This is a genomic window from Caballeronia sp. LZ033 (genome assembly GCF_031451265.1).
Lineage (GTDB): Bacteria > Pseudomonadota > Gammaproteobacteria > Burkholderiales > Burkholderiaceae > Caballeronia.
Genome location: NZ_JARUXQ010000001.1, coordinates 1,306,554 through 1,364,224 on the forward strand (window position 1 = coordinate 1,306,554; position 57,671 = coordinate 1,364,224).

Annotated in this window: 53 protein-coding genes and 1 pseudogene (1 of these 54 only partly in view); 47 read left to right on the forward strand and 7 right to left on the reverse strand. The window is 63.2% G+C overall.

Annotated elements, in window-relative coordinates:
- The 3 genes from QCE62_RS05965 to map all read right to left on the reverse strand — a co-directional run.
- The coding region (locus QCE62_RS05965) for a hypothetical protein (RefSeq protein ID WP_309915468.1) at positions 1–697 on the reverse strand (697 nt) is incomplete at its 3' end.
- A gap of 205 nt (positions 698–902) precedes the next feature.
- Entirely contained in the window at positions 903–3,482 is a 2,580-nt protein-coding gene (locus QCE62_RS05970) for a [protein-PII] uridylyltransferase (protein ID WP_309915470.1), read from the reverse strand.
- Between the two features lie 73 nt (positions 3,483–3,555).
- Positions 3,556–4,365: a type I methionyl aminopeptidase gene (gene map / locus QCE62_RS05975; protein ID WP_309831914.1), complete on the reverse strand. Its 810-nt coding sequence runs from the start codon at positions 4,363–4,365 to the stop codon at positions 3,556–3,558.
- Positions 4,366–4,866: 501 nt separating this feature from the next.
- On the opposite strand from map, the gene rpsB reads away from it, so the two are divergent.
- The 16 genes from rpsB (at position 4,867) to QCE62_RS06055 (ending at position 20,843) form a co-directional block, all read left to right on the forward strand.
- Positions 4,867–5,619: a 30S ribosomal protein S2 gene (gene rpsB, locus QCE62_RS05980; protein ID WP_309915473.1), complete on the forward strand. Its 753-nt coding sequence runs from the start codon at positions 4,867–4,869 to the stop codon at positions 5,617–5,619.
- 141 nt (positions 5,620–5,760) lie between these two features.
- A complete protein-coding gene (gene tsf / locus QCE62_RS05985; protein ID WP_309915475.1) occupies positions 5,761–6,642 on the forward strand; it encodes a translation elongation factor Ts in 882 nt (293 codons plus the stop codon).
- A gap of 256 nt (positions 6,643–6,898) precedes the next feature.
- A complete protein-coding gene (gene pyrH / locus QCE62_RS05990; RefSeq protein ID WP_309808074.1) occupies positions 6,899–7,612 on the forward strand; it encodes a UMP kinase in 714 nt (237 codons plus the stop codon).
- A 91-nt stretch (positions 7,613–7,703) separates the two neighbouring features.
- Positions 7,704–8,264 (forward strand): ribosome recycling factor, encoded by a 561-nt coding sequence (gene frr, locus QCE62_RS05995; RefSeq protein WP_309808075.1) that lies wholly within the window; start codon positions 7,704–7,706, stop codon positions 8,262–8,264.
- 82 nt (positions 8,265–8,346) lie between these two features.
- A complete protein-coding gene (gene uppS / locus QCE62_RS06000) occupies positions 8,347–9,129 on the forward strand; it encodes a polyprenyl diphosphate synthase (protein ID WP_309915478.1) in 783 nt (260 codons plus the stop codon).
- Positions 9,123–9,935 (forward strand): phosphatidate cytidylyltransferase, encoded by an 813-nt coding sequence (locus QCE62_RS06005; protein ID WP_309915481.1) that lies wholly within the window; start codon positions 9,123–9,125, stop codon positions 9,933–9,935. The genes uppS and QCE62_RS06005 overlap by 7 nt, the downstream gene beginning before the upstream one ends.
- An 18-nt stretch (positions 9,936–9,953) precedes the next feature.
- Positions 9,954–11,171, forward strand: coding sequence for a 1-deoxy-D-xylulose-5-phosphate reductoisomerase (locus QCE62_RS06010; protein WP_309915484.1), 1,218 nt, complete (start codon positions 9,954–9,956; stop codon positions 11,169–11,171).
- A gap of 7 nt (positions 11,172–11,178) precedes the next feature.
- A complete protein-coding gene (rseP, locus tag QCE62_RS06015; RefSeq protein WP_309915487.1) occupies positions 11,179–12,561 on the forward strand; it encodes an RIP metalloprotease RseP in 1,383 nt (460 codons plus the stop codon).
- A gap of 77 nt (positions 12,562–12,638) precedes the next feature.
- The gene (gene bamA, locus QCE62_RS06020; protein WP_309915490.1) at positions 12,639–14,951 is read left to right on the forward strand and encodes an outer membrane protein assembly factor BamA; all 2,313 of its coding nucleotides are present in this window, start codon (positions 12,639–12,641) and stop codon (positions 14,949–14,951) included.
- Positions 14,952–14,994: 43 nt separating this feature from the next.
- Positions 14,995–15,567 carry an OmpH family outer membrane protein gene (locus QCE62_RS06025; RefSeq protein WP_404987297.1) on the forward strand — a complete coding sequence of 191 codons (573 nt, stop codon included), beginning with the start codon at positions 14,995–14,997 and terminating at the stop codon, positions 15,565–15,567.
- A 28-nt stretch (positions 15,568–15,595) separates the two neighbouring features.
- Positions 15,596–16,684 (forward strand): UDP-3-O-(3-hydroxymyristoyl)glucosamine N-acyltransferase, encoded by a 1,089-nt coding sequence (lpxD, locus tag QCE62_RS06030; RefSeq protein WP_309919657.1) that lies wholly within the window; start codon positions 15,596–15,598, stop codon positions 16,682–16,684.
- A gap of 174 nt (positions 16,685–16,858) precedes the next feature.
- Positions 16,859–17,317, forward strand: coding sequence for a 3-hydroxyacyl-ACP dehydratase FabZ (gene fabZ / locus QCE62_RS06035; RefSeq protein ID WP_309808082.1), 459 nt, complete (start codon positions 16,859–16,861; stop codon positions 17,315–17,317).
- Positions 17,318–17,378: 61 nt separating this feature from the next.
- Positions 17,379–18,167 carry an acyl-ACP--UDP-N-acetylglucosamine O-acyltransferase gene (gene lpxA / locus QCE62_RS06040; protein ID WP_309808083.1) on the forward strand — a complete coding sequence of 263 codons (789 nt, stop codon included), beginning with the start codon at positions 17,379–17,381 and terminating at the stop codon, positions 18,165–18,167.
- Between the two features lie 11 nt (positions 18,168–18,178).
- Positions 18,179–19,345 carry a lipid-A-disaccharide synthase gene (lpxB, locus tag QCE62_RS06045; protein WP_309808084.1) on the forward strand — a complete coding sequence of 389 codons (1,167 nt, stop codon included), beginning with the start codon at positions 18,179–18,181 and terminating at the stop codon, positions 19,343–19,345.
- A complete protein-coding gene (rnhB, locus tag QCE62_RS06050) occupies positions 19,345–20,046 on the forward strand; it encodes a ribonuclease HII (protein WP_309915493.1) in 702 nt (233 codons plus the stop codon). Before lpxB ends, rnhB begins: the two co-directional genes overlap by 1 nt.
- Before the next feature lie 20 nt (positions 20,047–20,066).
- Positions 20,067–20,843, forward strand: coding sequence for an RNA methyltransferase (locus QCE62_RS06055; protein ID WP_309915497.1), 777 nt, complete (start codon positions 20,067–20,069; stop codon positions 20,841–20,843).
- Positions 20,844–20,858: 15 nt separating this feature from the next.
- On the opposite strand, the gene QCE62_RS06060 is transcribed toward QCE62_RS06055, so the two are convergent.
- Positions 20,859–21,677 (reverse strand): pyruvate, water dikinase regulatory protein, encoded by an 819-nt coding sequence (locus QCE62_RS06060; RefSeq protein WP_309808087.1) that lies wholly within the window; start codon positions 21,675–21,677, stop codon positions 20,859–20,861.
- 526 nt (positions 21,678–22,203) lie between these two features.
- Between QCE62_RS06060 and ppsA the strand changes: the two genes are divergently transcribed.
- From ppsA to QCE62_RS06075, 3 genes are all read left to right on the forward strand, one after another.
- A complete protein-coding gene (ppsA, locus tag QCE62_RS06065; RefSeq protein WP_309915499.1) occupies positions 22,204–24,621 on the forward strand; it encodes a phosphoenolpyruvate synthase in 2,418 nt (805 codons plus the stop codon).
- A gap of 95 nt (positions 24,622–24,716) precedes the next feature.
- Positions 24,717–25,145 (forward strand): NfeD family protein, encoded by a 429-nt coding sequence (locus QCE62_RS06070; protein ID WP_309808090.1) that lies wholly within the window; start codon positions 24,717–24,719, stop codon positions 25,143–25,145.
- Positions 25,146–25,181: 36 nt separating this feature from the next.
- The gene (locus QCE62_RS06075; RefSeq protein WP_309915502.1) at positions 25,182–26,120 is read left to right on the forward strand and encodes an SPFH domain-containing protein; all 939 of its coding nucleotides are present in this window, start codon (positions 25,182–25,184) and stop codon (positions 26,118–26,120) included.
- Between the two features lie 33 nt (positions 26,121–26,153).
- On the opposite strand, the gene smpB is transcribed toward QCE62_RS06075, so the two are convergent.
- Positions 26,154–26,603, reverse strand: coding sequence for an SsrA-binding protein SmpB (gene smpB / locus QCE62_RS06080; RefSeq protein ID WP_309808092.1), 450 nt, complete (start codon positions 26,601–26,603; stop codon positions 26,154–26,156).
- 119 nt (positions 26,604–26,722) lie between these two features.
- On the opposite strand from smpB, the gene QCE62_RS06085 reads away from it, so the two are divergent.
- A complete protein-coding gene (locus QCE62_RS06085) occupies positions 26,723–27,160 on the forward strand; it encodes a type II toxin-antitoxin system RatA family toxin (RefSeq protein WP_309831957.1) in 438 nt (145 codons plus the stop codon).
- On the forward strand, positions 27,157–27,483 hold the full coding sequence (locus tag QCE62_RS06090; RefSeq protein WP_309915505.1) for an RnfH family protein: 327 nt from the start codon (positions 27,157–27,159) through the stop codon (positions 27,481–27,483). The genes QCE62_RS06085 and QCE62_RS06090 overlap by 4 nt, the downstream gene beginning before the upstream one ends.
- Before the next feature lie 13 nt (positions 27,484–27,496).
- On the opposite strand, the gene QCE62_RS06095 is transcribed toward QCE62_RS06090, so the two are convergent.
- Entirely contained in the window at positions 27,497–28,471 is a 975-nt protein-coding gene (locus QCE62_RS06095; RefSeq protein ID WP_309915507.1) for a DMT family transporter, read from the reverse strand.
- Between the two features lie 198 nt (positions 28,472–28,669).
- On the opposite strand from QCE62_RS06095, the gene guaB reads away from it, so the two are divergent.
- The 10 genes and pseudogenes from guaB to QCE62_RS06145 all read left to right on the forward strand — a co-directional run bounded on the left by guaB (position 28,670) and on the right by QCE62_RS06145 (position 42,050).
- On the forward strand, positions 28,670–30,130 hold the full coding sequence (gene guaB / locus QCE62_RS06100; RefSeq protein ID WP_309915511.1) for an IMP dehydrogenase: 1,461 nt from the start codon (positions 28,670–28,672) through the stop codon (positions 30,128–30,130).
- A gap of 52 nt (positions 30,131–30,182) precedes the next feature.
- Positions 30,183–31,025: a hypothetical protein gene (locus tag QCE62_RS06105; RefSeq protein WP_309915515.1), complete on the forward strand. Its 843-nt coding sequence runs from the start codon at positions 30,183–30,185 to the stop codon at positions 31,023–31,025.
- Between the two features lie 187 nt (positions 31,026–31,212).
- A complete protein-coding gene (gene guaA, locus QCE62_RS06110; RefSeq protein WP_309808098.1) occupies positions 31,213–32,796 on the forward strand; it encodes a glutamine-hydrolyzing GMP synthase in 1,584 nt (527 codons plus the stop codon).
- Between the two features lie 224 nt (positions 32,797–33,020).
- Complete coding sequence (locus QCE62_RS06115) at positions 33,021–33,212, forward strand: transcriptional regulator (protein ID WP_309915518.1); 192 nt, start codon at positions 33,021–33,023, stop codon at positions 33,210–33,212.
- Positions 33,213–33,321: 109 nt separating this feature from the next.
- Entirely contained in the window at positions 33,322–35,712 is a 2,391-nt protein-coding gene (gene hsdR, locus QCE62_RS06120; RefSeq protein WP_309915521.1) for an EcoAI/FtnUII family type I restriction enzme subunit R, read from the forward strand.
- 25 nt (positions 35,713–35,737) lie between these two features.
- Positions 35,738–37,216 (forward strand): class I SAM-dependent DNA methyltransferase, encoded by a 1,479-nt coding sequence (locus QCE62_RS06125; RefSeq protein WP_309915524.1) that lies wholly within the window; start codon positions 35,738–35,740, stop codon positions 37,214–37,216.
- Positions 37,213–38,253 (forward strand): PDDEXK nuclease domain-containing protein, encoded by a 1,041-nt coding sequence (locus tag QCE62_RS06130; protein ID WP_309915527.1) that lies wholly within the window; start codon positions 37,213–37,215, stop codon positions 38,251–38,253. Before QCE62_RS06125 ends, QCE62_RS06130 begins: the two co-directional genes overlap by 4 nt.
- A pseudogene (locus QCE62_RS06135) lies at positions 38,246–40,626 on the forward strand (restriction endonuclease subunit S). The gene QCE62_RS06130 and the pseudogene QCE62_RS06135 overlap by 8 nt, the downstream one beginning before the upstream one ends.
- A 178-nt stretch (positions 40,627–40,804) precedes the next feature.
- Positions 40,805–40,963, forward strand: a complete 159-nt coding sequence (locus QCE62_RS06140) for a hypothetical protein (RefSeq protein WP_309915531.1) — start codon at positions 40,805–40,807, stop codon at positions 40,961–40,963.
- A gap of 379 nt (positions 40,964–41,342) precedes the next feature.
- The gene (locus QCE62_RS06145) at positions 41,343–42,050 is read left to right on the forward strand and encodes a hypothetical protein (protein ID WP_309915535.1); all 708 of its coding nucleotides are present in this window, start codon (positions 41,343–41,345) and stop codon (positions 42,048–42,050) included.
- A 31-nt stretch (positions 42,051–42,081) separates the two neighbouring features.
- Here the strand turns inward: QCE62_RS06145 and QCE62_RS06150 are convergent, their stop codons facing one another.
- Positions 42,082–42,861, reverse strand: coding sequence for an alpha/beta hydrolase (locus tag QCE62_RS06150; RefSeq protein ID WP_309915537.1), 780 nt, complete (start codon positions 42,859–42,861; stop codon positions 42,082–42,084).
- 355 nt (positions 42,862–43,216) lie between these two features.
- Between QCE62_RS06150 and QCE62_RS06155 the strand changes: the two genes are divergently transcribed.
- The 16 genes from QCE62_RS06155 to puuE all read left to right on the forward strand — a co-directional run.
- Entirely contained in the window at positions 43,217–43,750 is a 534-nt protein-coding gene (locus tag QCE62_RS06155; protein ID WP_309915540.1) for a hypothetical protein, read from the forward strand.
- Complete coding sequence (locus tag QCE62_RS06160; protein WP_309915543.1) at positions 43,674–44,543, forward strand: hypothetical protein; 870 nt, start codon at positions 43,674–43,676, stop codon at positions 44,541–44,543. The genes QCE62_RS06155 and QCE62_RS06160 overlap by 77 nt, the downstream gene beginning before the upstream one ends.
- A gap of 197 nt (positions 44,544–44,740) precedes the next feature.
- Positions 44,741–45,289, forward strand: a complete 549-nt coding sequence (locus tag QCE62_RS06165) for a 2'-5' RNA ligase family protein (protein ID WP_309915546.1) — start codon at positions 44,741–44,743, stop codon at positions 45,287–45,289.
- Positions 45,290–45,400: 111 nt separating this feature from the next.
- Positions 45,401–45,964 carry a D-alanyl-D-alanine dipeptidase gene (ddpX, locus tag QCE62_RS06170; RefSeq protein ID WP_309915549.1) on the forward strand — a complete coding sequence of 188 codons (564 nt, stop codon included), beginning with the start codon at positions 45,401–45,403 and terminating at the stop codon, positions 45,962–45,964.
- A 35-nt stretch (positions 45,965–45,999) separates the two neighbouring features.
- Positions 46,000–47,592 (forward strand): ABC transporter substrate-binding protein, encoded by a 1,593-nt coding sequence (locus tag QCE62_RS06175; protein ID WP_309915552.1) that lies wholly within the window; start codon positions 46,000–46,002, stop codon positions 47,590–47,592.
- Positions 47,593–47,600: 8 nt separating this feature from the next.
- A complete protein-coding gene (locus QCE62_RS06180) occupies positions 47,601–48,668 on the forward strand; it encodes an ABC transporter permease (RefSeq protein ID WP_309919660.1) in 1,068 nt (355 codons plus the stop codon).
- A gap of 45 nt (positions 48,669–48,713) precedes the next feature.
- Positions 48,714–49,625 (forward strand): nickel transporter permease, encoded by a 912-nt coding sequence (gene nikC, locus QCE62_RS06185; protein WP_409017801.1) that lies wholly within the window; start codon positions 48,714–48,716, stop codon positions 49,623–49,625.
- Position 49,626: 1 nt separating this feature from the next.
- Positions 49,627–50,499, forward strand: coding sequence for an ABC transporter ATP-binding protein (locus tag QCE62_RS06190; protein ID WP_309915557.1), 873 nt, complete (start codon positions 49,627–49,629; stop codon positions 50,497–50,499).
- The gene (locus QCE62_RS06195) at positions 50,496–51,254 is read left to right on the forward strand and encodes an ABC transporter ATP-binding protein (protein WP_309915559.1); all 759 of its coding nucleotides are present in this window, start codon (positions 50,496–50,498) and stop codon (positions 51,252–51,254) included. Before QCE62_RS06190 ends, QCE62_RS06195 begins: the two co-directional genes overlap by 4 nt.
- 281 nt (positions 51,255–51,535) lie before the next feature.
- Entirely contained in the window at positions 51,536–51,928 is a 393-nt protein-coding gene (locus QCE62_RS06200; RefSeq protein ID WP_309919663.1) for a DUF1992 domain-containing protein, read from the forward strand.
- Positions 51,925–52,551: a tRNA adenosine(34) deaminase TadA gene (gene tadA / locus QCE62_RS06205; protein WP_409017802.1), complete on the forward strand. Its 627-nt coding sequence runs from the start codon at positions 51,925–51,927 to the stop codon at positions 52,549–52,551. Before QCE62_RS06200 ends, tadA begins: the two co-directional genes overlap by 4 nt.
- Positions 52,548–53,468: a muramoyltetrapeptide carboxypeptidase gene (gene ldcA / locus QCE62_RS06210; protein ID WP_309915562.1), complete on the forward strand. Its 921-nt coding sequence runs from the start codon at positions 52,548–52,550 to the stop codon at positions 53,466–53,468. The genes tadA and ldcA overlap by 4 nt, the downstream gene beginning before the upstream one ends.
- Before the next feature lie 303 nt (positions 53,469–53,771).
- Positions 53,772–54,527, forward strand: a complete 756-nt coding sequence (locus tag QCE62_RS06215) for a GntR family transcriptional regulator (RefSeq protein WP_309915565.1) — start codon at positions 53,772–53,774, stop codon at positions 54,525–54,527.
- A 324-nt stretch (positions 54,528–54,851) separates the two neighbouring features.
- Positions 54,852–56,345: an NCS1 family nucleobase:cation symporter-1 gene (locus QCE62_RS06220; protein WP_309915568.1), complete on the forward strand. Its 1,494-nt coding sequence runs from the start codon at positions 54,852–54,854 to the stop codon at positions 56,343–56,345.
- 67 nt (positions 56,346–56,412) lie between these two features.
- Complete coding sequence (locus QCE62_RS06225) at positions 56,413–57,147, forward strand: aspartate/glutamate racemase family protein (protein WP_309915572.1); 735 nt, start codon at positions 56,413–56,415, stop codon at positions 57,145–57,147.
- 146 nt (positions 57,148–57,293) lie between these two features.
- Positions 57,294–57,671, forward strand: the beginning of a protein-coding gene (gene puuE / locus QCE62_RS06230; RefSeq protein ID WP_309808114.1) for an allantoinase PuuE. Its footprint extends 573 nt past the window's final position; the window shows 378 of its 951 coding nt (coding positions 1–378); the start codon lies at positions 57,294–57,296; the stop codon falls past the right edge of the window.

Here is a 57,671-nt window from a genome sequence, read left to right on the forward strand (position 1 = left end):
AACGCAGCACGCGAATCGTCGCCACGCGGCTTGAAAGGACGACGCTCGTCACCACCCGCAGGACGTTCGCCACGGGCAGGCGGGCGACCTTCAAACGATTTACGCGGACCGCGCTCGCCGAACGCCGGACGCGAATCATCACCACGCGGCTTGAACGTGCGACGCTCGTCACCACCCGCAGCACGTTCGCCACGCGCAGGCGGGCGACCTTCAAACGACTTGCGCGGACCGCGCTCGCGGTCACCAAACGGCGGGCGCGAATCATCGCCACGCGGCTTGGATGGGCGACGCTCGTCACCGCCCGCAGGACGCTCGCCACGCGCACTCGGGCGGTCTTCAAACGACTTGCGCGGACCGCGCTTGCGGTCACCAAATGGCGGGCGCGAATCATCGCCACGCGGCTTGAACGGACGACGCTCGTCGCCACCCGCAGGACGCTCGCCACGCGCAGGCGGGCGACCTTCAAACGACTTGCGCGGACCACGTTCACGCTCACCAAACGTCGGACGCGAATCATCGCCACGCGGCTTGAACGGACGACGCTCGTCGCCACCCGCAGCACGCTCGCCACGCGCCGGCGGCCGCCCTTCGAACGACTTGCGCGGACCACGCTCACGCTCACCGAACGTCGGACGCGAATCATCGCCCCGCGGCTTGAACGGACGACGCTCGTCACCGCCCGCAGCACGCTCGCCACGCGCCGGCGGCCGGCCTTCGAACGATTTGCGCGGCGCGTCGCCGCGATGCTCCCCGGCCGACGGCTTCCCACGTGCAGGCCGCGCTTCATCCGGCACGGCGGGCCGCGCAGGCTTGCGCCCGGTGGAGGTGCCGGTCCGGACCGGCGAACGCGTGGCCGAGGTCGGACGCGGATGTTTGGCTGTCAGTTTGACGCGCATAAATTCTCAGGCTGCGATCGCGCGCAGCAGTTCGGTTTCGACCTGGATCTGGGTGCGGTTGTTCGACAGGCTCTTGCCGTCGATCAGGAACACGTCCTCGACGCGTTCGCCGAGCGTATTGATCCGCGCCGCCTGCACGCCGATCCGGTGTTGCGCGAGCACCCGCGCGATCGAATAAAGAAGGCCCTGCCGGTCGTTGGCGGACACGGACAGGATGTAGTACTGGCCGCGGTCGTCGGGACGCAGGTCCACGCGCGGCGTGATCGGAAACGTCCGCACGAGCCGCGAGACGCGGCCCTTCGACGGTTCCGGAAGAATGCGCTCGTCGGTCAGCAGCGTGCTCAGTTGCTGTTCGACGAGATTCGCGATGTCGCGATAGCTGCCATCGTGCTCGGGATGCGCGACCAGGAAGTTGTCGAGCGCGTAGCCATGGCGCGTCGTCGTGATGCGGGCATCGAGCACCGACAGGCCATTGCGGTCGAAATACCCGCAGATGCCGGCGAACAGATCCGGGCGATCCTGCACGTACACGAGCACTTGCAAGGCCGCGCCGATCGGCGAGGGCCGGGCGCGCACGATGGGCCGGTCGCTTTCGACGTGCCGGTAGAGCACACGCGTCTGCCAGGCGATATCGGCGGGATCGTGCCGCAGGAAGTAGCCGACGTCGAGCTGGTCCCACAGACGCTTCTGCGCGCCTTCGGGGACGGTTTCGAGCCGCAGCAGCGCGAGCGCCGCTTCCTGACGCGACTTCAGTTCCGAGTGCGCATCGGGCTCGGCGCCGCCGAGCACGGCTTGCGTCGCGCGGAACAGATCCTCGAGCAGCTTGCCCTTCCAGTTGTTCCAGACTTTCGGGCTGGTGCCGCGGATATCGGCGACGGTCAGCAGATAGAGCGCCGTCAGGCGCCGCTCGGTGCGCACGACCGAGGCAAAATGCTTGATGACCTCGGGATCGCTCGTGTCCTGTTTCTGCGCGACCTGGCTCATGGTCAGATGCTGCTGCACGAGCCACACGACCAGGTCCGTGTCTTCCTGGCCGAGCTCGTGTTCGCGGCAGAAGCGGCGGGCGTCGGCCATGCCGAGCGTCGAGTGATCGCCGCCGCGTCCCTTGGCGATGTCGTGGAACAGCGCCGCGACATACAGCACCCACGGGCGCTCGAAGTTGCCCATCAACTGGCTGCAGAACGGGTACTCGTGCGCGTGTTCCGCGATCGCGAAGCGGCGCAGGTTGCGCAGCACCATCAGGATGTGCTGGTCGACCGTGTAGACGTGATAGAGGTCGTGCTGCATCTGTCCGACGATGCGCCGGAAATTGATCAGATAACGCCCCAGCACACTGGTCTGGTTCATCAGGCGGAAGGCGTGCGTGATGCCTTCGGGCTGCTTCAGGATCTCCATGAACAGCCGGCGGTTGTCCGGATCGCGCCGCCATGCGCGGTCCATCAGGTCGCGTGCGTTGTAGATCGCCCGCAGCGTGCGCGCCGAAAAGCCCTTCACGCCGCGCGTCTGCTCGTACAGCAGGAAGGCTTCGAGAATGGCGTGCGGTTCGTGTTCGAAGACATCGTCGCGGGCAATTTCCAGCATGCCCTGTTTCTCGACGAAGCGGCTGTTGAGCACGCGCGTGATGCCGCTCGTCGACGGAAACAGCTGGGCCTCGACGTTCTGGATCAGGATGGTCGCCAGTTGCGTCACGGCTTTCGCGGCCCAGTAATAGCGGCGCATCAGCTGTTCGCTCGCGCGCTTGGCGGCGGTCGCCTCGAAGCCGAAGCTCTCGGCCAGCGGCGTCTGCAGATCGAATACGAGGATGTCCTGGCGGCGCTTCGCGATCACATGCAGCCGTGCGCGCAGCGCCTTCAGAAAGCCCTCGTTGCGGCGCAGTTCGCGCGCTTCGCGCTCGGTGATGAGGCCGCGCGTGTCGAGTTCGCGCCAGTTGCTGCCGAAGCCCGCCGCGCGCGCGATCCACAGGATCAGTTGAAGGTCGCGCAGGCCGCCGGGGCTTTCCTTGATGTTCGGTTCGAGGCTGTACGGCGTGTCCTGGAACTTCGCGTGACGCTGGCGCATTTCCAGCACCTTCGCCTGGAAGAACGCACGCGGATCGAGCGTCTCGTGATAGCGCTCCGAAAAGCGCTGGTACAGGCGCGTGTCGCCGCAGATGCGCCGTGCCTCGAGCAGCGAGGTCTGCACCGTGATGTCGTTGGCGGCCTCCGCGATGCACTGCTCGACCGAGCGCACGCTGCTGCCGATGTCGAGCCCGAGATCCCACGCCATGCCGATGAAACGCTCGATCCGGCCGTTGAGCTCGGTGTCGGTGTCGGAGGCGCTGTCCGGCAGCAGCACCAGAATGTCGACGTCGGAAAACGGTGCGAGCTCGCCGCGTCCATAGCCGCCCACCGCGACGAGCGCCGCGTTGTCCGGCATCGCGCAGGCGTGCCAGGCGCCTTTGAGGGCGTCGTCGGTGGCGCGTCCGAGCGCGTGCATCAGCGGCTCGACATTCGAGGTCGTCTGGAAGCGCTCGATGAGCGCTGCCTTCGCGGCCTTGTAGGCGGCGCGCAGGGTTTCACAGGGCGTGGCGACGGCGATGACGCTCATGGCTCGGATCGGCGGGCGGGAGAAGGGGCGGCGCTGCGCGGTGGCGGCGCGCGCCGGAGAGAGTGGAACGCGTTCAGGCGGTGGCCGCGATCAGCTGCGACGGCGCCTGCGTGCCGGCCGAAACCGTCAGCACGTCATAGCCGGTCGGCGTGACCAGCACGGTGTGCTCCCATTGCGCGGACAGGCTGCGGTCGCGCGTCTTGACGGTCCACTGGTCGGGCATCGTGCGGATTTCGCGGCGGCCGGCGTTGATCATCGGCTCGACGGTGAAGATCATGCCCGCCTGAAGTTCGATGCCGGTGCCCGGACGGCCGTAATGCAGCACTTGCGGCTCTTCATGGAAGACCTGGCCGATACCGTGGCCGCAGTATTCGCGCACGACGCTATACCCTTGCGACTCGGCGTGCTTCTGGATGGCCGCGCCGATATCGCCGAGATGCGCGCCAGGGCGCACCTGATCGATGCCGAGCCACATGCAGTCGAAGGTCGTCTGGACGAGGCGTTTCGCGAGGATCGAGCCCTCGCCGACGATGAACATCCGGCTCGTGTCGCCGAAATAGCCGTTCTTGATGACGGTGATGTCGATATTGAGCGCGTCGCCGTTCTTGAGCACCTTTTCACCGGGGATGCCGTGACAGATCACGTCGTTGACAGAGATGCAGGTGGCCTTCGGGTAGGGCGGGTAGCCGGGCGGCTGATAGTTGAGCGGCGCGGGAACGGTGCCTTGCTCCTTCAGCATGTACTCATGGCAAAGGCGGTCGAGTTCCTCGGTCGTCACGCCAGGCGCGATGTGCGGCGTGATGAAATCGAGCACTTCGCTGGCGAGCCGGCAGGCGACGCGCATCTGCGCGATATCGTGGTCGTTTTTCAGCGTAATGGACATGACTTGGCTCGGAAGGACGCGAGTGTGCGTGTAATGACTTGCGTACGCGGATTTCGTACGTGTTCTGATGCAATTCAGGCGGCCGTAGCGCGCCAAAGCGGCATTATCGCACTTCAGGAAAGGTGCCGCACCCGGATACTTGGGGGCAGATGGCGCAGCGGCAAGGCGTCGGGCCGGGTCGCCACGTCGAGTCGCCACGTCGAGTCGCCATGCCTTCGGCGCCTGACAGGCGGCTTGAGCCGATCAATCCTCACATGCTATACTCACGAGCTAAGTCTTGATCCACATCCATGGCAGCGTCACGGTTCTCCGGAACAATGCCAGCGGTAATGCAGCGATCAAGGCTTGGAGATCAGTTTCACCCCAGTTTCACCAGTCAAGTCAATCAAGTCGAATCGCAAGCCGGCGCACCCAGGGTGTCCGGCGCCCGTCAGGCGAATTTCGCCACCCGGGCGCAGGATGCGGCAGCCGGCTTAAGACCCAACCCTCGCGGAGAATTTCATGGCAGTCACGATGCGTCAAATGCTGGAAGCCGGTGTCCACTTCGGTCACCAAACCCGCTTCTGGAATCCCAAGATGGCCCCGTACATCTTCGGTCATCGCAACAAGATTCACATCATCAACCTCGAAAAGACCCTGCCGCTCTACAACGACGCGCTGAAGTATGTGCGCCAGTTGGCAGCCAACCGCGGCACGATCCTTTTCGTCGGCACGAAGCGCCAGTCGCGCGACACCATCGCCCAGGAAGCAGCACGCGCCGGCATGCCGTTCGTCAATGCGCGCTGGCTCGGCGGCATGATGACCAACTTCAAGACCCTGAAAGTGTCGATCAAGCGCCTGAAGGACATGGAAGCGGCGCTGGAATCGGGTGAAACCGAGCGCATGAGCAAGAAGGAAGCCCTTTTGTTCGAACGCGAAATGGTCAAGCTGCAAAAGTCGATCGGCGGCGTGAAGGACATGGGCGGCATTCCGGACGCAATGTTCGTCATCGACGTCGGCTACCACAAGATTGCCGTGACCGAAGCCAAGAAGCTCGGCATTCCGGTCATCGCCGTGGTCGACACGAACCACTCGCCGGAAGGCATCGACTACGTGATCCCGGGTAACGACGACGCGTCGAAGGCCGTCGCGCTGTACGCCGAAGGCGTGGCCGACGCGATCCTCGAAGGCCGCGCGAACGCGGTGAACGACGTGGTCCAGGCCGTGCGCAGCGGCGAAGGCGACGAGTTCGTCGAGGTCAACGAACAGGCGTAATCGAGCCCTGTGGCCGACAAGAAAGGGGGCTTTGCGAAAGGCCCCTTTTTTTTAGCCGGGCCGCTGGACCTGCCTATTTTTCCTGCCGTGGGCGAGCCGTAAGGCCTGCGGCACGTATCAAACAGACTCAAGGAGCGAATGATGGCGGCAATTACCGCAAGCATGGTGGCAGAACTGCGCGCGAAGACCGACGCGCCGATGATGGAATGCAAGAAGGCGCTGACGGAAGCCGACGGCGACATGGCGCGCGCTGAAGAGCTGCTGCGCGTGAAGCTCGGCAACAAGGCGAGCAAGGCGGCATCGCGCGTGACGGCTGAAGGCATCGTCTCGGCGTTCGTCGACGGCAACGTGGGCGCGCTGGTCGAGCTGAACTGCGAAACCGACTTCGTCGCGAAGAACGACGATTTCCTGGCCTTCGGCAAGACCATCGCCGAACTGGTCGCCAAGCAAAACCCGTCTGACGTGGCCGCGCTGTCGGCGCTGCCGCTCGAAAGCTCGACGGTCGACGCCGTGCGCCTTGCGCTGGTCGGCAAGATCGGCGAAAACCTCTCGATCCGCCGTTTCGTGCGGTTTGAATCCGCCAACAAGATTGCTTCGTACCTGCATGGCACGCGTATCGGCGTGCTGGTCGACTTCACGGGCGCTGACGAGCAAGTGGGCAAGGACGTCGCCATGCACGTCGCCGCGATGAAGCCGGTCTCGCTGTCGTCGGACGAAGTGCCGGCCGACCTGATCGCCAAGGAACGCAGCATCGCCGAGCAGAAGGCCGCCGAGTCGGGCAAGCCGGCTGAAATCGTCGCGAAGATGGTCGACGGTTCGGTCCAGAAGTACCTGAAGGAAGTCTCGCTGCTGAACCAGCCGTTCGTGAAGAACGACAAGCAGACCATCGAGCAGATGCTGAAGGCCAGCAACGCGTCGGTGCAGAAGTTCGCGCTGTTCGTGGTGGGCGAGGGCATCGAGAAACGTCAGGACGACTTCGCTGCCGAAGTCGCGGCGCAGGTTGCGGCGGCCAAGCAGTCGTAAGGCGGTGCTCTTAAGGCACTGATAAGGAGCATCTGCTGAAATAGCGCGACCGTTCGTCGCGCGGGCTGGACCGGCGGCGGTTGCACCGCCGTCCACTTTCAGCGCTCCGGTTCGCATCGTGCGGCGGGCGCGGCAGATCAGGGTTAACCCTCGTCTTCCGCGCCCGCCGCCCGATCCGGGCCGCTTGCAGTAAATATTGTTTCACCCCTACAGTTCTACGTTGTTGCAACCCTCCTCGGCGCGATCGGAACCTCATATGCCCACAGCCTACAAACGCGTACTCCTCAAACTCTCCGGCGAAGCCCTGATGGGCGACGATGCCTTCGGCATCAATCGGGCAACAATCGAAAGGATGGTGGCGGACATCGCGGAGGTAGTGCGGATCGGGACCCAGCTGGCGGTGGTCATCGGCGGCGGCAACATCTTCCGCGGCGTCGCGGGCGGTGCGGCCGGCATGGACCGCGCCACGGCCGACTACATGGGCATGCTCGCCACGATGATGAACGCGCTGGCGCTGCAGGACGCGATGCGCCACGCCGGCATCGAGGCGCGCGTGCAGTCGGCGCTGCGCATGGATCAGGTGGTCGAGCCGTATATCCGCCCGCGCGCCATCCGCCAGCTCGAAGAAGGCAGGGTGGTGATCTTCGCGGCCGGCACGGGCAATCCGTTCTTCACGACGGACACGGCGGCGGCGCTGCGCGGTTCGGAAGTCGGCGCCGAAGTAGTGCTGAAAGCCACCAAGGTCGATGGCGTATACTCCGCCGACCCGAAGAAGGATCCGCATGCAACGCGCTACAGCACGATCAGCTTCGACGAAGCCATCGGCAAGAATCTGCAGGTGATGGACGCAACCGCCTTCGCGCTGTGCCGCGACCAGAAGCTGCCGATCCGCGTGTTCTCGATCACGAAGCCCGGTGCCCTCAAGCGCATCGTGCAGGGCGACGACGAAGGGACGCTCGTCCACGTGTAAACTCTCGCAATATCGGGCGCGGCGCGCGGTGGCTCGGGCCCTGCGCGCCAGGCGCCGCTATTGCAGGTAAAACTCAGGTTTGGAGGTTCAAATGAGTGTGGCTGACATCAAAAAGGGCGTCGACCAGAAGATGCAACGGTCGATCGAGGCATTCAAGGCCGATCTCGCGAAGATCCGTACGGGCCGTGCCCATACTGGCCTGCTCGACCATATCCAGGTCGACTACTACGGCTCGAACGTGCCCATCTCGCAAGTCGCGAACATGACGCTCGTCGATGCCCGCACCATCGGCGTTCAGCCGTGGGAAAAGAAGATGGTCCCGGTGGTCGAGAAGGCGATCCGCGAATCGGATCTCGGCCTGAATCCGGCGACGCAGGGCGACCTGATCCGCGTGCCGATGCCCGCGCTGACCGAAGAGCGCCGCCGCGAGCTGACGAAGGTCGTCAAGAGCGAAGGCGAAACCGCCAAGGTTGCGGTGCGCAACCTGCGTCGCGACGCGAACGACCAGCTCAAGAAGCTCGTCAAGGACAAGGAAATCTCCGAAGACGACGAGCGCCGCGCCAGCGACGAAGTCCAGAAGTTCACGGACAAGTTCGTCGCCGAGATCGACAAGCTCGTGCAGACCAAAGAAGCGGAAATCATGACGGTGTGAGGCCGCAGGAACGGTCCCGCCGGCCTCGGCGTCTTACATTGAGGCCGGCTCTCACTCCTTCAGATTTCAAGATTCAGCGGCCATGACCTATACCAGCTCTACCGTTACCGTGCCCGATGTCGCAGCCGTACCGCGTCACGTCGCGATCATCATGGACGGCAACGGCCGTTGGGCGACCGAGCGGCGCCTGCCGCGCGTCGCCGGTCACACGCGCGGCGTCGATGCGGTCCGCGCGACCGTCGAAAGCTGCGCGCTGCGCGGCGTCGAGTTCGTCACGCTGTTCGCGTTCAGTTCCGAGAACTGGCGCCGTCCGACCGACGAAGTCTCCTTCCTGATGCGTCTTTTCGTGACCGCGCTGGAGCGCGAGATCGGCAAGCTGCACGCGAACGGCATCCGCCTGCGCGTCGTCGGCGACACCTCGATGTTCAACGACCGCATCCGCGCGCTGATCCAGCGCGCCGAGACCAAGACGGCCCGCAACACCCGCCTCACGCTGACCATCGCCGCCAACTACGGCGGGCGCTGGGACATCATGCAGGCCACTAAAAAGCTCATCGCCGAATCGCTGGAGAGCGGCGTGCCCGCGCGCGTCGACGACGAATCGTTCGCCCAGCATCTCGCCATGGCCTATGCGCCGGAGCCGGACCTGTTCATCCGCACCGGCGGCGAGCAGCGCATCAGCAACTTCCTGCTGTGGCAGCTCGCGTACACCGAGTTCCACTTCACGAATACCTACTGGCCCGACTTCGACGCCGCCGCGCTCGACCGCGCGATCGCCTCGTATGGCGGCCGCGAGCGCCGTTTCGGGCGCACCAGCGCACAGGTCGAATCCCAATCGCAGAAGGCCGACACCCTTTCATGCTAAAGACCCGTGTCATCACGGCAATCGTTCTGCTGGCCATTCTCGTGCCGGTCACGCTGTATGCGCCGATCGGCGGATTCGCCACCCTGATCGGGTTCGTCGTGGTGTTCGCGGCGTGGGAGTGGGGGCGTCTCTTGAAGCTGAACGGCGCCGGGCCGGTCGCCTACGCGGTGGTCGCGGGTCTCGCGCTGATTTTCAGCGCCTGGCTCGGCGTGGCGGGCAAGCCGCTGTACCAGATGGCGGCCATCTTCTGGGTGCTCGCCGGGCCGTACGCGCTGATCCGCAAGCCCGCGCTCGCCGCCGGCGCCTGGCGCGCGTTCCTGCTGTTCGCCGGCATCGTCGTGTTCATCGCCTGCTGGCACGCCGTCGTCGACGCCCGTATCCGCGGCGTGGCCTTCGTGCTATCGCTTCTGCTAGTAGTCTGGCTGGCTGACATAGGCGCATACTTCGCCGGCAAAGCCATCGGCCGGCACAAGCTCGCCCCGTCGATCAGCCCCGGCAAGACCTGGGAAGGCGCCATCGGCGGCTGGCTGGCCGTCATCGTGATCGGCGCGCTCGCCGCCACCACCGGTTTTTACGCGCCCACCGTATTCACGGCCTTCGCGGAGCGTCTCGGCTGGGACCGCGCGTTCGTCGCGCTCAGCGTGCTGGTCGCGTTCAGCGTGATCGGCGACTTGTTCGAGTCGCTTCTGAAGCGCCAGGCCGGCGTCAAGGATTCGAGCGGCCTGCTGCCGGGCCACGGCGGTGTGCTCGACCGCATCGACGCATTGTTGCCTGTTCTGCCGATCGCATTGCTCATGCTCGGCTAATCGGCTAGAGAAGAATTCATGCAAAAACGTCTCACATTGCTCGGCTCCACGGGCTCGATCGGCGATAGCACGCTCGACGTCGTGGCGCGGCACCCGGACCGTTTCTCGGTCCATGCGCTCACCGCGCACCGCAACGGCGACAAGCTCATCGCGCAGTGCCTCCGGTTCCAGCCCGAAGTGGCGGTCGTCGGCGACGCCGACACGGCCGCGCGCGTGGCGTCCGCCTTGCGCGCCGAGGGCTGCAGGACCGAGGTCACGCACGGTCCCGAGGCGCTGGTGGAAGTGGCCCGCGCGTCGCAGTGCGACACCGTGGTCGCGGCGATCGTCGGCGCGGCCGGCCTCGCGCCCACGCTCGCGGCGGCGCGCGCAGGCAAGCGCATCCTGCTGGCCAACAAGGAAGCGCTGGTGATGTCCGGCCAGATCTTCATGGATGCCGTGCGCGACAACGGCGCCATCCTGCTGCCGGTGGACAGCGAGCACAACGCCGTGTTCCAGTGCTTGCCGCCCTGCGCGGACAAGGAAGCCAAGCTGCACGGCGGCGTCTCGAAGATCATCCTGACGGCGTCGGGCGGTCCGTTCCGCACCCGCGAACCCGCATCGCTCGTCAACGTGACGCCGGAAGAAGCCGTCAAGCATCCGAATTGGGCGATGGGTCGCAAGATTTCCGTCGATTCGGCGACGATGATGAACAAGGGCCTCGAAGTGATCGAGGCGCACTGGCTGTTCGATCTTCCCGGCTCGCGCATCGAGGTGCTGATCCATCCGCAGAGCGTGATCCATTCGATGGTCTCCTACGCGGACGGCTCGGTGCTCGCGCAGCTCGGCAATCCGGACATGCGTACGCCCATCGCGCATGCGCTGGCGTATCCTGACCGGGTCGATTCGGGCGTCATGCCGCTCGATCTGGCGCAGATCGCCACGCTCACGTTCGAAAAGCCCGATTTCAAGCGTTTCCCGTGTCTCGCGCTGGCCATCGAGGCGCTGGAGGCGGGCGGCATCGCCAGCGCCGCGCTCAACGCGGCGAACGAGATCGCCGTGGAAGCGTTCCTCGAGCGCCGCATCGGCTTCATGGCCATCGGCGAGGTCGTGGAGCGCGTGCTGAATGCGCTGCCGAACACGAGCGCCGCGTCGCTGGACGACGTCCTCGCCGCCGATTCGAACGCACGCCGTCTTGCCTCCGGTTTCGTCGCAGAGCTCACCGCGAGCGCGCCAGGCGCCGAACCCATCGCCCATTGAGGCCGTCATGAACTTTCTGACCGAAATCGTCGCCTTCGTCGTCGCGATTGGCGTGCTCGTCGTCGTCCACGAATTCGGTCACTACAGCGTCGCGCGATGGTGCGGCGTGAAAGTGCTGCGCTTTTCCGTCGGCTTCGGCAAGCCGCTGGTGCAGTGGACCAGCAAGAAGACCGGCGTCGAGTGGACCATCGCCGCGCTGCCGCTGGGCGGCTACGTGAAGATGCTCGACGAGCGCGAGGTCGATCCCGACAGCGGCACGAAGATTCCCGCCGAAGACCTGCCGCGCGCGTTCAACCGTCAGAGCGTCGCCAAGCGCATCGCGATCGTCGCCGCAGGCCCGATCGCCAACTTCCTGCTGGCCATCGTGCTGTTTTCCGCGGTGTTCGCGGCCGGCGTCACCGAGCCCGCGGCCATCGTCTCGCAGCCGGCGCCGGACACCGCCGCCGCACGCGCGGGCTTCGAGGGCGGCGAAACCGTGCTGGCGATGCGCGACGCGTCGGGCGGCGAAACTCACACGATCCGCTCCTGGTCCGACCTGCGCTGGAAACTGCTCGACGCCGCGTTCGATCATCGCCGCGTGGTGCTGTCGGCGAAAACGAAAGACGGCACCTTCGATTTCCCGGTGAGCGTCACGGGCATCACCGACGCCGACGCCGATCAGGACTTCATGGACAAGCTCGGCTTCACGCCGGGCGGCGGCACGCTGACGGTGGCGGCCGTGGAAGCGGGCAGCGCGGCGCAGAAGAGCGGGCTCAAGCCCGGCGACACGCTGCGCACCATCGACGGCCGCACGGTCGACAACGCCACCAGCTTCATCGATTACGTGAAGGCGCACGGCGGCAAGCCGGTGACGCTCGGCATCGAACGCAACGGCAAGCTCGATGCCGTCCAGATCACGCCCGATCTCAAGCACGACGCGACGACCGGCAAGGAGATCGGCCGGATCGGCGCGGCGCTCGGCAATGTGCTGCCTTCGGTCAACGTGCGATACGGGCCGATCGAAAGCCTGCGTCTGGGCGTGAACCGCACCTGGGACATCAGCGCCTACTCGCTGCGCATGTTCGGGCGGATGATCGTCGGCGAGGCGTCGCTCAAGAACCTGTCGGGACCGGTCACCATCGCGGACTACGCGGGCAAGAGCGCGAGGCTGGGTTTGTCGGCGTTTTTGTCGTTTCTGGCGCTCGTCAGCATCAGCCTTGGAGTGTTGAACTTGTTACCGATTCCGGTATTGGACGGTGGGCATCTGTTATATTATTTGGTTGAGGCTGTCACCGGCAAAGCCGTATCCGATCGCTGGCAGCTGGTTCTGCAAAGGGCGGGCCTGGTCTGCATCGTCGCGCTCTCGATGATTGCGCTGTTCAACGACCTCGCTCGTCTGATTCGTTTCTGATCCACTTTGACAATTTCTGGCGGCGTCGCTCGGGCGACCGCTGGAACGAATGCAGCTTTAAATACTGGGGAAGCACGTTGTTCAAACCTCATCGCTTTGTTCCTAAGACGGCAGTGGCCGCGGCGCTCGCCGCGACGGGTATGGCGGCACACGCCACCACGCCGTTCGTCGTGCAGGATATTCGGATCGACGGTCTTCAGCGCATCGAACCGGGCTCCGTGTTCGCATACCTGCCGATCAAGCAAGGCGACACCTTCACCGACGACAAAGCCTCCGAAGCGATCCGCGCGCTCTACGCAACGGGCTTCTTCAACGACGTGCAGATCGCCACGGAAGGGAACGTGGTGGTCGTGCAGGTGCAGGAACGTCCGGCCATCTCAAGCATCGACTTCGCCGGCCTGCACGAATTCGACAAGGACAACCTGACGAAGGCGCTGCGCTCGGTGGGCTTGTCGCAGGGCCGTTCGTACGACAAGGCGCTGGTCGACAAGGCCGAGCAGGAACTGAAGCGGCAATACCTGACGCGCGGCTACTACGCGGCGGAAGTGACCACCACGGTGACGCCGGTGGACCGCAATCGCGTGGCCATCCTGTTCTCGGTGGCGGAAGGTCCGAGCGCGAAGATCCGCCAGATCAACTTCGTCGGCAACAAGGCGGTCAGTTCGAGCACGCTGCTGGGAGAAATGCAGCTCTCCACGCCGAACTGGTTCTCCTGGTACACGAAGAGCGACCTCTACGCGAAGGAAAAGCTCACGGGCGACCTCGAGAACGTGCGCTCGTACTACCTGAACCGCGGCTATCTCGAGTTCAGCATCGACTCGACGCAGGTGTCCATCTCGCCCGACAAGAAGGACATGTACCTGACGATCGCCGTGCATGAAGGCGAGCCGTACAAGATCAGCAGCGTCAAGCTGTCGGGCAATCTGCTCGACCGCGAAGCCGAGCTCAAGAAGCTCGTGAAGATCAAGCCGGGCGACCGCTTCTCGGCGGAGAAACTACAGGCCACCACGAAGTCGATCGTCGACAAGCTCGGCGAATACGGCTACGCGTTCGCGCAGGTCAACGCGCAGCCGGACATCGACCAGAAGGATCACACCGTCGCGCTGACGCTGCAGGTGGACCCGAGCCGCCGCGTGTACGTGCGGCGCGTGAACATCGTCGGCAACACCCGCACGCGCGACGAAGTGGTCCGCCGCGAAATGCGCCAGCTGGAAAGCTCGTGGTTCGATTCGAGCCGTCTCGCGCTCTCGAAGGACCGTATCAACCGTCTCGGCTACTTCACGGACGTGGACGTGGCCACGGTGCCGGTCGAAGGCACGAACGACCAGGTGGACGTGGACGTCAAGGTGGCCGAAAAGCCGACCGGCGCCATCACGCTGGGCGCGGGCTTCTCGTCGACGGACAAGGTGGTGCTGTCGGCGGGCGTCTCGCAGGACAACGTGTTCGGTTCCGGTACGAGCCTTTCGGTGAACGTGAACACCGCGAAGACCTACCGCACGCTGACGGTCACGCAGGTCGATCCGTACTTCACCATCGACGGCATCAAGCGCATTACCGACGCGTACTACCGTACTTACCAGCCGCTGTACTACTCGACCGATTCGAGCTTCCGGATCGTGACGATGGGCGCGGACACGAAGTTCGGCATTCCGTTCTCGGAGCAGGACACGGTGTTCTTCGGCGTCGGCGCCGAGCAGAACACCATGGACCTGGACGCCGCCACGCCGAAGGCCTACACGAACTACGTGAACGAGTTCGGCCGGGTGGTGAACAACTATCCGCTGACGGTGGGCTGGTCGCGCGACAATCGTGACAGCGCCCTCGTGCCGAGCCGCGGCTATTACCTGCAGTCGAACGCGGAATACGGCACGCCGATCGGCAACACCACGTACGCGAAGTTCGACGCGCAGTTCCAGTATTACTACTCGTTCGCGCGCGGCTTCGTGCTCGGCTTCAACTTGCAGGGCGGCTACGGCAAGGGGCTGGACGGCCAGACGTACCCGATCTTCAAGAACTACTACGCGGGCGGTATCGGTTCGGTGCGCGGCTACTCGCCGAGCTCGCTGGGTCCGCGCGACGCCACCACGAACGATCCGATCGGCGGCTCGCGCATGGCGGTCGGCAATATCGAGCTGACGTTCCCGCTGCCGGGCACGGGCTATGACCGTACGCTGCGCGTGTTCACCTTCCTCGATGCCGGTAACGTCTGGGGCGACCCGGGCCAGGGCGGCACGACCAGCGGCGCGAACGGCCTGCGCTACGGCTACGGTGTGGGTCTGGCGTGGATTTCGCCGATCGGCCCGCTCAAGCTGAGCCTGGGTTTCCCGCTGCAGAAGCATGAAGGCGATCAGTACCAGAAGTTCCAGTTCCAGATCGGTACGGCTTTCTAAGCGGCGTGTCGATGAACCCGAACTTCACTCAATTCGACGTAACGTGAGGAACACTTTGCGAACCGGTAAGCTTGCGAAACACAGGGCACTGGCGCTTGCGTTGTCGCTGGTTCTCGGCCTGGGCGCCGCCGCTGGCGCGAGCGCGCAGGAAGCGCGCATCGCGGCGGTCAATTCGGACCGCATCCTGCGCGAATCGGCGGCGGCCAAGGCCGCCCAGTCGAAGCTGGAGCAGGAATTCGCCAAGCGCGACAAGGCGCTGCAGGACATGGCGCAGCGCCTGAAGGCGATGTCGGACAACATCGACAAGAACGGCGCGTCGATGGCCCCGGCCGACCGCGCCGCCCGCCAGCGCGACCTCGCGCAGACCGACGCGGATTTCCAGCGCAAGCAGCGCGAGTTCCGCGAAGACCTGAACCAGCGCCGCAATGAAGAACTCGCGGCCGTGCTGGACCGGGCCAACAAGGTCATCAAGCAGATCGCGGAACAGCAGCACTACGACCTGATCGTGCAGGAGGCGGTGTATGTCAGCCCGCGCATCGACATCACGGATCAGGTGCTGAAGGCGCTCGCGGCGAATTCGAACGGCACGGGCGCGAGCGGCACCAGCCCGAACTGACGAGGACTGAGAGGAGATGGCATCAGGCATGGCGATCACGCTCGACGAACTGGTGAAGCGCTTCGGCGGAGAAGTGGCCGGCAACGGGGCGCACCGCGTCGGGAGTCTCGCACCGCTCGACAAGGCGGATTCCACCCAGCTCGCGTTTCTCGCGAACCAGAAGTATCTTCCGCAGGTCGAGACGACCCAGGCGGGCGCCGTGCTGATTTCGCACGCCGATCTCGAGAAAGTGACGAATCGCGCGGGCAGTAATTTCATCGTCACGCCGAACCCCTACGCTTACTTCGCCCGCGTGGCGCAGGCCTTCATCGACCTGGCCACGCCGAAGGCCGTGCCCGGCGTGCATCCGAGCGCGTATGTCGATCCCGCCGCGCAGGTCGCGGCCAGCGCCGTGATCGGACCGCATGTGACGGTCGAGGCGGGCGCGGTGATCGGCGAGCGCGTGAAGCTCGATGCCGGCGTGACCGTCGGCCAGCGCGTCACGCTCGGCGACGACGTGCATCTGTATCCCCACGTCACCGTCTATCACGGCTGCACGCTCGGCGCGCGCGTGATCGTGCACGCGGGCGCGGTGATCGGCGCGGACGGCTTCGGCTTTGCCCCGGACTTCACCGGCGAAGGCGAGGCCCGCACCGGCAACTGGGTGAAGATTCCGCAGGTCGGCGCGGTGAAGATCGCGGCTGACGTCGAGATCGGCGCGAATACCACGATCGATCGCGGCGCGATGGCGGACACCGTCATCGAGGAATGCGTGAAGATCGACAATCTCGTGCAGATCGGCCATAACTGCCGCATCGGCGCGTACACGGTGATTGCCGGGTGCGCGGGCATCGCGGGCAGCACGAACATTGGCCGGCATTGCATGATCGGCGGCGCCGTGGGCATCGCGGGACATGTGACGCTCGCGGACTACGTGATCGTCACGGCGCAGTCGGGCGTCTCGAAGTCGCTGCTCAAGCCTGGCATGTACACGAGCGCCTTCCCGGCCGTGCCGCACGCGGACTGGAACAAGAGCGCCGCCATCATGCGCAATCTCGACAAGATGCGCGAGCGCATCAAGGCGCTGGAGAGCGCGCTCGCCGGCGCAGGCAAGCAGGGCGACGAGCGCGGCGCTTGAGCGAAGCAAGCGGCATCCCGCGGCGAACGTAACATTCGGCCGCGGCAGAATCGAAAAGCGGGCCGGTCCGAACCGCCGGACTGGACCCGGCAAGAGACACAGCAATCCGGGCGGGCGTCGCAGACGGCCCGCCATCCCATTTCCACGCGGGACCCGCGCGTGAGCAGAACGACCATGAGCACAGAAAAAATCAATCTCGACATCCACAAGATCCTTACGCTGCTGCCGCATCGCTACCCGATCCTGCTCGTGGACCGCGTGCTCGAACTCGAGCCGCACAAGAGCATCAAAGCGTTGAAGAACGTGACGATCAACGAGCCGTATTTCCAGGGCCACTTCCCGACGCGTCCGGTCATGCCGGGCGTGCTGATTCTCGAAGCGCTCGCGCAGACGGCGGCGCTGCTGACCTTCGCGGAAGAGCCGCACGATCCGACCAACACGCTGTACTACTTCGTCGGCATCGATGGCGCGCGTTTCAAGCGCGTGGTGGAACCGGGCGACCAGCTGATCCTCAACGTGACTTTCGAGCGCTACATGCGCGGCATCTGGAAGTTCAAGGCGCGCGCCGAAGTGGATGGCGTGACCGCCGCCGAAGCCGAACTCATGTGTACCGTGAAGACCACGGACGCCTGAGCGCACGGGCGTCATCCGCGTCAGAGAAACGAGCAGCACGAACAGCATAGGCGAACAGCGCATGAGCAAGATTCACCCCTCCGCGATCATCGAGCCGGGCGCTCAGCTCGACGAGTCCGTCGAGATCGGACCGTACGCGATCGTCGGCGCGCACGTCGTGATCGGCGCCGGCACGACGGTCGGCTCGCACAGCGTGATCGAAGGCCATACGACCATCGGCCGGGACAATCGCATCGGCCACTACGCGTCGATCGGCGGCCGTCCGCAGGACATGAAGTACAAGGGCGAGCCGACCCGTCTCGAAATCGGCGACCGCAACACCATCCGCGAATTCACGACGCTGCATACCGGCACGGTGCAGGACCAGAGCCTGACGTCCATCGGCAGCGACTGCTGGATCATGGCCTACGTGCACGTCGGCCATGACTGCCGGCTTGGCGACAACGTCATCATGTCGAGCAACGCGCAGCTGGCGGGCCACGTGATCGTCGGCGATCACGCGATCATCGGCGGCATGTCGGGCGTGCACCAGTTCGTGCGCATCGGCGCGCATTCGATGCTCGGTGGCGCGTCGGCGCTCGTGCAGGACGTGCCGCCGTTCGTGATCGCGGCGGGCAACAAGGCGGAGCCGCACGGCATCAACGTGGAAGGGCTGCGCCGCCGCGGCTTCACGCCGGACGCCATTTCGGCGCTGCGCTCGGCTTATCGCATCGTCTACAAGAGCGGCCTGTCGCTCGAGGAAGCCAAGTCGCAGCTCCAGGATCTCGGCGCCGCGGGCGGCGAGGGCGACGAGGTGGTCAAGGCCTTCGCCGGCTTCATCGCGGCCTCGCAGCGCGGCATCATCCGCTAGACCGCCGCCCGATGACCCCGTTCAACCTTCCGCCGCGCGTCGCGATGGTCGCCGGCGAGCCGTCCGGCGACCTGCTGGCGGCCTCGCTGCTCAAGGGCCTGAAGGGCGCGCTGCCGGAAGGCACGCGCTATAGCGGCATCGGCGGCCCGCGCATGACGGCCGAAGGCTTCGAAGCGCACTGGCCGATGGACAAGCTGACCGTGCGCGGCTATGTCGAAGCGCTGAAGCACATTCCCGAGATTCTGGGCATCCGCAACGAGATCCGCCGGCAACTGCTGGCGGAGCCGCCGTCGGTGTTCATCGGCGTGGATGCGCCCGATTTCAACTTCGGCCTGGAACAGCCGCTACGCGAAGCCGGCATTCCCACCATTCACTTCGTTTGTCCGTCCATCTGGGCGTGGCGCGGCGGGCGCATCAAGAAGATCGTCAAGGCCGTCGATCACATGCTCTGCGTATTCCCGTTCGAAACGGCGCTGATGGAGAAGGCGGGCGTGGCGGCGAGCTACGTCGGCCATCCGCTCGCCGACGAGATCCCGCTCGAACCGGATACGCAGGGTGCGCGCCGTGAACTCGGCATCGCGACGGGCGGCCCGGTGATTGCCGTGCTGCCGGGCAGCCGGCGTTCGGAAATCGCGCTGATCGGCCCGACCTTCTTCGACGCAATGGAGCTGATGCAGCAGCGCGAGCCGGGCGTGCGTTTCCTGATGCCGGCCGCGAATCCGGCGTTGCGCGAGTTGCTGCGGCCGCTCGTGGATGCGCATCCGAACCTTGCACTGACGATCACCGACGGCAACGCCCAGCGCGCGATGACCGCCGCCGACGCGATCCTCGTGAAGAGCGGCACGGTCACGCTCGAAGCCGCGCTGCTGAAGAAGCCGATGGTCATCTCGTACAAAGTGCCCTGGCTCACGGGCCAGATCATGAAGCGGCAGGGCTATCTGCCGTATGTGGGCCTGCCGAACATTCTCGCCGGACGCTTCGTCGTGCCGGAGTTGTTGCAGCATTTCGCGACGCCCGAGGCGCTCGCGGACGCGACGCTGAAACAGTTGAACGACGACGCGAACCGCCGTACGCTGACGGACATCTTCACCGAGATGCACATCGCGCTGCGCCAGGATACGTCGCAGAAGGCGGCACAGGCCGTGGCGCGGGTGCTCGACACGCGGAGACCCCGGTAATGGCGTCAAGGCAACTCACCCAGCCCGGCCTCGATTTCAGTTCCCCGCTCGACATCATCTGCGGCGTCGACGAAGCGGGTCGTGGTCCGCTGGCCGGACCGGTGGTCGCGGCGGCGGTGATCTTCGATCCCGCTAAACCACGCATCAACGGGCTCGACGACTCGAAGGCGCTGAGCGCGAAGCGTCGCGAGGAACTGTACGAGAAGATCGTCGACCGGGCGCTGGCGTATTGCATTGCGTCGGCGAGCGTCGATGAAATCGACACCATCAACATCCTGCATGCGTCCATGCTCGCGATGAAGCGCGCGGTGGAAGGGTTGTCCGTCGCTCCGACGCTCGTGAAGGTGGACGGCAACCGTTGCCCGACGCTCTCGATCCGCGCGGAAGCGGTCATCGGCGGCGACGCGCTCATCAAGCAGATTTCGGCGGCGTCCATTCTCGCGAAAGTCACGCGCGACCGCATGCTGGTCGAACTGCACGACGTGCATCCGATGTATGGCTTCAACGTGCATTCGGGTTACGGCACGCCGCAGCATCTGAAGGCGCTGCGCGAACACGGGCCGTGCGTGCATCATCGGCGTTCGTTCGCGCCGGTTCGCGAGGCGCATGCTCGCTTCGGTTCGGTGCTGCCCGAAATCGCACCGGAAGTGCTCGAAGTCACCGCAGCCGCGCAAGACGATTCGGACATGTTGGCCTTCTGAGCGGCATCTTTCGACACCACGTGAAATCCATCACCTCGCGGGACAATCCGCTCTACAAGCGCATCAAGGCGCTCGCCGGCTCGACGGCGCAGCAGCGCCGCAGCGGCCACGCGCTGCTGGAAGGCCTGCATCTCGCGTCCGCCTATCTCGATGCCGCCGGGCAACCGGAAACCTGCATCGTGACCGAGGGCGCGCTCACGCACGAGGAAGCGCGGCGGATCGTCGCGCGCATCGAGGAAAAGCGGGTGATGGTGCTGCCGGATGCGCTGTTCGGCCAGCTGTCGAGCGTCGTGCATGGCGTCGGCATGCTGTTGCTGGTCGAGAAGCTCGACGCCGAACTGCCCGTGCGGGTCGCCGAAACCTGCGTGGTCCTCGATGGCGTGCAGGACGCCGGCAATGTCGGCTCGATCCTGCGCAGCGCGGCGGCGGCCGGCATCACGCGCGTGTTCTGCGCGCCGGGGACGGCGTACGCGTGGTCGTCGAAGGTGCTGCGCTCGGGCATGGGCGCGCATTTCCTGCTGGATATTTTCGAGGACGTCGAACCGGACGGGCTGATCGCGCGGCTCGACGCGCCCGTGACGATCACGGACTCCCACGGCGCCGTGGCGCTGTACGACTGCGACCTGTCCGGCGCGCTGGCGTGGGTGTTCGGCAATGAAGGGGCGGGCGTGTCGCAGGTCTGGCGCGATGCCGTCACGCATCGCGTGACGATTCCGCAGCCGGGCGGCATGGAGTCGCTGAATGTGGCGGCTGCGGCGGCGATCTGTCTGTTCGAGCAGTGCCGCCAGCAGCGTTGAACCGGCGCCGTCGCGTCAGTAGTAGGAAGGCCGCTCGGGCTTCACTTCCTGCAGGATCGTCGTGGCGATTTCCTCGATCGACTTGTGCGTCGACGACAGCCACTTCACGCCCTCGCGCTTCATCATCATCTCCGCTTCGTTGATCTCGTAGCGGCAGTTCTCCAGCGCCGCATACTTGCTGCCCGGTCGCCGCTCGTTGCGGATCTCGGAGAGCCGTTGCGGATCGATCGACAGCCCGAACATCTTCTCGCGATGTTCCAGCAGCGGCGTCGGCAGCTTGCCGCGCTCGAAATCTTCCGGAATCAGCGGATAGTTCGCTGCCTTCACACCGTATTGCATCGCCAGGTAGAGGCTGGTCGGCGTCTTGCCGCTGCGCGACACGCCCACCAGGATCACGTCGGCATCGGCGAGATTGCGATTGGACTGGCCGTCGTCGTGCGCGAGCGAGAAGTTGATGGCCTCGATGCGGTTCTTGTATTCCTCGGTATCGGCGTTCTGGTGCACGCGGCCCATGGCGTGCGTGGACTTGATTTCCAGTTCCTGTTCGAGCGGCTCGATGAAGGTCTGGAACATGTCGAGCACGAGCGCGTTGCAGCCCTTGACGACTTCGTTCGACGCACTGTCCACCAGCGTGGTGAACACGATGGGCCGGCGGCCGTCCAGCGCGACGGTCTCGTTGATCTTCTCGACGGTCGCGTAGGCCTTGTCGATCGAATCGACGAAAGGCACGCGCACGAGCCGGAATTTCTGGTCGAACTGGGCGAGGATCGAATGCGCGAAGGTTTCGGCAGTGATCCCGGTACCGTCGGAAACGATGAATACGGAAGGCGGCATCGGCGGAAAGAGAAAACGAAAAGGAAAAGGATGAAAGCGGGCGGCAACGGTGGCGCGAAAGCACGGACGCCGGAAAAACCTGTGTTATGGTAACTGACCGCCTGCGAAGAGAAAAACGAGTGCAGAGCGGGCGCCTGGGTGTGGGATGCCCCACGAACAGGCCCGAAACACCTCGATTTTGCCGTTGAACCCCTGCCTGATCGAAACAATTTTGAAATGCAGCAAGGTAGAATAGCGGCAACCTGTTCGATAAGCAATTGCGGACAAACTGAAGCGGATTTTCGTCAAATCGCGGTCGTTTCGTGGCTTTTGTAGCGTGTTGCAGGGTAAATCCACGGTCTCGAGCAAGTTTCCGACGTTTCGCTTCTTTTTGACCACGCCCCGGTATTCACCGGTATCAAGCGGCGTGGCTCCCCCGAAGGCTTATCAAACAGGTTGTACGAGATGCGGCCGGCGCTTCCAATGAGCGCCGCCGCATATGAGCCCACTCGTGCGATCGAGAATTCCATCCACCTTAGGGGCTTGTATGAGTAACGCAGTCAATGTCGCGAAAGATGTCGCAAAGGATCAGGCGTATGTAGTTCCCTTCGAGCAGTTGCGAATGACCGACGTGGAAATCGTCGGTGGCAAGAATGCGTCGCTCGGCGAGATGATCAGCCAGCTTTCCGAAGCCGGCGTTCGCGTGCCCACGGGCTTTGCCACCACGGCCCTCGCATTCCGCGACTTCCTCCAGCACAACACCCTGACGGACCGCATCGCGAAGCGTCTCGAAACCTTCGACGTCGACGACGTCAAGGCGCTTGCCGAAGCCGGCAAGGAAATCCGTCAATGGATCGTCGACGCACCGCTGCAGCCGCGTCTCGAAGAAGAAATCCGCCGTGGCTTCGAGGTCCTGCAAAACAGCTCGCCCGAAGAGCTGTCGTTCGCCGTGCGTTCGTCCGCGACCGCGGAAGACTTGCCCGACGCCTCCTTCGCGGGCCAGCAGGAAAGCTATCTGAACGTGGTCGGCGTCGAGGACGTGCTCGATCGCATGAAGCACGTGTTCGCCTCGCTGTACAACGACCGCGCCATTTCGTATCGCGTCCACAAGGGCTTCACGCATGCTGAAGTCGCGTTGTCGGCGGGCGTGCAGCGCATGGTGCGCTCGGATGTCGGCGCGGCCGGCGTGATGTTCACCATCGACACCGAATCGGGCTTCAAGGAAACCGTCTTCATCACGTCGAGCTACGGCCTGGGCGAAACCGTCGTGCAGGGCGCGGTGAATCCGGACGAATTCCACGTCTTCAAGACCACGCTCGAACAGAACAAGTATCCGATCATCCGCCGCTCCATCGGCTCCAAGCTCATCAAGATGGAATTCACGAAGCCGGGCGAGCCGGGCCGCGTGAAGACGGTCGACGTGCCGCACGAGCAGCGCAACCGCTTCTCGATCACCGACGAAGACGTGATCGAACTCGCGAAGTACGCGGTCATCATCGAGAAGCACTATCAGCGTCCGATGGACATCGAGTGGGGCAAGGACGGCCGCGACGGCAAGCTGTTCATCCTCCAGGCGCGTCCGGAAACCGTGAAGAGCCAGGCGTCCGGCAAGGCCGAGATGCGCTTCAAGCTGAAGGGCCAGTCGAACGTGCTGACCACCGGCCGCGCGATCGGCCAGAAGATCGGCGCGGGTCCGGTGCGCGTCATCCATGACCCGTCGGAGATGGAACGCGTGCAGCCGGGCGACGTGCTGGTCGCCGACATGACCGACCCGAACTGGGAGCCGGTGATGAAGCGCGCATCGGCCATCGTGACGAATCGCGGCGGGCGTACTTGCCACGCAGCCATCATCGCGCGTGAGCTGGGCGTGCCGGCAGTGGTCGGCTGCGGCGACGCAACGGACATCCTGAAGGACGGCGCGCTCGTCACGGTGTCGTGCGCGGAAGGCGACGAAGGCAAGATCTACGACGGCCTGCTCGAAACCGAAGTGACCGAAGTCCAGCGCGGCGAACTGCCGGCCATTCCGGTCAAGATCATGATGAACGTCGGCAATCCGCAACTCGCGTTCGACTTCGCGCAGTTGCCGAACGCGGGCGTGGGCCTGGCGCGCCTCGAGTTCATCATCAACAACAACATCGGCGTCCATCCGAAGGCGATCCTCGAGTACCCGAACGTCGACGCGGACCTGAAGAAGGCGGTGGAGAGCGTGGCGCGCGGTCATGCATCGCCGCGTGCGTTCTATGTCGACAAGCTGACGGAAGGCATCGCCACGATCGCGGCGGCGTTCTATCCGAAGCCGGTGATCGTGCGCCTGTCCGACTTCAAGTCGAACGAGTACAAGAAGCTGATCGGCGGTTCGCGTTATGAGCCGGACGAAGAGAACCCGATGCTCGGTTTCCGCGGCGCGTCGCGCTATATCGCGGAAGACTTCGCCGAGGCGTTCCACATGGAATGCGTCGCGCTGAAGAAGGTGCGCGAGGAGATGGGTCTCGACAACGTCCAGATCATGGTGCCGTTCGTGCGGACCCTGAAGCAGGCGGACCGCGTGATCGAGCTGCTGGCGAAGTTCGGCCTGAAGAGCGGGACGAACGGCCTCAAGCTCGTGATGATGTGCGAAGTACCGTCCAACGCGATCCTCGCCGAGCAGTTCCTGGAGCGCTTCGACGGCTTCTCGATCGGCTCGAACGACCTGACGCAGCTGACGCTCGGCCTCGACCGCGACTCCGGCATGGAACTGCTCGCCGCGGACTTCGACGAACGCGACGAAGCCGTTCAGTTCATGCTCAAGCGCGCAATCGAAACGTGCCTGAAGCTGAACAAGTATGTCGGTATTTGCGGACAAGGCCCGTCGGATCATCCGGACCTCGCCGTGTGGCTGGCGGAACTGGGCATCGAATCGATGTCGCTGAACCCGGACACGATCATCGACACCTGGCAGCAGCTGGCGAAGACCTTGTCGAAATAAGCAAAATCCGCCTTTCCCGATGCTTTCGGAAAGGCGCGAGCGTGCTATAAAAACACCCCGGACATCCTCCGGGGTGTTTGCATTTGGAGGCGGGCATGGCTGCGAGCGGACTGTTCTGGTGGGTGTCGGCGGGGGTGCTGATCGTGTTCGAGCTGTTCACTGGCACGTTCTATCTGCTGATGGTGGCGCTCGGCTTTCTCGCGGGCGGCGTGGCGCATGTGCTGGGCGCGCAGCCGCACGTGCAGTTCGTCGTGGCGGCGCTGGTCGCCCTGATCGCGGTGGTGGCGCTGCGGCGCTCGCGCTTCGGCAACTGGAAGCGGCGCGACGCGTCGCGCGATGCCGGCGTGAATCTCGATATCGGCGCCACCGTGGAAGTGGACCAATGGCGCGACGGCCGCGCGCGCACGATGTATCGCGGCGCGCAATGGGATGTCGAACTCGCGCCGGGCGAGGCCGAAGGCGCGCGCTGGTATCGCATCACCGCGCTCGACGGCAACCGGCTCGTGGTCGTCGCGCGCCGCTGAAGACACAAGACAACACAACTGCGAGGAGTAGCAAAGATGGACGTCACCATCGTCGGGGCCATTCTGCTCGTGATCGTCATCGTGATCGCGGCGCAAACCATCAAGATCGTGCCGCAGCAGCATGCGTGGGTGCTCGAGCGGCTCGGCCGCTATCACTCGACGCTCACGCCGGGCCTCAACATCGTGCTGCCGTTCATCGACCGGGTGGCCTACAAGCACGTGCTCAAGGAAATTCCGCTGGAAGTGCCGAGCCAGGTCTGCATCACGCGCGACAACACGCAGTTGCAGGTGGACGGCGTGCTGTACTTCCAGGTCACGGACGCGATGAAGGCGTCGTACGGTTCGAGCAACTTCGTGTTCGCCATCACGCAGCTCTCGCAGACCACCTTGCGTTCCGTGATCGGCAAGCTGGAACTCGACAAGACCTTCGAGGAGCGCGACTTCATCAATCACAGCATCGTCAATGCGCTGGACGACGCCGCGTCGAACTGGGGCGTGAAGGTGCTGCGCTACGAGATCAAGGATCTGACGCCGCCTAAGGAAATTCTCCACGCGATGCAGGCGCAGATCACCGCCGAGCGCGAGAAGCGCGCACTGATCGCCGCGTCCGAAGGTCGCAAGCAGGAGCAGATCAATCTGGCCGCGGGCGCGCGTGAGGCGGCGATCCAGAAGTCCGAAGGCGAACGGCAGGCCGCGATCAACCAGGCGCAGGGCGAGGCGTCGGCCATTCTCGCGGTTGCCGAGGCGAACGCGCAGGCCATCGAAAAGATCGGCACCGCCATTCAGGCCGTGGGCGGCATGGAGGCGGTGAACCTCAAGATCGCCGAGCAGTACGTCAGCGCGTTCGGCAATATCGCGAAGGCCGGCAACACGCTGATCGTGCCGGGCAATCTCTCGGACATGAGTTCGTTGATCGCGTCGGCGTTGACGATCGTGAAGGGCGAGGGCGGCGGCAGCGTGATCCGCAAGGGCTGAAAAACAGGGCGCTGCAAGAGCGCCCTGTTTGCCTTATTTCGTGGCCGAACGCATCAGCCGTGCGCGCTCGCGATCCCAGTCGCGTTTCTTTTCGGTCTCGCGCTTGTCGTGCAGCTTCTTGCCCTTGGCGAGGCCAATCTCGCATTTCACGCGGCCTTCCTTGTAGTGGAAGTTGAGCGGCACGAGTGTGTGGCCGCGCTGCTCGACCTTGCCGATGAGCTTGTCGATCTGGTCGCGATGCAGCAGCAGCTTGCGCGTGCGCACCGGGTCGAGGTTCGCGAACTTCGAGGCCTCGGGCAGCGGACTGATATGCGTGCCGATCAGAAAGAGCTCGCCTGCCTTGATGACGACGTAGCCTTCCTTGATCTGCCCGCGGCCCGCACGCAGCGCCTTGACTTCCCAGCCTTCGAGCACGAGACCGGCCTCGTAGCGTTCCTCGATGAAGTAATCGAAGAAGGCTTTTCTGTTGTCGATGATGCTCATGAATGGAAAGTGCTCAACTCGTTTAAAATCACGATTTTAGCAGCGCGCCGGCACGCGAATGTTCTGATGCCGTGTTCTCTTGCGCGTTGCCGCCCAATTCAGCCTTCGCTGCGCCCTATATGGCAGATGTCCAGAAAACCGTGTTGATCCGCCATTCGGCGGAGGAAATGTTCGACCTCGTCACCGATGTCGCCGACTATCCCAATTTCCTGCCCTGGTGCGGCGGCGTCGAGATAGGCCGCCATGACGAGAACGGCATGGAAGCCAAGATCGACATCAGCTTCAAGGGCATCAAGCAGCATTTCGCCACGCGCAACACGCAGAAACGGCCGACCAGTATCGATATGGAGTTTCTGAGCGGCCCTTTCAAGAAGTTCACCGGCTATTGGCGCTTCACGCCGCTGCGGGCCGATGCGTGCAAGATCGAGTTCGCACTGCACTACGAGTTTTCCAATGTGATTCTGGAAAAGCTCATCGGGCCGGTGTTCAGTCATATCGCCAATACCTTCGTCGATTCCTTCGTGAAGCGTGCGGACCAGCGCTACGGCAAGCCATGATGGAGATCGACGTGTGCTACGGCCCGCCCGACGGCGCCAGCTTCCTCGCGCAGGTCACGCTGCAGGACGGCGCGAGCGTGCGCGAGGCCATCGAGGCGAGCGGCGTGCTGCGCGTGCATCAGGACATCGACCTGAGCCGGCAGAAGGTCGGCGTGTTCGGCAAGCTCAGTACGCTCGATGCCGTGCTCAGCGCGTTCGATCGCGTGGAGATCTATCGGCCGCTGACGGTGGATCCGAAGACGGCTCGCCTGCGCCGCGTCGAAAAAGCGCGGCGTGCGGGATCGATCGAAGGGCGCAAGTGGCAGTCGAAGGATGTGCGCTGAGCGTTGACTCGTTTCAATGTGCCGGGACTTCCCGTGTGGAAACCGCCGGCCGCACCGTATGCTGCCTCACGGACCAGCTGACGCCCGCGAGCAGCAGCACCACCGCCAGCACTTCGGGCGTGCGCGGCCAACGGCCGTCGTAGATGAAGGCATAGAGCAGCGCGAAGAGCGTCTCGAACGCGATCATCTGACCGGACAGCGTGAGCGGCAGGCGCTTCGCCGCCGCATTCCACAGCATGTTGCCGAGCCATGAACCGCCGGTTGCGAGCGCAATGCTCACGATCCAGAAGAGATGCCAGCGTTCGGGCGCGACAGCGGCCTGGACGGTGCCTGCGGGCAGCATCCAGGCGATCACGCCGAGCACCGCACCCAGCAATCCCGTCACGATGCCCCACAGCACGGACCACTCGCTGCCGTCGAAGTGATCGTTCGCCTGAAGATAGCGGGCGTTGACCACCGCGTACCAGGTCCAGGCGGCCAGCGCGCCGACGGCGCAGGCAAGGCCCGCGAGGCGCGTGAGAATGCTCGCGTGGGACACGGCGCCGGACACGCCGAGCAGATCGCGGAACACATCGAGGTTGATGCAGGCGATGCCCGCCACCACGAGCAGCAGCGGACCGGCGAGCCGCTTGAGGTCGATTGCGCCATGATCGCGCCGGCCGGCGAGCGTGACGGTGACCGGCAGGATCCCGACGATCAGCGAGGCCGGCGCCACGCCCACGAGCTGCACGGCGCTCGCGAGCAGCATGTAGTAGAGCAGGTTGCCGACCAGCGCGAGCCGGGCGAGGGCGACGAAGTCGGCGCGCGTGAGCTTCCTGAGCAAACCGCGGGCGATGGGCAGCGCCGCCGCGAGCGACACCGCGCCGTACATCAGATAGCGGCCGATGCTGAGCGTGAGCGGCGAAAAGTCGGGCAGAATGCGCGGCGCCAGAAAGATGAAACCCCAGATCGCGCCCGCCGACATTCCGTACATCACACCGCGCTGCATTGCCCGAGTCGCCGTCCGCATCCTGAAGAAGGCGCGAAGCGTAGCATGCGCGCCCCGCGCGCGGTTCGCGAAGACGATCCCGCACGCGGCGCGGCGCAGGCCCGGTTTTTGTCCGACGAGCGGCCTAACTTGCTGTTCGGACAGTGAAAACCCGGAGAACTATCGGTATAATCTGCTTTTGCGCCCATAGGATTTGCCATGCGTCTGATCCAGAAAGCACTCACGTTCGATGACGTGCTCCTCGTGCCCGCCTTCTCCAGCGTTCTCCCGCGCGACACCAGTCTGAAATCCCAGCTGACTCGCAACATCTCCCTGAACATGCCTCTCGTGTCCGCCGCCATGGACACGGTCACCGAAGGCCGGCTCGCCATTGCCATGGCGCAGCTGGGCGGCATCGGCATCGTCCACAAGAACCTCACCGCCAAGGAACAGGCGCGCGAAGTCGCCAAGGTGAAGCGTTTCGAGTCCGGCGTCGTACGCGATCCGATCACCGTGCCGCCGCAAATGCGCGTGCGCGATGTCATCGCGCTGACGCAGCAACATGGCATCTCGGGCTTTCCGGTGGTCGAGGGCGCGCAGCTGATCGGCATCGTGACGAACCGGGACTTGCGCTTCGAAGAGCGCATGGACGAGCCGGTGCGCACCATCATGACGCCGCGCGAGCGGCTCGTGACGGTCAAGGAAGGCACCTCGCTCGCCGAGGCCAAGGCGCTGATGCACAGCCACCGTCTGGAGCGCGTGCTGGTCGTCAACGACGCGTTCGAACTGCGCGGCCTGATGACCGTGAAGGACATCACGAAGCAGACCGAGAATCCGGACGCGTGCAAGGACGAAGACGGCAAGCTGCGCGTGGGCGCGGCAGTGGGCGTCGGTCCGGACAATGAAGAACGCGTCGATGCGCTGGCGCAGGCGGGCGTCGACGTGATCGTCGTCGATACCGCGCACGGTCACAGCCAGGGCGTGCTGGAGCGCGTGCGCTGGGTCAAGCAGAACTATCCGCATGTGCAGGTGATCGGCGGCAATATCGCAACGGCGGCGGCCGCCAAGGCGCTCGTCGAGTACGGCGCGGACGCGGTCAAGGTCGGCATCGGCCCGGGCTCGATCTGCACGACGCGGATCGTCGCGGGCGTCGGCGTGCCGCAGATCACGGCCATCGCCAATGTGTCGGAAGCGCTGCGCGGCAGCGGCGTGCCGGTCATCGCGGACGGCGGCGTGCGCTTCTCGGGCGACGTCTCCAAGGCGCTGGCAGCGGGCGCGAACGTTGTCATGATGGGCAGCATGCTGGCGGGCACCGAGGAATCCCCGGGCGACGTCTTCCTGTATCAGGGCCGTCAGTACAAGGCGTATCGCGGCATGGGTTCGGTCGGCGCGATGAAGGACGGCGCGGCGGACCGCTACTTCCAGGACAATTCGGCGAACATCGACAAGCTCGTGCCGGAAGGCATCGAAGGCCGCGTGGCCTACAAGGGCTCGGTCAACGCCATCCTGTTCCAGATCGTCGGCGGCGTGCGCGCGAGCATGGGCTATTGCGGTTGCAGCACCATCACGGAAATGCACGAGAAGGCGGAGTTCGTGCAGATCACCGCGGCGGGCATGCGCGAATCGCATGTGCACGACGTGCAGATCACGAAGGAAGCGCCCAACTATCACGTCGATTGAGCGTCGCCGTTCCGTGGCCTCGCGCTTGTTCGTCAACTGACCTGGACTGCCCATGAAACCGTTGCTGCGCGTCGTACTGGTCATCAATGCCCTGATCTTCCTGGCGTTCGGCCTGTTGTTCCTGCTGACGCCATGGGCGGGCCTGTACGGCGCGTTGCAGCTCGATGCCATCCGTGTGCAGCCCGCATTCGCCGGGCAGTTGCTCGGGGTGGCGCTGATCGGCCTCGCATGGCTCGCGTTCCACGCGGCCGTCGACGGCGCGTTGACCGCGCGGGCGGCGCGCGTCTCGGGGCACGTGCAATGGCTGTCGGGCGTCGTGGTGCTGGTCTGGCTGCTCGGATTGAAGATGCCGCAGGTCGACAGCTTCGGACAGATGAGCGCGGCGGTGGTCGGTGTCGTGCTCGTGGTGCTCGGGTTCGGCAGCGTGAGACTGTCGTCGGCGGTGCGCCGGCGCGAGCGCGCCGCGCAGGCGGGCGCCGCTTCGGCGCAACGTGCCGAAAAGCGGGCGGCGAAAACACGCGACGAGGTCGTGACGCCCGTGGCGCCGGTTCCCGTTGCGGTACCGCCGGATACGGCAGTGCGCCCTTCGGCGCGGGCGCCCGAGGCGACCGGCATCGATCCCGTCAGCGGCCGCATGGTGGAGCCGTCGGGCCGTCCGCTCGATGGCGGCGCCGTGGATCCCGCAACCGGCGCGACACTCGATCCCGTCACGGGCCGCAAGCTCGATCCGGTCAGCGGACACGAGATCGACGCTGCGACCGGAAGGCGCATCGAGCCGGAGATCAGCGGCGGGATCGATCCGGCGACCGGCCGGCGGCTGGATCCGCTTGATCCGCTTGATCCACGTGATCCGCTCGTTCCGCGCACGGGTCCGGCAAGCGGAGCGCCGCGCTGAACGCGCGCACTTCCCGGGCCGGCGCCGTCGCGAAGCAGGCGGGGCGCGGGTGGCAACAGGACATACCAGCACGGTCGGCCAGGGCGCCGGCCGTCGATTCATTTGCGAACACTTCGCTGGCGGCGCGCGCACGAGGGCGGGCCGGCAGCATCGACAACCATCGTTCTTTTAGCCTTTGGCCGCAGCCATGCACGACAAAATCCTGATTCTCGATTTCGGCTCTCAAGTCACCCAGCTGATCGCGCGGCGTATCCGCGAATCGCACGTCTACTCGGAGATTCATCCGTACGACGTCGATGAAACCTTCATCCGCGAATTCGCACCGAAGGGCATCATTTTGTCGGGCGGCCCGAATTCGGTCACCGAGGCGAAGTCGCCGCGCGCGCCGCAGATCGTCTTCGATCTGGGTGTGCCGGTGCTCGGCATCTGCTATGGCATGCAGACCATGGCAGATCAACTGGGCGGCAAGGTCGAGCTCGGCAATGTGCGCGAGTTCGGCTATGCGGAAGTGCAGGCGCTGAACCACACGGGCTTCCTCGAAGGCATCGAGGACTTCAAGGCCGAGAAGGGCGACTCCATGCTGAAGGTGTGGATGAGCCACGGCGACAAGGTCGTGGATCTGCCGGCGGGTTTCAAGCTGATGGCCTCGACGCCGTCATGCCCGATCGCCGCCATGGCCGACGACGACCGCCGCTTTTACGGCCTGCAATGGCATCCGGAAGTGACGCACACGGTGCAGGGCCGCGCGATGCTCGACCGCTTCGTGCTGGAGCTGTGCGGCGCGAATCCCGACTGGGAGATGGGGCATTACATCGACGAAGCGGTCGAGAAGATTCGCGCGCAGGTGGGCAACGAGAAGGTGATTCTCGGGCTGTCGGGCGGCGTGGATTCATCGGTGGCGGCGGCGCTGCTGCATCGCGCGATCGGCGACCAGCTGACCTGCGTGTTCGTCGATCATGGCCTGCTGCGCCAGAACGAGGCCGAGCAGGTGATGTCGACGTTCGCGGATCACCTCGGCGTGAAGGTCATCCACGTCGATGCCAGCGAAGTCTTCCTGCAGAAGCTCGCCGGCGTGACGGACCCGGAGGCGAAGCGCAAGATCATCGGCGCGGAGTTCGTCGAAGTGTTTCACGCGGAATCCGACAAGCTCACCGATGCACGCTGGCTCGCGCAGGGCACGATCTATCCGGACGTGATCGAATCTGCGGGCAAGGGCAAGAAGGGCGCGCACACCATCAAGAGCCACCACAACGTGGGCGGCTTGCCGGAGACGCTGAACCTCAAGCTGCTCGAGCCGCTGCGCGAACTGTTCAAGGACGAAGTGCGCGAACTCGGCGTGAAGCTGGGCTTGCCGCCCGCGATGGTGTATCGCCATCCGTTCCCGGGTCCGGGTCTGGGTGTGCGCATTCTCGGCGAGGTGAAGCGGGAGTTCGCGGATCTGCTGCGCCGCGCGGATGCGATTTTTATCGAGACGCTTCGGACGACCATCGACAAGGAAACGGGCAAGTCGTGGTACGACCTGACGAGCCAGGCGTTTGCGGTATTTCTGCCGGTGAAGAGCGTCGGCGTGATGGGCGATGGACGCACGTATGAGTATGTGGTCGCGCTGCGTGCCGTGCAGACGCTGGATTTCATGACCGCGCACTGGGCGCATCTGCCGCATGAACTGCTCGGGCATGTGAGCAATCGCATCATCAATGAGGTGCGGGGGATCAATCGCGTGGTGTACGACATTTCGGGGAAGCCGCCGGCGACGATTGAGTGGGAGTGAAATCAGGTCCTTCGGGGACTATCGCCGGCTATCGGAAAGTAAGTCAACGTGTTGGTTTAAAAGAAAATATGTCGTTGAACCTATCGGCGGCTATCGCTGGCCGGCACAACAGTTGGCGGTAGGCCTGCGGCAAAATCGAGGCCGGACAGGGGAGCGAGTCGCCGCAAGTTTGGTTTCCCTCTCTGTCGTCGCTTGCCGCAGCCCTTTCGGACGACAACCTTCGTTTGCTGCGCCTGATCCATGAGAGACAGCCGAAGTCACTGACGGAACTGGTCGAACTCAGCGGCCGCAAGGTTCCGAGCCTGTCGTGCACTCTGAAGAAGATGGCCGATTACGGACCGGTTTCGCTGCAACGCGATGTTCGAGACGTTCAGCCCGCCGCATTGGCAACTGAATTTGTGATCGTGTTGCATTGAGTGTCATGGTCAAAGAGGATGACATCCTTGTGCCGGTCACAAGATGGAGTGTTGAGCGTCGAACGACAGGCAGCCAAGGGGGAAGTCAGCATGGGAGCAACCACGTTCTATGAATAAGCAGACACTCAGCGAACGCGATATCTGCACCAAGTTCATCACGCCGGCCCTGGAAAAATCCGGATGGGATGTTCTGACCCAAGTGCGCGAAGAGTTCCTGTTGACCAAGGGGCGCATCATCGTGCGCGGCAAATTGCACACACGCGGCCAGCACAAGCGCGCCGACTATGTGCTGTTCCACAAGCCCAACCTGCCCATTGCTGTCGTCGAAGCCAAGGACAACAAGCATGCCATCGGCTCGGGCATGCAACAGGCCCTCGGCTATGCCGAAATGCTACAAGTGCCTTTCGCATTCAGCAGCAATGGAGATGGCTTCCTGTTCCACAACAAGATTGCCAAGGACGGCATTATTGAGCGCGAATTCAGCCTGGATGAGTTCCCCAGTGCCAATACGCTGTGGCAGTGGTGGGCAGAGCATCAGGGGCTAAACACGCAGCAACAGGCCCTGGTGGCCCAAGACTACTACAGCGACGGCAGCAACAAGACGCCCCGTTACTACCAGTTGCTCGCTATCAACAAAACCATCGAGGCGATTGCCAAAGAGCAGAAGCGCATTCTGCTGGTGATGGCCACGGGCACAGGCAAGACCTATACCGCCTTCCAGATCATCTGGCGGTTGTGGAAGTCGCGTGCCAAGAAACGCATCCTGTTCCTGGCGGACCGCAACATCCTGGTCAATCAGACCATGACCAACGACTTCAAGCCGTTTGGTGCGGCAATGACCAAGATCCAAAAGCGGCAGGCCAACAAGTCGTATGAGATCTACCTGTCGCTTTACCAGGCCGTCACCGGTAACGAAGAAGAACGGAACATCTACAAGCAGTTCAGCCCGGAATTCTTCGATCTGATCGTGATCGACGAATGCCACCGAGGCAGCGCCGCTGAAGATTCGGCTTGGCGCGAGATCCTGACGTATTTCCATTCCGCCACACAGATTGGCCTGACCGCCACGCCCAAGGAAACCAAGGACGTATCCAACATCGACTACTTCGGCGAGCCCATCTACACCTACTCGCTACGCCAGGGCATCGCCGACGGCTTTCTCGCACCCTACAAGGTGGTGCGCATCGACCTGGACAAGGACCTGGCCGGCTGGCGTCCCGACAAGGGTATGCTTGACAAGCACGGCAACGAGATCGAAGACCGCATCTACAATCAGCGTGATTTTGACAAGACGCTGGTACTGGAACAGCGCACGCACGTGGTGGCGCGCAAGATCAGTGAATACCTGAAAGCCAGCAACCGCTTCGACAAGACCATCGTCTTCTGCGACAACATCGACCATGCCGAACGCATGCGCCAGGCGCTGGTCAACGAAAACGCCGACCTGGTGGCGCAGAACCACCGCTATGTCGTGCGCATCACCGGCGACAACGAAGAAGGCAAGATGGAGCTGGATAACTTCATCTTCCCGGAAAGCAAATACCCCGTCATCGCGACCACCTCCAAGCTGATGACCACGGGCGTCGATGCCCAGACCTGCAAGCTCATCGTGCTGGATCAACGCATCCGGTCCATGACCGAATTCAAGCAGATCATCGGTCGAGGAACGCGCATCAACGAGGACTTCGACAAGTACTGGTTCACCATACTCGATTTCAAGAAAGCGACCGAACTGTTCGCCGATCCGGCTTTCGACGGCGATCCCGTGCAAATCTATGAGCCAAGCCCTGGCGAGCCACCGCTTCCTCCAGATGAAGAAGATGGGGAGGCGTCGCCTGACGACGAATTCACTTATCCGATGCCGGACGACAACCCTACGTCCCCCGGCGGTGTAGCCGAACCGCTGCTAGGTGAGGAAGGCAGCAGCGTGCGCCGTTACGTTGTCGCCAACGTCGAGGTCAAGGTGGTGGCCGAGCGGGTGCAGTACTTTGACGCCAACGGCAAGCTGATCACCGAGTCCCTGAAGGACTACACCCGCAATACCCTGGTCAAGGAGTTCTCGTCGCTCGACGATTTCCTGCGCCATTGGAGCAAGGCCGAGAAGAAGCAGGCCATCATCGACGAGCTGGCCCATCAGGGGATCTTCTTTGAGGCCTTGGCCGACGAGGTGGACAAGCAATCCGGCAAGGATTTCGACCCTTTCGATCTGCTGTGCCACGTGGCCTGGGATCAACCCCCACTCACGCGCAAGGAGCGGGCCGAACATGTCAAGAAGCGCCACTACTTCGCCAAATACGGCGAGCAAGCGCAGAAGGTACTCGAAGCCCTGCTCGACAAGTATGCCGACGAAGGTGTGGCCGCCATCGAGGAAACGCAAATCCTCGCCATCGCCCCCTTCAACCGCCTAGGCACACCGATCGAACTGATACGTGCCTTTGGCGGGAAGACGCAATACCAACAGGCCGTGGGGGAGCTCGAACGAGAGCTCTACCGTGCCTGACCAGAACTAGACCCAGGAAGTATTCATGTCACTTGCAACTCTTATCAAATCCATCCAGGACATCATGCGCAAGGATGTCGGCGTCGATGGAGACGCTCAGCGCATCAGCCAGATCTGCTGGCTGTTGTTCCTGAAGATCTTTGACGACAAGGAACAGGAGTGGGAGCTCACCCAGTCCAGCTACCGCTCACCGCTGCAAAGCCGTTTTCGCTGGAGCAACTGGGCCAAGGATGCGGAAGGCATGACCGGTGAAGAGCTGATCGACTTCGTCAACAACGACCTCTTTCCTTCCTTGAAACAGCTTGCCACCAAGGCGGGTGTGTCCGCGCAAGGCCGGGTGATCGGCGCGGTCTTCGAGGATGCCTACAACTACATGAAGTCGGGCACTCTGCTGCGTCAGGTGATCAACGCCATTGAAGAGGACGTGGATTTCAACTCATCCAGCGACCGGCACCTGTTCAACGATATCTACGAGAAGATCCTCGCCGACCTCCAGTCGGCCGGCAACGCTGGCGAGTACTACACTCCGCGCGCAGTCACGCAGTTCATGGTCGATATTCTTGACCCGAAACTCGGCGAGAGCATCCTCGACCCGGCGTGCGGCACGGGCGGCTTCCTGACCTGCGCCATCGAGCACCTCAAGAGGCGCGTCAAGACGCCCGATGACAACCGGCTGTTGCAAGAGGACGTCCATGGCGTCGAGAAGAAGCCCCTGCCGCACATGCTGGCCATGACCAACATGATGCTGCACGGCATCGACGTGCCTAGCCGGATCCGCCACGACAACACGCTTTCTCGCTCGTTCAAGGACTATGGTCCGCGCGACCGGGTGGACATCATCATCACCAACCCACCATTCGGTGGCATGGAAGAGGATGGCATCGAAAAGAATTTCCTCGCCAAGCATCAAACCCGCGAGACCGCCGATCTGTTCATGGCGTTGATCATGCACCTGCTCAGGCACGACACGGGCCGTGCCGCTGTGGTGCTGCCGGATGGCTTCCTGTTCGGCGAGGGGGTGAAAACCACGCTCAAGCGCGAACTACTGGAAGAGTTCAACCTGCACACTATCGTGCGCCTGCCCAAAGGCGTGTTCGCCCCCTACACCAGCATCGCCACCAACATCCTGTTCTTCGAGAAGGGCGGTTCCACTAAGGACGTATGGTTCTTCGAGCATCCCTATCCGGATGGCTACAAGAGCTATTCGCGTTCCAAGCCGCTGACCATTGATGAGTTCGACCGCGAGAAAGCCTGGTGGGGCGGCCCGCAACGCAAGGGGCGCAAGACCACGCAGCATGCCTGGAAGGTCTCTGCCAAGGATCTGGCTGCTCGCAACTACAACCTGGACTGCAAGAACCCGCACGAAGTGGCTGTCGAACTGGGTGATCCGGACGAACTGATGGCCGAATACCAGGACATCACCCGCCAGTTGCAGGTTGCCCAGCAAGCGCTGAAAGCCAAACTGCTGGCCGCGCTCAAGGCCACCAGCGGGGAGGCGGAATGAGCGACAAGCCCGTGTCTCTCGTTACAGCCCCGGAAGGCTATGCCAACTGGTTGGGCGAGCTGAAGAATCGCATCCACAGTGCCCAGCAGCGAGCCGCGCTGGCCGTTAACCGCGAACTGGTGCAGCTCTACTGGCAGATCGGCCGTGACATTCTGCAACGACAGGCCGAGCAAGGCTGGGGGGCCAAGGTCATCGAGCGGCTGGCGCACGACCTCAGGACAGCCTTTCCCGAGATGAAGGGCTTTTCCCGCGCCAATCTGATGTACATGCGTTCCTTCGCCGACGCCTGGCCTGATGCGGCAATTGTCCAACAGGCTGTTGGACAATTGCCCTGGGGCCACAATCTCGTGCTGCTGGCCAAGCTGAAGCAGCCAGAACAACGCTTGGCCTACGCCCAGCGTGCCGTGGAATGCGGCTGGTCGCGCGCCACGCTGGAGATCCATATTGAAACCCGCCTGCTGGAACGAGAAGGTCAGGCAATCACCAACTTCGCCGACCGTCTCCCCGCGCCGGGAACCGATCTGGCTCGGCAAGCCCTCAAGGATCCCTACCTGTTCGACTTCCTGGATATCGGCCAGGAAGCCAACGAGCGGGAAATCGAATCAGCGCTGGTCAGGCACATCACCCAGTTCTTGTTGGAATTGGGCGCGGGTTTCGCCTTCGTCGGTCGTCAGGTCCATCTGGAAGTGGGGGGTGATGACTTCTACATCGACCTGTTGTTCTACCACCTCAAGCTGCGCTGCTACGTGGTCATCGAGCTGAAAGCCGAAAAGTTTAAACCGGAACACCTTGGTCAGTTGAGCTTCTACCTCACCGCCGTGGATATGCAGGTCAAGGCCGAACAGGACAATCCCACCATCGGTCTGTTGCTGTGCAAGAGCAAGAATACCGTGGTGGCTGAATACGCATTGCGCGACAAGGCCCAGCCAATTGGCGTTGCGGAATATCAATTGATCGAATCTCTACCCGAAGAATTTCAAACCAGTCTGCCCAGCATCGAACAGATCGAACGCGAACTGGGAGGCGAACATGAATAAGCACACCGCCCAACTACTGGAAAAGCATTTCGACACTGCCTTTGCCGCACCTGATGGCATCAAGAAACTGCGCGAGCTGATTCTGACATTGGCTATGCAGGGCAAGCTGGTGCCGCAAGATCCGAGCGAGCAGCCCGCAAAGGAATTGCTGAAAGAGGTTGAAGCCGAGAAACAGCGGCTGGTGAAGGAGGGCAAGATCAAGAAGCCCAAGCCGTTGTCACCGGTGATGAAAGAGGAGAAGCCTTATACGCTGCCGCATGGGTGGGGTGGGCTCGACTCGGTGCTATCGGTAATGTATTCAACGGCAATAGCATCAATGCCGAAGAAAAGCAATCGAAATATGCTGGGGCGGATGGATTGCCCTATATCGCCACTAAAGATGTTGGCTACGGGTTCGATCTGCTGTGTTACAGCAATGGAATCTACATACCCATTGGCGAAAACAAATTCAGGATCGCCCACGAAGGCGCGGTGCTAATTTGCGCTGAAGGTGGTAGTGCCGGCAAGAAGTGCGGCCTGACTGACCGCGACATCTGCTTTGGTAATAAACTTTTCGCGAATGAACTACATGGGAAGATTCCATCTCGATTTATCCTTTATTTCTATTTGTCACCAATCTTTCGTGCATCGTTTTTAATTGTAACGAGTGGAATCATCGGCGGCGTATCCATTGCAAAGTTTGTTGAAATACCAATCCCTCTTCCTCCACGGGCAGAGCAACATCGCATCGTCGCAAAAATTGATGAACTGATGGCTCGCTGTGATGAACTGGAAGAACTACACACAGCACAGCAGGAAGCGCGTCTGAGTGCCCATGCAGCAGCCATCAAGCAACTGCTGAACATGGCCGAACCAGATCAGCATCAGGTGGCTCAGGCCTTCATCGCCGAGCATTTCGACGAGCTCTATACCGTCAAGGAAAACGTCTCGGAACTGCGCAAAGCTATGCTGGAACTGGCTGTTATAGGAAAGCTCACTAAACGCAGCAAAGATGACGGCGCCGTAAGCGAACTTTTGGAGAAGATTGCGTCTGAGCGGCTGTGTCTAAGAAATCGTGGCGCAACCTCAAAGCGAATGGAATTAATTAATCTAGGTTATTCAATCCCAGGGCATTGGTCCACATTACGCCTAGAGGAAATTTTGATGTTCGGTCCGACCAATGGGTATTCACCCAAGGCCGTTGATTATGAAACCAATGTTAAGTCATTAACGTTGAGCGCAACAACATCTGGCATCTTCAAGGGTGAGCACTCGAAGTTTATTGCCGAAGAAATTCCCGTCGACTCAGAGCTCTGGTTGCAGGAGGGAGATATCCTCGTGCAGCGCGGAAATACGCTTCAATACGTTGGTGTTCCAGCGATCTATCGCGGAGAGCGGAATACATACATTTATCCAGACTTGATGATGAAGCTGCGTGTTTCTGCTGAGATTAATAGGGAATATATTTGTTTTGTAATGAGCTGCGCTTCGAGTCGAGATTATCTTCGTGATCGAGCATCCGGCACATCCGGGACAATGCCGAAAATAAATCAGAAAACATTGAACAGTCTACCGATTCCAATACCGCCACTAGAGGAGCAGCATCGCATCGTCAGAAAAATCGACGAACTTATGGCCCTATGTGACTCACTAGAGCAGCAGATCGACGCCAACACCAGCAAGCAGGCAGAGTTGCTCAGTGCTCTGATTCGTACGCAATCGCGTGGCAATACAGTGGAAGAACACCAGCGAGCATCGTTTTCAAAAGCCCAAGTCATTGACCTGGCTACCTACCGTGCGAGCATCGGCTGCTATACGTTCAACAAACTCGCGAATGCCCAATACTTCGGTCGAACTGCTGCCGCCAAGATGATGTACCTGGCGCAAGCGCATATTGGCCTGGATCTAGATCTGAAGCCTGAACGTCAAGCTGCCGGGCCACTGGATACCTGGATTTATGATTTCGAGCGGGAAGGTCAAGACAGACGCTGGTTCGAGGTCAATGAAAAGACCTTGGCCAACGGCAGGAGAAAGACGGAGTACCGCTGCTTATCGGCGTTGTCGGAGGCCGCAGCGAGAGCCGAAGCCCTGATGTTGCCCGGCCAGAAAACTGAATTTGACCGCTTGATCTACGCCTTGGCAGACAAGACGACCGAAGAAGTCGAAATCATCGCCACGCTTTTTGCGGTTTGGAACGATTTTCTGATCGTCGGTGGTCAACCGACGGATGCGCAGATCATTGCCGATTTCCGCGAAAACTGGCACGAACGCAAAACACGCTTCACCCCAACTGAGCTCGGCCGATGGCTTGATTGGCTACGCAGAGAGCACATCATTCCTCAAGGACTGCCACCAAGGACCGTACAGCAATCGAGATTAGCTTTCGATTATTGACGATTTTTGAGCAGCCGAATCGCTACCCGCTGACGGCCGCTGGAAGCGGGGAGGGCTGCAGGGGGGCATTCTTGTCTCAGATCCGGCCGAAATCTCTACTTACTTATGGCTCTGATATCGGGGCAGGTCAGGTGCTGGATCAAGGCTATAGCTACATGGAAGCCGTCGGCATCATCCTGTGCAAAGAGAAGAAGCGCACCATCGTCGAATCGCGCTGTGCGATGCGCGCAAGCGCATCGGCCTGGCGACCTACGAAATTGCCAAGACGATCGCGAAGAAGCTGAAGGATCACGTATCATCGCCCAAAGCCATTGCTCGGTTGCTGGAATATATTTGAGGATCGAGCACGTCAGGCGGCTCCCAAGGAATACGGCTGAAGTGCTGTCTGAAGCTAGGTATGACGGGCGCTGATTGATGATATGCCGATACCACGCAAACCGCGCCAGCAACGGGTATGCTTTTCTAACGGTAAGAGCGACGGTAAAGGCTTTTTTCGATCTTAGCCAAACCCTTTAACCATGCAGGGTTGGGCGGGTTGTTGATGATCAAGTGGGAGTGAGGACCGAGCTCGCTCGGTGCATGCAGTTGCTTGCGCCGAGCTTGTCCGCACCTGTGGTATGACCGAGTCGGCCCGCGTGAAGACTCCAGAGCCCGCCAAGTGCGGGTTTTTTTGTGACGGCGGTTTGTTGATGGCTGATTGATCGATGGAAGACTCGATGCAAGACCTGCAGGCAATTCTGAAAGACTTGGCGGATGCTGAACCCTACAAGCCTTCGAAGAAGCTGGTCATGGAGCGCTCAAGAAAGCTGGCGAATTTGCTGCTTGGTCTCGGAGCGATATGCATAGTCCTGCTCGCCATAGCGGGCTTCTGGTACAAGGCCCAGCATACGCCGGCATTGGCTTATACGGCGCTCGCGTTCTACGTTCTGACTTGCCTGTTCAGCATGTTCGCCATACTTGTTGAACCGGCTAGCTCGCTCGTGGTCATGCTGCGCTGGAAAGCGGAAACAACAAAAACATTCATCGCAGAAATCGAAAACGATGAAAGCAACGTCAAGCGTCTGATCCGCTACGGCGACGATGGGTTGAAACGCGCGCAGTACTGGGTTCAACTCAAAATCAAACGGCTCGATACACGCATCGTGTTCTTCTTCGGAGGAAGCACGGCCGTGTACTCGCTGCTCGCGCTCACCTTCTCGAACATCAAGGATGCGGGCGGACTGACGTGGCTCCAACACACGTTCCTGCGCGGCTTTGCAGCCGACAATGTCACGAACACCGCCATCCTCTGGGGCATTGCATTGATATTCGGCGTGTCGATCGGCGTGATCCTGATCAAGAAAGTACAAGCCCGCTACGTGTATCAACAGGAATTGCTGGAGATGGCGTTGATGCGAAAGGCATCATCGCAGCCGAAGCTCTGAAAGCGAGCGCAGGCGCATCACGGGCCTGCCATCACCGCATCCGAAGCATGTCGCTGATCGCCTCCGCCAGCCCTTCCGGATTATCGTAGGCGATCATGTGCGCGGTACCCGGCACGCATTGAACGACACACCCGGCCTGTTCGAATTTCCCGATATCTTCGCTGGTCGCCGATGCAGACAAAATGACGCCTTTCTCCCGATCCAGCCGCGCGAGATCGCCGATCCAGTCTCCCGCATTGTCATCCAGCGCCGACTTTGCCCACTGATAGATCGCATGCGGTGACGCGACTGAAAACGGCCCGAGCCACGCATCGTTCGTTCCTTGCGCTTCCAATTCCGCGAGAAACGCCGCAAAGCCTTGCTCGACGAATTCGTCTTCACTCATCGCGGTGATTTTAGACAGCATGGACACGCCATATTCGTTGAGTCCGGGCTCGCACAGAATGAGCGTGCCGCTTCGATCCGACAACGCCTGCGCCAGTTTCAGCGCAATGAATGCCCCGGCGCTGTGGCCGAAGAGATCGACGCCGGAGAACGTCTGAGCGTCGATGAATTTCGACAGCAATGCCGCCTGCGCTTCCGAGGAATACTTGCCCGAGTCGGGCTTGTCGCTGAAGCCCGATCCCATCAGATCCATCAAAAGCGATCGCTGTCTGGAATAACCCTTCGAAGCAATCACTGGCGGGTAATCGCTGCTCGACGCACAGCCTAAACCGTGAATGAAAAGCAGCGGCTGTTCCATATGCGAGTCTGGATAAAGATCGAAGAAACGGAGAATATTTTCTGATTCGTCTGCAACGAAGGTGTTCATTGTCATCCTTGAGAGCAATGCAAGCAGCAGAATGGCCCGGGTGATGAAGGCGCATTCTTCGATCGACAGGGAATGTCCAGTCCCATATTAAATCGACTCGACATCCGCAAAAGCCGTGCATTCAATTGTGACGATTCCAACCTTATGTCGTGCGGGGTGAGGGCGCTGTCGCTGCTTTGACGCAAGAAAAACTCCACCTGACCAGAATCCTGAAGCGAGGGGGCGTCGCGCTCGAACGCCACTGTCCACTCTCGTTCTAAAAAACCGAACACTACTGTCGCAGCGCGACACTTTTTTCACAAAGGACCGCGAATAGCATCAGGACCTGAACTCGGATGTTTGGGTGGAGCGCAACATGTCTTACAGGTCTTTCATGCCTTACAGATTTCGATCGGCAGCAACCAGCGCCCGCGTCGCGAATCTTGCCGTTCTTCTCGGCTTCTCGGTTTCCTGCGAGGCGGCGGCGTCTCGTTCTGGCTCGGTTCCGAACTTTCTTGCGCAAACCACCCTGGGCGCCGGCGTCAACCCCAACGGCATCGTGGCGTTCAACGAAGGCGCCGTGTTCGTGGCCACGACCGTTACGAATCAAAGCGGCACGCCGGTCGCCGAAGTGCTGATCTTCGGGAAGGTCAACAACACGTACCAACAAATGGGCATGGTCATGCTGAAGGTCGGCGGCTGGGCGGAAGGCATGAGCATCAAGCCGGACAAGACGAACTTGGTCGTTGCAATTAACCAGGGCAGCGTGGCGCCGGTGGACATCCGCGACGCGCTGGCCGGCACGGCGAAGCCTTCGTTCGTCAACCAAAGCAATGGCGGCACGATCGCCAACCCCGGCACCTTCGGGACATCCCACGCCGGACGGCAAATATGCGTTTATCGCCAATGAATGGGGCAAGCTGACGCCCACGTCCGATAAAGGCAACATCGGGATCATCGCGCTCGACAAGCAGCGCGACGGGCGAACCACAGGCACGCAGGTGGGCTTCATACCGATTGTCGGCAGTGGGCTGGCGGGCGTGTCCTTTTCCCCGAGCGGCAAGCGAGCCTTCGTGCCCGCCGAGTACGTGAACGCCACCGAAAACGAAACGCTATCGGGTACCAACAATGCATCGCTCATCAGCACGCAATGCTTCAAGGACAGTCCTCAAGCGACAGGTTCGAATGGCGCGCTCAATGTCATCGATGTGGCAAAGGCCATCCAAGGTGCCGCGACGCCAGGCAGTGCGCCGAACGTCATCGGCAATGCTGTCGTGACCTCTGTCGCTGCGGCCTGTTCGCCGGTTCGGGCCGAGGCAACTCAGGACGGATCCTCCGTGTGGATCACGGCGCGGGGAAGCAACGAGCTGCTGCAATTCGACCGCACCAGACTCGCCGTCGATCCTGACCATGCGTTGTTGCAGAGCGTGGGCAGCAATGGCCTGTTGCCGGTCGGGCTGTACCTGGATCCGGTGCGTCCCTATCTGATGGTGACGAACACGAATCGCTGGACACGAGCCCGACGAGCGCGACGAGCGGGGTGGCTCCGCCCCTCAACCCGGTGGACCTTTCGGTCTTTGATATCTCGGCGCCGCACGCCTGGCTGGTTCAGACGCTCCCGACCGGGCTGTTTCCACGCGAGATTGCCACGATCGACCGCGGGCGAACCGAATTTGTCTACGATTTCGATTCCTCCACCGTGAGCGTGTTCAGGCAAACGGACGAGGGAACGGACTCCGGCGGCGCGGGCATCAGCCCGTCTGGATTCTTCGGCGCGCGCCCGGAACGGCGTTAATCTCTTGGGGCGGACGACCGCGCGAGCCGCAACCGCCCCTGAGGAACCCGCCGACATGCTTCGAACGCTCCTGTTTCGGCTCCTGATCGCATCGCGCGGCCCGACGTGAGCGCGCCTGCCACGGACTCGCTGTTCTTCGCCTTGTTCCCGGACGAAGCCGCGGCCGCGCGTCTCATCGGCTTGTCCACGCAACTCCGCACGCAGTACGGCCTGAAAGCGAAGGCGATACCGCCCGAGCGGCTCCACGTCACGCTGCATTATCTCGGAGCGTTCGCGGGCCTTCCCGACGAACTCGTCGCGCAGGCGCATGCCGCTGCTTCAAGCATCGCGCTGCCGCCCGCCGAAATCGAACTCGCCTGGATCGAAAGCTTCCCGGGCCGTCGCGCGAAGCGTCCGCTGGTGCTTGCAGGCGATGTAAGCCCATCGTTTCACGCTCTCGAACGCACTCTCCACGCCGCGCTCGCTGACGCGGGCATCGCCGTCAAGCCTTATCCGCGATTCGTGCCGCATGTGACGCTGCTCTACGACGAACAGCGCGTGCCGCCCCATCCGGTCGCGCCGGTCGGCTGGCGCGCTGGCGAATTCGCGCTGGTGCGCAGCCTGCTCGGCCAGTCGCGCCACGAAGTCCTCGCGCGCTGGCCGCTCGAAGGCTGATCCGGCAAAACCATCGCACGGAAAGGCTTTCGAAGATTTTTCTGACGGGTTAAGGTTCGGGTATCGATACCCAAGCTGCACGCAACAGCGCTCCGCCCGGATCTCGAATACATGACTCGTTCCCGTCTGCTGCACGTCACGCCCGATACGCATCATGTCCAGATCGATCTGGTCTACGCGACCGATCGCAACCTCACCGGCAAGCCCATCTACAAGGCCCAGCACTGCCTGCTGCTGGAACCCGCCGAAGCCGCGTTGTGCAAGGCCGTCGGGATTGCGCGCAGCATCGGCATGACGCTCAGGATCTTCGACGCCTACCGTCCGCCGCAAGCCCAGAAGGTGCTGTGGGACTTCCTGCCCGATCCGACCTTCATCGCCGAACTCGGACGCGGCTCGAACCACAGTCGCGGCACGGCGCTGGACCTGACGCTCGTCGATCGCGACGGCCAGGAACTCGACATGGGCACCGGATTCGACGCGATGGTGCCCGCGTCCGAACACTTCCACGCGGGCCTGCCGGAGCACGTGCAGCGCAACCGCACCTTGCTGCTGGGCGTGATGCATGGCGCGGGCTTCACGCACATCAAGAGCGAGTGGTGGCATTACGAACTGCCGGGCTCGCGCGAACTCGAGGTGATCGACAACGAAGACAGCGGCCCGCTGCGGCTTATGTGATGGCGGCATTCAAAAGATCCACAGGACGACACCCGATGAAGAAGGCATTGACGGCGCTCGCGTTCGCGGCTGCGCTGACGGCAGGTTTCGGCACGCAGCCGGCGGGCGCGGCCACGCCGAAGGACATGTTCGTCATGGCGACCTTGCTCGACGAATTCACGTCGCTCGATCCCGGCGAGATCTACGAACTGGTGCCGGAGGAATACGTCGCGAACACGTATGACCGGCTGGTGCGCGTGGACCTGAAGGATCCGTCGAAATTCAATGGCGATGTCGCCGAGTCCTGGACCGTGAGCCCCGACGGCCTGACCTTCACCTTCAAGCTGCGTCCGGGCCTCAAGTTCCATTCCGGCAATCCGCTCACCGCCGACGACGTCGCCTGGTCGATCCAGCGCACCGCGCTGCTCGACAAGGGCGCGGCGGCCGTGCTCGCGGGCATCGGGCTCACGAAGGCGAACGCGCTGCAGAACGTGAAGAAGCTGGACGACGCCACGGTCTCCGTGACGACCGACCGCCGCTACGCCCCGACCTTCGTGCTGAACGTGCTCGGTTCGTGGCCGGCGTCGGTAGTGGATCGCAAGCTGCTCGAAACGCACGCGAAGGGCAATGACTACGGCAATGAGTGGCTCAAGACCAACGAAGCCGGCTCGGGCGCCTACAAGCTCGTCAAGTGGACGGCGAACGACAGCATCGTGTTGCAGCGTTTCGAAGGCTATCGCGTGCCGCTCGCGATGAAGCGCATCGTGCTGCGCCACGTGACCGAGGCCGCGAGCCAGCGGCTGATGATCCAGAACGCCGACATCGACGTGGCGCGCGATCTCTCGCCCGACGACCTCGACACGCTGTCGAAGTCCGGCGTCATCAAGGCGACGGCCGTGCCGCAGGCCACGCTGATGTACCTCGGGCTCAACAACAAGAACCCGAATCTCGCGAAGCCCGAAGTCTGGGAAGCCATGAAGTGGCTGATCGATTATCAGGGCATCCAGAAGAACGTGATCCGCACCACCTACAAGGTGCATGAAACCTTCCTGCCTGAAGGCTTTCTCGGCGCCTTGAACGAAAACCCGTATCACCAGGATGTCGCGAAGGCCAAGGCGTTGCTCGCGAAGGCCGGGCTCGCGAACGGTTTCACCGTGAAGATGGACGTGCGCAACGACTACCCGTACAGCGAGATCGCGCAGGCGGTGCAGGCCAATCTCGCGCTCGCGAACATCAAGGTGCAACTCGTGCCGAGCGACAACAAGCAGACGCTCGGGCGCTATCGCGCGCGGGCGCATGACATCTACATCGGCGAGTGGTCGGCGGACTATATCGATCCGCACAGCAACGCCCAGGGCTTCGTGTGGAATCCGGACAACTCGGACGCATCGAGCTACAAGATGCTCGCGTGGCGCAACGCGTGGGACATCCCGCAACTGACGAAGGAAACCGATGCCGCGCTCGCCGAGAGCGACACGAAGAAGCGCGCGCAGCTGTACGAGAAGATGCAGCGCGAGGTGCTGGCGAAGTCGCCGTTTGTGATCATGTTCCAGAAGGTGTCGCAGGTGGCGGCGCGCCCGGGCGTGACCGGCCTCGAAGTCGGGCCGATCAACGATCTCGTGTCCTATCGCAATCTCAGGAAGCAGTGAGCGACGCCGTGCGCACGGTGAGCTTCTTCGAGCGCGTGCGCGCCGCCGGCGCGCGGCGCGGCGGCGTGCGCTTCGCGTGGGCGCTGCTGCGCTGGTTTGCAATGCTCGCCATCACCTTCACCGGGCTGCTGGCGATCACGTTCTTCATTGGCCGCAAGATTCCGATCGACCCCGTGCTGGCCATTCTCGGCGACCGCGCGTCCGCCACCGCCTATGCCGCCGCGCGGCTGCAACTCGGCCTCGACAAGCCGCTCGTCGAGCAATTCCTGATCTACGCGCGCGATGTGCTGCATGGTCATCTCGGCATCTCGCTGCTGACAGCGAATCCCGTCATCGATGACATCAAGCGCGTGTTTCCCGCCACCCTCGAACTGGCGACGCTGTCGACCTTCATCGGCGTGGCGATCGGCGTGCCGCTCGGCGTTGTGGCAGCAGTGCGGCACAACCGGATCGTGGATCATGTCGCGCGCGTGATCGGGCTTGCGGGCAGTTCGGTGCCGGTGTTCTGGCTTGCGCTGATGGGCCTGCTGCTGTTCTACGCACGGCTGCATTGGGTGTCGGGTCCGGGCCGCATCGATCCGCTCTACGACGGCATGGTCGATACCCGCACCGGCAGCCTGCTTATCGATGCGCTGCTCGCCGGCGAGTGGGATGTCTTCAAAAACGCGTTCTCGCACATCGCGCTGCCGGCGGGCGTGCTGGCGTTCTATTCCATCGCGTATCTGTCGCGCATGACGCGCTCGTTCATGCTCGAACAACTGAGCCAGGAATACGTGACGACGGCGCGCGCCAAGGGCCTGCCCGAGCGCCGCGTGATCTGGCGTCACGCGTTCGGCAATATCGCGGTGCCGTTGCTGACGGTGATCGCGCTTGCCTATAGCTATCTGCTCGAAGGTTCGGTGCTGACCGAGATCGTGTTCGCGTGGCCCGGCATCGGCTCTTATCTGACGGGCGCGCTGCTCAACGCCGACATGAACGCCGTGCTCGGCAGCACGCTCGTGATCGGCGCGACCTTCATTGCGCTCAATCTGCTAACCGATGCGCTGTACCGCGTCTTCGATCCCCGCGCGCGCTGACATGGAGCCCACACGCCGATGCAATCGCCCGCGGAACGCACGCCGATGACACGCGAACGTGGAAGCTTACGCGCCTGGCTGCTCACCGACACGCCCGCGTCCGCGCGTCAGGCGTCGCTCGGGCGCGCGTACCGGCGCTGGCGGAGTCTCGCGTCGAATCCACTCAGCATGCTCGGCCTCGCGATCCTGCTGGTGCTCGTGCTGATGGCCGCGTTCGGGCCGCTCGCCGTCACGCGCGATCCGTTGGCGCAAGTGCTCGCCGAACGCCTGACGCCGCCGGGCGCGGCGCACTGGTTCGGCACCGATCAGCTCGGCCGCGATATCCTCTCGCGGCTCGTGTACGGCTCGCGCCTGACGCTGGCGATCGCGCTGCTGGTGGTCGTGCTCGTCGTGCCGGTGGGCTTGCTGATCGGCACGGTGGCGGGCTATTGCGGCGGCATCGTCGATACGGTGCTGATGCGCGTCACCGACGTCGCGCTCGCGTTTCCGAAGATCGTGCTGGCGCTGGCCTTCGCCGCGGCGCTGGGGCCGGGCGTGCTGAATGCGGTCATCGCGCTCTCGATCACCGCGTGGCCGCCGTATGCGCGGCTCGCGCGCGCCGAGTCGCTGCGGCTCGCGCAGTCGGACTATATCCACGCGGCGCGCCTGCAAGGGGCCTCGCATCTGCGCATCGTGCTGCGTTATATCGTGCCGATGTGTTCGTCGTCGGTCATCGTGCGCGCCACGCTCGACATGGCCGGCATCATTCTCGCCGTCGCGGGGCTGGGCTTTCTCGGGCTGGGCGCGCAGCCGCCGAGCCCGGAATGGGGCTACATGGTCGCCGCCGGCCGCAACGTGCTGCTGGACGCCTGGTGGGTCGCGACCATTCCCGGCCTCGCGATCCTCGCGGTGAGCCTCGCCTTCAACCTGCTCGGCGACGGTCTGCGCGACGTCTTCGATCCCCGTCATGGAGGCTGACATGGATGAGCCGCTGGCACGGATCGACGGCCTGAAGGTGGCCTTCACCGCCACCGACGGCACGCTCACGCCTGCCGTGCGCGGCGTCTCGCTGACGGTGCAACGCGGCGAACGGCTCGGCATCGTCGGGGAATCGGGCTCGGGCAAGTCGCTGACCGGGCGCGCGCTGCTCGGCTTGCTGCCGCCCGAGGCGCGCTGGTCCGCCGACGCGCTGCGCTTCGAAGGGCAGGATCTGCTGGCGATGCGGCCGAAGGAACGGCGCCGGTTGTGCGGCACGCGCATGAGCATGATCCTGCAGGACCCGAAGTACTCGCTGAATCCGGTGATGACGGTCGCGCAGCAGATGCGCGAGACCTTCGTCCGGCAGACGCCCGGCGAGAGCCGGCGACAGCTGCGCGAGCGCATCGTCGCGGCGCTGGAAGCGGTGCATATCCGCGATCCGCAGCGCGTGGCCGATGCCTATCCACACGAGCTGTCGGGCGGCATGGGGCAGCGCGTGATGATCGCGATGATGGTGAGCGCGGGGCCGCGACTCCTGATCGCCGACGAGCCCACGAGCGCGCTCGACGTCCTCGTGTCGATGCAGGTGCTGGCCGTGCTCGACGAGATGATCGAACGCCACGACACCGGGCTCGTGTTCATCAGTCACGATCTGCCGCTGGTGATGTCGTTCTGCGACCGCGTCGCGGTGATGTACGGCGGGCGCATCGTCGAGACCTGTGCGGCGCGCGATCTGCGGCACGCCACGCATCCCTATACGCAAGGTCTGCTCGCCGCGCATCCGCCGCTCGATCATCCCCCCGACGAACTGCCGACCTTGCGTCGCGATCCCGCCTGGCTCGCGGAGACGTTCGACGCGGGAGTCGCGCGATGATCGAAATCGAGCGCGCGCTGATCCGCTTCAGCACCCGCACCGGTCACGTCGATGCCGTGCGCGACGTGTCCTTGCAAGTGGAGGAGGGCGAGGTGTTCGGGCTCGTCGGGGAATCGGGCAGCGGCAAGTCGACGCTCCTGCGCGGCCTCGCCGGTCTCGTGCCGCTCGCGAGCGGGACGATGCGCATCGGCGGCGAGACGACGCCGCGCCGCGCGCGCCGCGATGTGCAGATGGTGTTCCAGGACCCGTACGGCGCACTGCATCCGCGCTTCACCGTCGACAAGACCTTGCGCGAGCCGCTCGCCATTCACGGCATTGGCGACCCGGACGCGCGCATCCTCGCCGCGCTGGGCGAAGTCGGGCTCGGGCCGGCCTTCAGGTTTCGCTATCCGCATCAGTTGTCGGGCGGCCAGCGGCAGCGGGTGTCGATCGCGCGTGCGCTGATCGTCGGGCCGCGCGTGCTGCTGCTCGATGAACCCACGTCCGCGCTCGACGTGTCCGTCCAGGCCGAAATCCTGAATCTGCTGCGGCGGCTGCATCGGGAACGCAAGCTTACGATGGTCCTCGTCAGCCACAACCTGTCGGTCATCGGCTTCCTGTGCAGCCGGATTGCCGTGATGCGCAATGGCGAGATCGTCGAGCAGGTGAGCGTGGACGCGGTGCGCGCGCGCCGCGTCGAACACGAGTACACGCGGCGCCTGCTCGCCGCCACCGAAGGCTATACGCGTCGTCCGCATGGGGCGCCACGGACGTAGTCGTCGTACAAGCATATCCGGCAGCGCGCGGTCAAACGCATGTTGCGCAAAGGACGCATATCGATGTCAGTAAGCCCTGTATACGGTGCTAACCCACAGAGCGCGCTTCATCAGACGAAAACCGCTCCGCGCCCGCTGATAGAATAGGCACTGGATTGTCGAGACGTGCCGAACACCATATGAATTGGGTCTTCCGGCTGCCCTCCGACTTCAGGCTAACCAACGCAAATCGTGACAGACCGTGCCCGCCCCAGACGGGCGCCAACCGGTCGAAATCCCCGATGAAATTGCTAGATGCTTTGGTCGAACAGCGGATCAATGAAGCCGCCGCACGTGGCGAGTTCAACGACTTGCCGGGCGCGGGCGCTCCGCTCCAGTTCGCAGACGACGTCCTCGTGCCCGAGGAAGTGCGCGTCGCCAATCGAATTCTCAAGAATGCGGGCTTTGTCCCGCCTGCCGTCGAGCAACTCCGGGCCCTTCGCGGCCTCCAGGAGGAGTTCGACCGGGTGACGGATCCCGCCGCCCGCTGCCAGCTGCAAGCCAGGATGCTCGCCCTCGACATGGCCCTCGAATCGTTGCGTGGTGGCGGTTGCGTGCCGCACGAATATCGCCGGCGTATTGCCGAACGGCTCTCGGAGCGCGCGCTGTCCCGCGCGGCGCAACCGCCGAAGTGACCGTCACTTCCGACGCGCCGCCTCCGGGCGACTTGCCCGCAGCGCTTTCTGCTGCGGATTTCCCCAGCGAACGCGACCGCCGTTTCATGGCGCTCGCGCAGCGCGCCGCCGACGAAGCCCGCCGCGCGGGCGAGGTGCCGGTGGGCGCCGTCATCGTGCTGGGCGATGAAGTCATCGCCACCGGTTTCAACCATCCGATCCACGCGCACGATCCGTCCGCGCACGCCGAAATGGTCGCGCTGCGCGCCGCTGCGCAGAAGCTCGAAAATTACCGGTTGCCGGGCTGCGAACTCTATGTGACGCTCGAGCCCTGTTTGATGTGCTCGGGCGCGATCATGCATGCACGCATAGCACGCGTCGTCTACGGCGCCACCGATCCGAAAACGGGTGCCTGCGGCAGCGTAATCGACGTGTTCGCGAACGGGCAGCTCAATCACCACACGTCGGTGACGGGCGGCGTGCTTGCCGACGAGTGCGGCCACGCGCTGAAGAATTTCTTTGCCGAACGCAGGCGTCTGGCCCGGGAAGAACGCGATGCACGTCGCGCGCGGGAAGCCGCGGCTGCGTCGGGCGCGGGCGTTTCTTCTTCCGCAACGATCACGAATCCAACGACAACACCGTGAAAACACGCACCATCGACCTCGTTGCGCCCTCCGGTTATCCGGGCGATCCCGCCGCAGTGGAGCGCGGACTCACGCGTCTGCGCAGGGAAGGGCATCGGCTGGAGAACGCCGAGGCGACGCGCCGGCGCTTCCAGCGTTTCGGCGGCACGGATGCGGAGCGCGCGGCGGATCTGAACCGTCTCGCCGATCCTGGGCGTCCGCTGCCCGATATCGTGCTGGCGGTGCGCGGCGGCTACGGCGCGACGCGTCTTCTGCACGGGCTCGATTATCTGGGCCTGCGCCGTCTGGCAGATCAGCCGGTGGCGATCGTCGGTCACAGCGATTTCACGGCGATCCAGTGCGCGCTCTACGCGCATGCGGGCGTGAAGAGTTTCGGCGGGCCGATGTTCGCAGGCGATTTCGGCGCCGAGAACCTGAGCGCCTTCACGATGCAGCACTTCTGGAACGCGATCTCGCACGCGGAGTTCACGGTGCGGAGCAACGTGCCGCAGCGTGAGTCGGTCGATGCCACCGGCATGCTGTGGGGCGGCAATCTGGCGATTCTGGCGTCGCTGGTGGGTACGCCGTATCTGCCGCCGGTCGAAGGCGGGATTCTGTTCATCGAAGACGTCAACGAGCATCCGTTCCGTATCGAGCGGATGATCTATCAGCTGCATCAGGCGGGCGTTCTCGGGCGGCAGCAGGCGATCGTGATGGGCGAGTTCTCCGGTGGACGGCTCTCGGACTACGATAACGGCTATTCCCTCGACGCCATGATCGAGCAGGTGCGCACCGTGACGGGCGTTCCGGTGATCACGGGCCTGCAATTCGGGCACGTCGAGAACTTGCTGACGCTGCCTTTCGGTGCGACGGCGCATCTCGTCGCCGAGCCGCGCGGATTCATGCTGAAGCTGTCCGACTATCCGCACCTGAGTTGAGGCTCAATGCGGAACCGCAAAAGGCGCCGCAAGGCGCTTTTTTTTTCGTCTCCACGGGCAACTAACCGCCGAATTTTGCTTTGCACGCCGTATCAGGTACCGCCATCGGCCGCGAACGATTGTCGACAAAAACGTGCGTGCAATGCTGACAAAAACGGAAGTAATGGGCTGAGAGGCCCTTATTTACGGCGTCTCAGCGTGCATGAGCTGCTGAAAACAGTCGATTCGCAGCAATTAATTGAAATTGATTGTTGACAATCATTATGTCGCTTCTAAGATGGTCAACATGCAAGCGAGCACATCATGTCCGACGCCCAGTCCACTGCCGCACTGAATGCCTTATCGAGCGCCCCCGGCAACCCGGGCGCGGCGAATGCCGAGTCGATCGCCGAGAACATCCGCGACGCGATCCTCGAACATCGTCTGGCGCCAGGCGCCAAGCTGACCGAGGCGCAACTATGCGAAGTCTTCGCGGTGAAGCGCGGCACGGTACGTCAGGCGCTGGCGCAACTGGCGAACGAACGGCTCGTCGATCTGGAGCCGAACCGCGGCGCCTTCGTCGCGAGTCCGTCGCTGCAGGAAGTGCATGAAGTATTCGAGATGCGCCGCATCATCGAGCTGGCGGTCGTCGAACGGATCGCGCAGGGGCATGGCACGCGCCGCCTCAAGTCGATCAGCGCGACGATCGGACGGGAGCGCCGCGCCTTCGAAAGCCACGATTTTTCGTCATGGATCCGGCTCTCCGGCGAGTTCCATACGGAGCTCGCGGCGCTCACCGGCAACACGGTGCTGTGCGACTGTCTCGCCGGTCTGGTCGCGCGCTCGACGCTGATCTCGGCGCTGTACGAGTCACTCGGCAAGAGTTCGTGTTCGTTCGAGGATCACGAAGCCATCCTCGCCGCGCTCGACGCAGGTCGCGCACCCGAGGCCGCCGAATTGATGGCCCGCCATCTGCGCGATGTCGAACTGAAGATGCTGGAGCGGCCGGCGCGCGGCGCGGTCGATCTGAGGGAAGTATTCGCAAGGCCCGCCGGACGCGACACGCCGTCCGACACGTAGTAACCACACGATCCAGTCACACCGCGCCCCGTCATATACCGGGCGCGCGGCCAGTCGCATGCGTCGAAAACGCAACGCGCGTTGCATTGAACCGAACGCTCACATGAGCAGCACATGAGCAGCAGATGAACAACCGCCGCCGGGCGGGCGCCAAGGCACATGCCTGAAGCGCTCTCGGCTTCACGCCCGGTGGCGCAAACGCAAATCCAAAGAGTATCGCGCTGCGCCGGACAGGAAAGGACGCCAGCGAAGGTATCCGGCCCGCAAGGGTCTTTCGGGAATCTGCAGTCATTCATCACGCAAGCAGCCAATGAAGGAGACGTCATGGCCCAGTTCAGTGCATCAGGCAGCTCAGCCCTGCCGCAATACGAAGAGCAGGCCCCCGGACACGATCCGGGCATGCCCGCCGGTTACAGCGACCGCCTCTACAACGAAGATCTCGCCCCGCTCAAGAACCAGACCTGGGGCGCCTACAACATCTTTGCCTTCTGGATGTCCGACGTGCACAGCGTCGGCGGCTACGTGTTTGCCGGCAGTCTGTTCGCGCTCGGCTTGACGAGCTGGCAAGTGCTGGTGTCGCTGTTGATCGGCATCGGCTTCGTCAATGTGCTCTGCAACCTGATCGCGAAACCGAGCCAGGTTGCGGGCGTGCCGTATCCGGTCGCATGCCGCGCCACTTTCGGCGTGCTCGGCGCGAACATTCCGGCCGTAATCCGCGGCCTCATCGCTGTGGCGTGGTACGGCATCCAGACCTATCTCGCCTCGAGCGCACTGGTGATCGTGGTGCTGAAGTTCGTGCCTTCGCTGATGCCTTATGCCGATGTCCACAAGTACGGCTTCGTCGGGCTCTCCGCGCTCGGCTGGGCGGGCTTCATGCTGCTGTGGGTGCTGCAGGCCGTCGTGTTCTGGCGCGGCATGGAGATGATCAAGAAGTTCATCGACTTCGCCGGTCCCGCCGTTTACGTGGTCATGTTCATGCTCGCCGGCTACATGGTGTGGCGCGCGGGCATCAGGAACATCGGCCTGAACCTCGGCGGCGTGAAGTATCACGGCATGGAGGTGATCCCGGTGATGATCACCGCGATCTCGCTGGTCGTGTCGTACTTCTCCGGTCCGATGCTCAACTTCGGCGACTTCTCGCGCTACGGCAAGAGCTTCCGCAGCGTCAAGCGCGGCAACTTCTGGGGATTGCCCGTCAACTTCCTGGCGTTCTCGCTGGTCACGGTCATCACCACCGCGGCCACCTTGCCGGTGTTCGGCCAGCTGATTACCGATCCGGTCGAAACCGTCGGCCGCATCGATCATCCGACCGCCGTGATCCTCGGCGCGCTGACCTTCACGATCGCGACCATCGGCATCAACATCGTCGCGAACTTCGTGTCGCCGGCCTTCGACTTCTCGAATGTCGCGCCGAAGCTCATCAGCTGGCGCATGGGCGGCATGCTCGCCGCGACCGCGTCGATCTTCATCACGCCGTGGAACCTGTTCAACAACCCGGCCGTGATCCATTACACGCTGGATATCCTGGGCAGCTTCATCGGACCGCTGTACGGCGTGCTGATTCTCGACTTCTACATGGTCAAGCGCGGCAAGCTCTCCGTCGACGATCTCTACACCGTCTCCGAGCAAGGCCGCTACTGGTACACGAAGGGCGTGAACCGCCGTGCGGTGATGGCGCTGCTGCCGGCCGCCGTGATCGCGATCCTGTGCGTGATGCTGCCGTCGCTCGAAGGCGCTGCGAACTTCTCGTGGTTCATCGGCGCGGGCCTGGGCGCGCTGTTCTATTACTTCCTCGCGGACCGCAAGTATCCGGTCTGATGCCGTGAACCGACAAGAACCAACAGGAACCTGAGAGCCTTTTCGAAGCAGTACGTGGAGAACCGCAATGCGCATCAAACTGATCAACCCCAACACGACGCAGCGCATGACCGACGCGATGGGCCACTGCGCCCGGCAAGTGGCCGCGCCCGGCACGGAGATCGTGGCGGTAAGCCCGACGATGGGCCCGCCGTCGATCGAAGGCTATTACGACGAAGCGGTGGCCTCGCTCGGCCTGCTGGCCGAGATCGAGGCGGGAGAGAAGCAGGGTTTCGACGGCTATGTGATCGCCTGTTTCGGCGATCCCGCCCTGTACGCGGCGCGCGAACTGGCGCGCGGACCGGTGATCGGCATCGCGGAGGCCGCGATGCATGCGGCGAGCGTGATCGCGCCGGGCTTCTCGGTGGTGACGACCTTGCAGCGTACGGTCGGCATGGCGTGGCATCTGGCCGAGCGCTACGGCATGTCGCGCTTCTGCAAGAACGTTCGCGCCACCGACGTCGCCGTGCTCGAACTGGACGAGCCGGGTTCGTCGGCGCGGCAAACGATCATCGACGAATGCCGGCGCGCGCTCGACGAGGACGGCTCGGACGCCATCGTGCTCGGCTGCGCGGGCATGGCGGAGTTCTGCCGCGAAGTGGAGGACGCGGTGGGCGCGCCGGTCGTGGAAGGCGTCACGGCGGCCGTGAAATGGACCGAGGCGCTCGTCGCGCTGAAACTCCATACCGCCAAGCGCGGCGACTACGCGCGGCCGCTGGCGAAGCACTACGACGGCGTGCTGGCCGATTTCAGTCCGCGCTGAGCCTGCAACGGCGCGCCGGCGGGTTCCACATACCGCTGGCGTGACCCGGATTATCTGCCCTGATGTATGGGCGCGTCCGGGTCTTTTGGCTAAACTGAATCGTCAACAATCCCGCTTTTTCAACGCCAGACTGCGAACGCCCAGCCATGTCACACGATCCGAACTATCCACGCGACCTGATCGGCTACGGCCGCCACCCGGTCCAGGCCAACTGGCCGGGGAATGCACGCATTGCCGTGCAATTCGTGCTCAATTACGAGGAAGGCGGCGAGAACTGCGTGCTGCACGGCGATCCGGGCTCGGAACAGTTCCTGTCGGAGATCGTCGGCGCGGCGTCGTATCCGTCGCGTCACATGAGCATGGAGTCGATCTACGAATATGGCTCGCGCGCAGGTGTGTGGCGCATCCTGCGCGAGTTCGAGAAGCGCGGTTTGCCGCTCACCATTTTCGGCGTGGGCATGGCCATCGAACGTCATCCGGAACTGGCGAAGGCGTTCGTCGAACTGGGACATGAGATCGCGTGC

What these genes read in the sequence shown, in the direction of transcription:
- QCE62_RS05970 (WP_309915470.1), bottom strand. Translation starts at nt 3,482, where the DNA reads ATGAGCGTCATCGCCGTCGCCACGCCCTGTGAAACCCTGCGCGCCGCC.
- map (WP_309831914.1), bottom strand. Translation starts at nt 4,365, where the DNA reads ATGTCCATTACGCTGAAAAACGACCACGATATCGCGCAGATGCGCGTC.
- rpsB (WP_309915473.1), top strand. Translation starts at nt 4,867, where the DNA reads ATGGCAGTCACGATGCGTCAAATGCTGGAAGCCGGTGTCCACTTCGGT.
- tsf (WP_309915475.1), top strand. Translation starts at nt 5,761, where the DNA reads ATGGCGGCAATTACCGCAAGCATGGTGGCAGAACTGCGCGCGAAGACC.
- pyrH (WP_309808074.1), top strand. Translation starts at nt 6,899, where the DNA reads ATGCCCACAGCCTACAAACGCGTACTCCTCAAACTCTCCGGCGAAGCC.
- frr (WP_309808075.1), top strand. Translation starts at nt 7,704, where the DNA reads ATGAGTGTGGCTGACATCAAAAAGGGCGTCGACCAGAAGATGCAACGG.
- uppS (WP_309915478.1), top strand. Translation starts at nt 8,347, where the DNA reads ATGACCTATACCAGCTCTACCGTTACCGTGCCCGATGTCGCAGCCGTA.
- QCE62_RS06005 (WP_309915481.1), top strand. Translation starts at nt 9,123, where the DNA reads ATGCTAAAGACCCGTGTCATCACGGCAATCGTTCTGCTGGCCATTCTC.
- QCE62_RS06010 (WP_309915484.1), top strand. Translation starts at nt 9,954, where the DNA reads ATGCAAAAACGTCTCACATTGCTCGGCTCCACGGGCTCGATCGGCGAT.
- rseP (WP_309915487.1), top strand. Translation starts at nt 11,179, where the DNA reads ATGAACTTTCTGACCGAAATCGTCGCCTTCGTCGTCGCGATTGGCGTG.
- lpxD (WP_309919657.1), top strand. Translation starts at nt 15,596, where the DNA reads ATGGCGATCACGCTCGACGAACTGGTGAAGCGCTTCGGCGGAGAAGTG.
- fabZ (WP_309808082.1), top strand. Translation starts at nt 16,859, where the DNA reads ATGAGCACAGAAAAAATCAATCTCGACATCCACAAGATCCTTACGCTG.
- lpxA (WP_309808083.1), top strand. Translation starts at nt 17,379, where the DNA reads ATGAGCAAGATTCACCCCTCCGCGATCATCGAGCCGGGCGCTCAGCTC.
- lpxB (WP_309808084.1), top strand. Translation starts at nt 18,179, where the DNA reads ATGACCCCGTTCAACCTTCCGCCGCGCGTCGCGATGGTCGCCGGCGAG.
- rnhB (WP_309915493.1), top strand. Translation starts at nt 19,345, where the DNA reads ATGGCGTCAAGGCAACTCACCCAGCCCGGCCTCGATTTCAGTTCCCCG.
- QCE62_RS06060 (WP_309808087.1), bottom strand. Translation starts at nt 21,677, where the DNA reads ATGCCGCCTTCCGTATTCATCGTTTCCGACGGTACCGGGATCACTGCC.
- ppsA (WP_309915499.1), top strand. Translation starts at nt 22,204, where the DNA reads ATGAGTAACGCAGTCAATGTCGCGAAAGATGTCGCAAAGGATCAGGCG.
- QCE62_RS06070 (WP_309808090.1), top strand. Translation starts at nt 24,717, where the DNA reads ATGGCTGCGAGCGGACTGTTCTGGTGGGTGTCGGCGGGGGTGCTGATC.
- QCE62_RS06075 (WP_309915502.1), top strand. Translation starts at nt 25,182, where the DNA reads ATGGACGTCACCATCGTCGGGGCCATTCTGCTCGTGATCGTCATCGTG.
- smpB (WP_309808092.1), bottom strand. Translation starts at nt 26,603, where the DNA reads ATGAGCATCATCGACAACAGAAAAGCCTTCTTCGATTACTTCATCGAG.
- QCE62_RS06085 (WP_309831957.1), top strand. Translation starts at nt 26,723, where the DNA reads ATGGCAGATGTCCAGAAAACCGTGTTGATCCGCCATTCGGCGGAGGAA.
- QCE62_RS06090 (WP_309915505.1), top strand. Translation starts at nt 27,157, where the DNA reads ATGATGGAGATCGACGTGTGCTACGGCCCGCCCGACGGCGCCAGCTTC.
- QCE62_RS06095 (WP_309915507.1), bottom strand. Translation starts at nt 28,471, where the DNA reads ATGCAGCGCGGTGTGATGTACGGAATGTCGGCGGGCGCGATCTGGGGT.
- guaB (WP_309915511.1), top strand. Translation starts at nt 28,670, where the DNA reads ATGCGTCTGATCCAGAAAGCACTCACGTTCGATGACGTGCTCCTCGTG.
- QCE62_RS06105 (WP_309915515.1), top strand. Translation starts at nt 30,183, where the DNA reads ATGAAACCGTTGCTGCGCGTCGTACTGGTCATCAATGCCCTGATCTTC.
- guaA (WP_309808098.1), top strand. Translation starts at nt 31,213, where the DNA reads ATGCACGACAAAATCCTGATTCTCGATTTCGGCTCTCAAGTCACCCAG.
- hsdR (WP_309915521.1), top strand. Translation starts at nt 33,322, where the DNA reads ATGAATAAGCAGACACTCAGCGAACGCGATATCTGCACCAAGTTCATC.
- QCE62_RS06125 (WP_309915524.1), top strand. Translation starts at nt 35,738, where the DNA reads ATGTCACTTGCAACTCTTATCAAATCCATCCAGGACATCATGCGCAAG.
- QCE62_RS06130 (WP_309915527.1), top strand. Translation starts at nt 37,213, where the DNA reads ATGAGCGACAAGCCCGTGTCTCTCGTTACAGCCCCGGAAGGCTATGCC.
- QCE62_RS06145 (WP_309915535.1), top strand. Translation starts at nt 41,343, where the DNA reads ATGCAAGACCTGCAGGCAATTCTGAAAGACTTGGCGGATGCTGAACCC.
- QCE62_RS06150 (WP_309915537.1), bottom strand. Translation starts at nt 42,861, where the DNA reads ATGAACACCTTCGTTGCAGACGAATCAGAAAATATTCTCCGTTTCTTC.
- QCE62_RS06155 (WP_309915540.1), top strand. Translation starts at nt 43,217, where the DNA reads ATGTCTTACAGGTCTTTCATGCCTTACAGATTTCGATCGGCAGCAACC.
- QCE62_RS06160 (WP_309915543.1), top strand. Translation starts at nt 43,674, where the DNA reads ATGGCGGCACGATCGCCAACCCCGGCACCTTCGGGACATCCCACGCCG.
- ddpX (WP_309915549.1), top strand. Translation starts at nt 45,401, where the DNA reads ATGACTCGTTCCCGTCTGCTGCACGTCACGCCCGATACGCATCATGTC.
- QCE62_RS06175 (WP_309915552.1), top strand. Translation starts at nt 46,000, where the DNA reads ATGAAGAAGGCATTGACGGCGCTCGCGTTCGCGGCTGCGCTGACGGCA.
- nikC (WP_409017801.1), top strand. Translation starts at nt 48,714, where the DNA reads ATGACACGCGAACGTGGAAGCTTACGCGCCTGGCTGCTCACCGACACG.
- QCE62_RS06190 (WP_309915557.1), top strand. Translation starts at nt 49,627, where the DNA reads ATGGATGAGCCGCTGGCACGGATCGACGGCCTGAAGGTGGCCTTCACC.
- QCE62_RS06195 (WP_309915559.1), top strand. Translation starts at nt 50,496, where the DNA reads ATGATCGAAATCGAGCGCGCGCTGATCCGCTTCAGCACCCGCACCGGT.
- QCE62_RS06200 (WP_309919663.1), top strand. Translation starts at nt 51,536, where the DNA reads ATGAAATTGCTAGATGCTTTGGTCGAACAGCGGATCAATGAAGCCGCC.
- QCE62_RS06215 (WP_309915565.1), top strand. Translation starts at nt 53,772, where the DNA reads ATGTCCGACGCCCAGTCCACTGCCGCACTGAATGCCTTATCGAGCGCC.
- QCE62_RS06220 (WP_309915568.1), top strand. Translation starts at nt 54,852, where the DNA reads ATGGCCCAGTTCAGTGCATCAGGCAGCTCAGCCCTGCCGCAATACGAA.
- QCE62_RS06225 (WP_309915572.1), top strand. Translation starts at nt 56,413, where the DNA reads ATGCGCATCAAACTGATCAACCCCAACACGACGCAGCGCATGACCGAC.